The 56344-nt window shown below is 67.9% G+C and carries 53 protein-coding genes and 1 tRNA gene (2 of these 54 only partly in view); 30 read left to right on the top strand and 24 right to left on the bottom strand.

Annotation, left to right across the window (positions count from 1 at the left end; all coding sequences use genetic code 11):
• From BWQ93_RS03625 to BWQ93_RS03640, 4 genes are all read left to right on the top strand, one after another.
• Nucleotides 1–280 carry the 3' portion of a hypothetical protein gene (locus BWQ93_RS03625; RefSeq protein WP_156878126.1) on the top strand. Its footprint begins 158 nt before the window's first position, so the window shows 280 of its 438 coding nt (coding positions 159–438); its start codon lies beyond the left edge, outside the window; it ends in the stop codon at nt 278–280.
• 145 nt (nt 281–425) lie between these two features.
• Nucleotides 426–1064 carry an EF-hand domain-containing protein gene (locus BWQ93_RS03630; protein WP_077029328.1) on the top strand — a complete coding sequence of 213 codons (639 nt, stop codon included), beginning with the start codon at nt 426–428 and terminating at the stop codon, nt 1062–1064.
• Between the two features lie 133 nt (nt 1065–1197).
• Nucleotides 1198–1932 carry a response regulator gene (locus BWQ93_RS03635; RefSeq protein ID WP_077029329.1) on the top strand — a complete coding sequence of 245 codons (735 nt, stop codon included), beginning with the start codon at nt 1198–1200 and terminating at the stop codon, nt 1930–1932.
• On the top strand, nt 1929–3281 hold the full coding sequence (locus BWQ93_RS03640; RefSeq protein WP_077029330.1) for a sensor histidine kinase: 1353 nt from the start codon (nt 1929–1931) through the stop codon (nt 3279–3281). The genes BWQ93_RS03635 and BWQ93_RS03640 overlap by 4 nt, the downstream gene beginning before the upstream one ends.
• On the opposite strand, the gene BWQ93_RS03645 is transcribed toward BWQ93_RS03640, so the two are convergent.
• The 9 genes from BWQ93_RS03645 to BWQ93_RS03680 form a co-directional block, all read right to left on the bottom strand.
• A complete protein-coding gene (locus BWQ93_RS03645; RefSeq protein ID WP_083720594.1) occupies nt 3272–4072 on the bottom strand; it encodes an acyl-CoA thioesterase in 801 nt (266 codons plus the stop codon). The genes BWQ93_RS03640 and BWQ93_RS03645 overlap by 10 nt on opposite strands.
• Before the next feature lie 7 nt (nt 4073–4079).
• Nucleotides 4080–5252, bottom strand: a complete 1173-nt coding sequence (locus BWQ93_RS03650) for a saccharopine dehydrogenase family protein (RefSeq protein ID WP_077029331.1) — start codon at nt 5250–5252, stop codon at nt 4080–4082.
• A gap of 72 nt (nt 5253–5324) precedes the next feature.
• On the bottom strand, nt 5325–5834 hold the full coding sequence (locus BWQ93_RS03655; RefSeq protein WP_077029332.1) for a DoxX family protein: 510 nt from the start codon (nt 5832–5834) through the stop codon (nt 5325–5327).
• An 84-nt stretch (nt 5835–5918) separates the two neighbouring features.
• Nucleotides 5919–6077 carry a hypothetical protein gene (locus BWQ93_RS20675; protein ID WP_156878127.1) on the bottom strand — a complete coding sequence of 53 codons (159 nt, stop codon included), beginning with the start codon at nt 6075–6077 and terminating at the stop codon, nt 5919–5921.
• 66 nt (nt 6078–6143) lie between these two features.
• On the bottom strand, nt 6144–7865 hold the full coding sequence (locus tag BWQ93_RS03660) for a cellulase family glycosylhydrolase (protein WP_077029333.1): 1722 nt from the start codon (nt 7863–7865) through the stop codon (nt 6144–6146).
• Nucleotides 7866–8058: 193 nt separating this feature from the next.
• The gene (gene dcd / locus BWQ93_RS03665; protein WP_077029334.1) at nt 8059–8613 is read right to left on the bottom strand and encodes a dCTP deaminase; all 555 of its coding nucleotides are present in this window, start codon (nt 8611–8613) and stop codon (nt 8059–8061) included.
• 39 nt (nt 8614–8652) lie between these two features.
• Nucleotides 8653–9102, bottom strand: a complete 450-nt coding sequence (locus tag BWQ93_RS03670) for a cytidine deaminase (protein WP_232314727.1) — start codon at nt 9100–9102, stop codon at nt 8653–8655.
• Nucleotides 9099–9857, bottom strand: a complete 759-nt coding sequence (locus BWQ93_RS03675) for a glycoside hydrolase family 25 protein (protein ID WP_083720596.1) — start codon at nt 9855–9857, stop codon at nt 9099–9101. Before BWQ93_RS03675 ends, BWQ93_RS03670 begins: the two co-directional genes overlap by 4 nt.
• Before the next feature lie 2 nt (nt 9858–9859).
• On the bottom strand, nt 9860–10357 hold the full coding sequence (locus BWQ93_RS03680; RefSeq protein ID WP_077029335.1) for a UPF0262 family protein: 498 nt from the start codon (nt 10355–10357) through the stop codon (nt 9860–9862).
• Nucleotides 10358–10604: 247 nt separating this feature from the next.
• Here BWQ93_RS03680 and BWQ93_RS03685 point away from each other — a divergent pair, with 247 nt between their 5' ends.
• Together BWQ93_RS03685 and BWQ93_RS03690 are read left to right on the top strand one after the other, a co-directional pair.
• Nucleotides 10605–12116 carry a replicative DNA helicase gene (locus BWQ93_RS03685; RefSeq protein ID WP_077029336.1) on the top strand — a complete coding sequence of 504 codons (1512 nt, stop codon included), beginning with the start codon at nt 10605–10607 and terminating at the stop codon, nt 12114–12116.
• 12 nt (nt 12117–12128) lie between these two features.
• Complete coding sequence (locus tag BWQ93_RS03690) at nt 12129–12479, top strand: hypothetical protein (RefSeq protein ID WP_077029337.1); 351 nt, start codon at nt 12129–12131, stop codon at nt 12477–12479.
• Here BWQ93_RS03690 and BWQ93_RS03695 read toward each other — a convergent pair.
• From BWQ93_RS03695 to astD, 7 genes are all read right to left on the bottom strand, one after another.
• Nucleotides 12476–13279, bottom strand: a complete 804-nt coding sequence (locus tag BWQ93_RS03695; RefSeq protein ID WP_077029338.1) for a phosphoadenylyl-sulfate reductase — start codon at nt 13277–13279, stop codon at nt 12476–12478. The two genes, BWQ93_RS03690 and BWQ93_RS03695, sit on opposite strands and share 4 nt — an antisense overlap.
• A complete protein-coding gene (locus BWQ93_RS03700) occupies nt 13272–13685 on the bottom strand; it encodes a DUF934 domain-containing protein (RefSeq protein ID WP_077029339.1) in 414 nt (137 codons plus the stop codon). Before BWQ93_RS03700 ends, BWQ93_RS03695 begins: the two co-directional genes overlap by 8 nt.
• Entirely contained in the window at nt 13682–14083 is a 402-nt protein-coding gene (locus tag BWQ93_RS03705; RefSeq protein WP_077029340.1) for a RidA family protein, read from the bottom strand. The genes BWQ93_RS03700 and BWQ93_RS03705 overlap by 4 nt, the downstream gene beginning before the upstream one ends.
• A complete protein-coding gene (locus BWQ93_RS03710; RefSeq protein WP_077029341.1) occupies nt 14076–15707 on the bottom strand; it encodes a nitrite/sulfite reductase in 1632 nt (543 codons plus the stop codon). The genes BWQ93_RS03705 and BWQ93_RS03710 overlap by 8 nt, the downstream gene beginning before the upstream one ends.
• A 1-nt stretch (nt 15708) precedes the next feature.
• Nucleotides 15709–16005: a DUF2849 domain-containing protein gene (locus BWQ93_RS03715; protein ID WP_077029342.1), complete on the bottom strand. Its 297-nt coding sequence runs from the start codon at nt 16003–16005 to the stop codon at nt 15709–15711.
• The gene (gene cobA, locus BWQ93_RS03720; protein ID WP_077029343.1) at nt 16002–16799 is read right to left on the bottom strand and encodes a uroporphyrinogen-III C-methyltransferase; all 798 of its coding nucleotides are present in this window, start codon (nt 16797–16799) and stop codon (nt 16002–16004) included. The genes BWQ93_RS03715 and cobA overlap by 4 nt, the downstream gene beginning before the upstream one ends.
• A 106-nt stretch (nt 16800–16905) precedes the next feature.
• Entirely contained in the window at nt 16906–18351 is a 1446-nt protein-coding gene (gene astD, locus BWQ93_RS03725; protein WP_077029344.1) for a succinylglutamate-semialdehyde dehydrogenase, read from the bottom strand.
• 236 nt (nt 18352–18587) lie between these two features.
• On the opposite strand from astD, the gene BWQ93_RS03730 reads away from it, so the two are divergent.
• The 3 genes from BWQ93_RS03730 to BWQ93_RS03740 all read left to right on the top strand — a co-directional run bounded on the left by BWQ93_RS03730 (nt 18588) and on the right by BWQ93_RS03740 (nt 22069).
• Nucleotides 18588–19421, top strand: a complete 834-nt coding sequence (locus tag BWQ93_RS03730) for an alpha/beta fold hydrolase (RefSeq protein WP_232314728.1) — start codon at nt 18588–18590, stop codon at nt 19419–19421.
• Nucleotides 19418–20566, top strand: coding sequence for a glycosyltransferase (locus BWQ93_RS03735; RefSeq protein ID WP_232314729.1), 1149 nt, complete (start codon nt 19418–19420; stop codon nt 20564–20566). Before BWQ93_RS03730 ends, BWQ93_RS03735 begins: the two co-directional genes overlap by 4 nt.
• Nucleotides 20567–20665: 99 nt before the next feature.
• On the top strand, nt 20666–22069 hold the full coding sequence (locus BWQ93_RS03740; protein WP_077032186.1) for an NAD(P)H-dependent flavin oxidoreductase: 1404 nt from the start codon (nt 20666–20668) through the stop codon (nt 22067–22069).
• Between the two features lie 18 nt (nt 22070–22087).
• Here BWQ93_RS03740 and BWQ93_RS03745 read toward each other — a convergent pair whose 3' ends face one another.
• Nucleotides 22088–23086 (bottom strand): 2-hydroxyacid dehydrogenase, encoded by a 999-nt coding sequence (locus BWQ93_RS03745; RefSeq protein ID WP_077029346.1) that lies wholly within the window; start codon nt 23084–23086, stop codon nt 22088–22090.
• 126 nt (nt 23087–23212) lie between these two features.
• Between BWQ93_RS03745 and BWQ93_RS03750 the strand changes: the two genes are divergently transcribed.
• The gene (locus tag BWQ93_RS03750) at nt 23213–23671 is read left to right on the top strand and encodes an SH3 domain-containing protein (protein WP_077029347.1); all 459 of its coding nucleotides are present in this window, start codon (nt 23213–23215) and stop codon (nt 23669–23671) included.
• Nucleotides 23672–23706: 35 nt separating this feature from the next.
• On the opposite strand, the gene BWQ93_RS03755 is transcribed toward BWQ93_RS03750, so the two are convergent.
• From BWQ93_RS03755 to BWQ93_RS03780, 6 genes are all read right to left on the bottom strand, one after another.
• Nucleotides 23707–24099, bottom strand: a complete 393-nt coding sequence (locus BWQ93_RS03755; protein ID WP_077029348.1) for a hypothetical protein — start codon at nt 24097–24099, stop codon at nt 23707–23709.
• Between the two features lie 131 nt (nt 24100–24230).
• Complete coding sequence (locus BWQ93_RS03760; protein WP_077029349.1) at nt 24231–24695, bottom strand: DUF1090 family protein; 465 nt, start codon at nt 24693–24695, stop codon at nt 24231–24233.
• A 342-nt stretch (nt 24696–25037) separates the two neighbouring features.
• Complete coding sequence (locus BWQ93_RS03765; protein WP_077029350.1) at nt 25038–26225, bottom strand: acetyl-CoA C-acyltransferase; 1188 nt, start codon at nt 26223–26225, stop codon at nt 25038–25040.
• 487 nt (nt 26226–26712) lie between these two features.
• Nucleotides 26713–28515 carry a DUF885 domain-containing protein gene (locus BWQ93_RS03770; protein WP_077029351.1) on the bottom strand — a complete coding sequence of 601 codons (1803 nt, stop codon included), beginning with the start codon at nt 28513–28515 and terminating at the stop codon, nt 26713–26715.
• 201 nt (nt 28516–28716) lie between these two features.
• On the bottom strand, nt 28717–29334 hold the full coding sequence (locus BWQ93_RS03775) for a PilZ domain-containing protein (RefSeq protein WP_077029352.1): 618 nt from the start codon (nt 29332–29334) through the stop codon (nt 28717–28719).
• Nucleotides 29335–29591: 257 nt separating this feature from the next.
• Nucleotides 29592–29676, bottom strand: a tRNA-Leu gene (locus BWQ93_RS03780).
• A 102-nt stretch (nt 29677–29778) separates the two neighbouring features.
• Between BWQ93_RS03780 and BWQ93_RS03785 the strand changes: the two genes are divergently transcribed.
• A complete protein-coding gene (locus BWQ93_RS03785; protein WP_083720598.1) occupies nt 29779–30876 on the top strand; it encodes an AI-2E family transporter in 1098 nt (365 codons plus the stop codon).
• Between the two features lie 3 nt (nt 30877–30879).
• On the opposite strand, the gene BWQ93_RS03790 is transcribed toward BWQ93_RS03785, so the two are convergent.
• Nucleotides 30880–32334: a coniferyl aldehyde dehydrogenase gene (locus BWQ93_RS03790; RefSeq protein ID WP_077029353.1), complete on the bottom strand. Its 1455-nt coding sequence runs from the start codon at nt 32332–32334 to the stop codon at nt 30880–30882.
• 378 nt (nt 32335–32712) lie between these two features.
• On the opposite strand from BWQ93_RS03790, the gene BWQ93_RS03795 reads away from it, so the two are divergent.
• The 19 genes in view from BWQ93_RS03795 to BWQ93_RS03885 are tightly spaced (at most 43 nt apart) and all read left to right on the top strand, a layout consistent with a single transcriptional unit that may run on beyond the window.
• A complete protein-coding gene (locus BWQ93_RS03795) occupies nt 32713–33090 on the top strand; it encodes a hypothetical protein (RefSeq protein ID WP_077029354.1) in 378 nt (125 codons plus the stop codon).
• Between the two features lie 43 nt (nt 33091–33133).
• The gene (locus BWQ93_RS03800; RefSeq protein ID WP_077029355.1) at nt 33134–34720 is read left to right on the top strand and encodes a phage tail sheath family protein; all 1587 of its coding nucleotides are present in this window, start codon (nt 33134–33136) and stop codon (nt 34718–34720) included.
• An 18-nt stretch (nt 34721–34738) separates the two neighbouring features.
• Nucleotides 34739–35272: a phage tail protein gene (locus BWQ93_RS03805; RefSeq protein ID WP_077029356.1), complete on the top strand. Its 534-nt coding sequence runs from the start codon at nt 34739–34741 to the stop codon at nt 35270–35272.
• Nucleotides 35273–35281: 9 nt separating this feature from the next.
• Nucleotides 35282–35959 carry a hypothetical protein gene (locus BWQ93_RS03810; protein ID WP_077029357.1) on the top strand — a complete coding sequence of 226 codons (678 nt, stop codon included), beginning with the start codon at nt 35282–35284 and terminating at the stop codon, nt 35957–35959.
• Nucleotides 35956–36921 carry a hypothetical protein gene (locus BWQ93_RS20680; RefSeq protein WP_156878128.1) on the top strand — a complete coding sequence of 322 codons (966 nt, stop codon included), beginning with the start codon at nt 35956–35958 and terminating at the stop codon, nt 36919–36921. Before BWQ93_RS03810 ends, BWQ93_RS20680 begins: the two co-directional genes overlap by 4 nt.
• Nucleotides 36918–38195, top strand: a complete 1278-nt coding sequence (locus BWQ93_RS03820; protein ID WP_077029359.1) for a DUF4255 domain-containing protein — start codon at nt 36918–36920, stop codon at nt 38193–38195. The genes BWQ93_RS20680 and BWQ93_RS03820 overlap by 4 nt, the downstream gene beginning before the upstream one ends.
• The gene (locus BWQ93_RS03825) at nt 38192–40087 is read left to right on the top strand and encodes an ATP-binding protein (protein WP_077029360.1); all 1896 of its coding nucleotides are present in this window, start codon (nt 38192–38194) and stop codon (nt 40085–40087) included. The genes BWQ93_RS03820 and BWQ93_RS03825 overlap by 4 nt, the downstream gene beginning before the upstream one ends.
• On the top strand, nt 40084–40338 hold the full coding sequence (locus tag BWQ93_RS03830) for a hypothetical protein (protein ID WP_077029361.1): 255 nt from the start codon (nt 40084–40086) through the stop codon (nt 40336–40338). The genes BWQ93_RS03825 and BWQ93_RS03830 overlap by 4 nt, the downstream gene beginning before the upstream one ends.
• Complete coding sequence (locus BWQ93_RS03835) at nt 40335–44291, top strand: eCIS core domain-containing protein (RefSeq protein ID WP_077029362.1); 3957 nt, start codon at nt 40335–40337, stop codon at nt 44289–44291. The genes BWQ93_RS03830 and BWQ93_RS03835 overlap by 4 nt, the downstream gene beginning before the upstream one ends.
• Nucleotides 44288–44941, top strand: coding sequence for a hypothetical protein (locus BWQ93_RS03840; RefSeq protein ID WP_077029363.1), 654 nt, complete (start codon nt 44288–44290; stop codon nt 44939–44941). Before BWQ93_RS03835 ends, BWQ93_RS03840 begins: the two co-directional genes overlap by 4 nt.
• Before the next feature lie 15 nt (nt 44942–44956).
• Nucleotides 44957–45262 carry a hypothetical protein gene (locus BWQ93_RS03845; protein WP_077029364.1) on the top strand — a complete coding sequence of 102 codons (306 nt, stop codon included), beginning with the start codon at nt 44957–44959 and terminating at the stop codon, nt 45260–45262.
• The gene (locus BWQ93_RS03850) at nt 45259–46416 is read left to right on the top strand and encodes a hypothetical protein (protein WP_077029365.1); all 1158 of its coding nucleotides are present in this window, start codon (nt 45259–45261) and stop codon (nt 46414–46416) included. The genes BWQ93_RS03845 and BWQ93_RS03850 overlap by 4 nt, the downstream gene beginning before the upstream one ends.
• On the top strand, nt 46413–46934 hold the full coding sequence (locus BWQ93_RS03855; RefSeq protein WP_077029366.1) for a phage baseplate assembly protein V: 522 nt from the start codon (nt 46413–46415) through the stop codon (nt 46932–46934). The genes BWQ93_RS03850 and BWQ93_RS03855 overlap by 4 nt, the downstream gene beginning before the upstream one ends.
• Nucleotides 46931–47266 (top strand): hypothetical protein, encoded by a 336-nt coding sequence (locus BWQ93_RS03860; RefSeq protein WP_077029367.1) that lies wholly within the window; start codon nt 46931–46933, stop codon nt 47264–47266. The genes BWQ93_RS03855 and BWQ93_RS03860 overlap by 4 nt, the downstream gene beginning before the upstream one ends.
• On the top strand, nt 47263–47622 hold the full coding sequence (locus BWQ93_RS03865; protein ID WP_077029368.1) for a GPW/gp25 family protein: 360 nt from the start codon (nt 47263–47265) through the stop codon (nt 47620–47622). Before BWQ93_RS03860 ends, BWQ93_RS03865 begins: the two co-directional genes overlap by 4 nt.
• Complete coding sequence (locus tag BWQ93_RS03870; protein WP_083720600.1) at nt 47619–50141, top strand: baseplate J/gp47 family protein; 2523 nt, start codon at nt 47619–47621, stop codon at nt 50139–50141. The genes BWQ93_RS03865 and BWQ93_RS03870 overlap by 4 nt, the downstream gene beginning before the upstream one ends.
• Before the next feature lie 2 nt (nt 50142–50143).
• Entirely contained in the window at nt 50144–53185 is a 3042-nt protein-coding gene (locus tag BWQ93_RS03875; protein WP_077029369.1) for a putative baseplate assembly protein, read from the top strand.
• A complete protein-coding gene (locus BWQ93_RS03880; protein ID WP_077029370.1) occupies nt 53178–55457 on the top strand; it encodes a hypothetical protein in 2280 nt (759 codons plus the stop codon). The genes BWQ93_RS03875 and BWQ93_RS03880 overlap by 8 nt, the downstream gene beginning before the upstream one ends.
• 11 nt (nt 55458–55468) lie before the next feature.
• On the top strand, nt 55469–56344 hold the 5' portion of the coding sequence (locus tag BWQ93_RS03885; RefSeq protein WP_077029371.1) for a DUF6519 domain-containing protein. It continues 2841 nt past the right edge of the window; the window shows 876 of its 3717 coding nt (coding positions 1–876); it begins with the start codon at nt 55469–55471; its stop codon lies beyond the right edge, outside the window.

Consider the following 56344-nt stretch of genomic DNA (forward strand, 5'->3'; position numbering starts at 1 on the left):
CGAGATTTTCAGCCTGTCTGTCGTCTCGGTCGATTTGCTGCTGCTGGCCATCTACATGGCGCAGGCACTGCGCAGCCGGCGATACTGGCCGATGTGCCTGCCGGCCTTTCAACTGATCAACGTGATCACCCATATGGCGAAGCTCGCGGCGCCTGAGATCGTGCCGCGCGTCTATTCGGCGGGGCAGGGCTTTTGGGCCTATCCGATGCTGACGGTGATCCTCTGCGCGGCGCTATGGAACCGCGCCGACCAGAAGGCGCGCGCCGCCCGCGGCGGCTGACGCGCCTTGCGCCGCCATGAACGGCGCGCCGATCCTGCGACAATTTGCGACAAAATTACGCCTATCCGGCATGGCGGTGGGACAGACCGCGCCTAGACCGCCCTCATCGCAGTCTCCTTCGGACTGCTCATGAGGAGTTCGTTACGTGAAGAAATTGTCGCTTCTGACTTTGGGCGCCGCGTTGATCGCCGTGCCCGTTCTCGCCGCCCCGGGCGGCGCCAAGGCCGATGCCGAGGGCAACGGCACCCTGACTCGCGCCGAGGTCCAGACCAATGCCACCGCGATGTTCGCGAAGATGGACGCGAACGGCGACGGCAAGCTCGACCAGGCTGACCGCGCCGCCAAGCGCAGCGAAATGCAGGCCAAGGCCTTCGAGCGTTTCGACGCGAACAAGGACGGCCAGATCAGCAAGGCCGAATGGGACCAGCACGCCGCCGATCGCGCCGCGAAGCGCGCCGCCAAAAAAGCCGAACGTGGTGAGAAGCGCGCCGAAGCCGGCGAGCCGGGCAAGCGCGGCCCCGGCATGCGCGGCCATCATGGCAAGCGCGGCGGCCACCACGGCATGCGCGGGGGCATGATGATGAAGGCCGATACCGACGGCGACAAGGCGATCAGCGCCGCCGAGTTCCAGACCGCGGCGCTCGCGCGCTTCGACGCGGCCGATGCCAACAAGGACGGCCAGGTCACCGCCGACGAGCGCCAGGCGCAGCGCGCGGCGAAGAAGGAAAAGCGGGCCGAATGGCGCGCCAAGCGGGCCGCCGCCGCGGCGAGCCCCGCCAACTGAACTGGCGGGACCGACGGGCGAGGGCGGCTATCTCCCCCTCCCTGGCATTGCCTTTGCCCGCCGGCCCTGCCAGCTATCGCCCACCGGCCTCATGCGGCCGGTGGGCGAACTATTTCGAACCGATGGACGACCGATGACCGATAACGACGCGCCCCGTATCCTGCTGATCGACGACGAACCGTCGATCCGCGAGCCGCTGAGCGAATATCTGACCGCGCAGGGCCTGACCGTGACCGCCGCGGCCAATGCCGCCGAGGCGCGCTCGGTACTGCGCGCGCAAAGCGTCGACCTGGTCGTCAGTGACATCATGATGCCCGGCGAGGACGGGCTGTCGCTCACGCGCCATTTGCGCGAGACGAGCAGCATCCCCGTCATCCTGCTCACCGCGCGCGCCGAGGATACCGAAAGAATCATCGGGCTCGAGATCGGCGCCGACGATTATGTCGTCAAACCCTTCAACCCGCGCGAACTGGTCGCGCGCATCCGCACCGTGCTGCGCCGGACGCAGGCGGGCGGGCGCACGCTCGACCCCGGCGGCGCGAGCTACGCCTTCGGGCCGTGGGTACTGAGGGATGTCGAACGCGTGCTCGTCGATGGCGATGGGCAGGAGGTCGCGCTGTCGTCGGGCGAATATCATCTGCTGCAGGCGCTGGTCCGCCATCCGCGGCAGGTGATGAGCCGCGACCGGCTGCTCGACCTCGTCCGCGGGCGCGAGGCCGATATCTTCGACCGCGCGATCGACAACCTGGTCAGCCGGTTGCGCAAGAAGATCGAAGTCGATCCCGCGCATCCGCAGCTGGTCAAGACCGTGTGGGGCGGGGGCTATACGCTCGCCTGCGAGGTCAAGCGGATGGGCGGCGCAGCGTGAAACTGCGCCTCTGGCCCCGCAGCCTCGTCGGCCAGCTCGTGCTCGCGGTCGCCGCCGCGCTCTTCGTCGCGCAGGCGATCAACTATACTTTGCTCGTGCGCGGCCAGCGGCAGCAGACGCTGGCAAACGGCGGCGGCATGGCGGTCGCGCGGATCATCGACGCGCTCGAACGCGACCGGCGGGGCTCGGTCGCGCTCGACCAACGGCCCGAACGCGGGGCCAGCCAAAGACGCCTGCCGAAGATGCTGGTCGATGACCGGCCCTATACACCGCCGCCGCGCGCGAAGCGAGCCTCGCATCTCGCCGAGCATGTCGCGGCGCAGCTTGCCGAGGTAGGACTCCCGGCGCAAAGCGTCGATGCGTGGATCGTGTCGCAGCACCGCCAGCCGCCCCAGTTGCGTGGGCCCGCACGCACCGCGATCGTCTCGGCCAAGCTCGGCGACCGCTATGTTACCGTGCGCACTTGGCTCCCGGCCGAGGGCAAAAGGCTACAGGGCTTCCTGATCTGGCAGACTTTGTCGCTCTACCTGCTCATCCTCGTGCCGATCCTGCTGATCGCATGGCGCGCGGCGCAGCCGCTGCGGACGCTGACCCACGCGGTGCGGCGCGATCCGATGGGCGACGGACCGCCGCTGGTCGAGGAGGGCCCCTCGGACGTCCGCGAGGTGATCGGCGCCTTTAACGCTTCGCGTGCGCGGATCGGCGCGATGCTCGCCGACAAGGACCGCATGCTCGGCGCCGTCGGCCACGACCTGCGCACGCCGCTCGCCAGCCTGCGCGTGCGCGTCGAGGCGGTCGAGGACGACAATCTCCGCGACAAGATGATCGCGACGATCGACGAGATGACCGCGATGCTGACCGACATATTGGCGGTGGCGCGCAGCGGCGCGGGCAAGGAAGCGCGCGAGGTCTATGACCCTGCGACGCTGCTCGCGCAGCTCGGCGAGGAATATCGCGCGATGGGCAAGCCGGTCGTGGGCCCGGATGCGCTGCCGCCCTTGCCGTCGCTCAGCGGCCGGCCGCTGCTGGTGCGCCGCGCGCTGCGCAACCTGGTCGACAATGCACTGGCCTATGCGGGCAGCGCGACGCTGCTCGTCGAGGTCGGCGGCGGCGAGCTGCGCTTCGTCGTGCGCGATGACGGGCCGGGCATCGACCCCGCGCGGATCGGCGAACTGATCGAGCCCTTCGCGCGCGGCGAGGCGTCGCGCAACCGTGCCACCGGCGGTGCCGGGCTGGGCCTCGCAATCGCGCATGCGCTGGCGGAGGGCGAGGGCGGGCGGCTCGCGATCGCGAACCGCGGCGATGCCCAAGGGCTCGACGCGGCGATCATATTGCCCGTTCAGGCGTAGATCGCGATGCCCTGGCTGCCGCTCATCACCGGCTTGCCGGCGCGGTTCCAGATCATCATGTCCTGAACCGAAAAGCCGCCACGCGCGAAGCCGGTCTTCGCCGACAGCAGCCACCAGCCGTCGTCGGTCTCAGGCTTTCCGGTCAGCATGTTGACCGTCCAGTTCATCGAACTGATCGGCCCGAATTCGGTAAACAGCGCCATCGCCGCGGGGGGCAGCGCATCGCCCATCGCGAGCAGCGCGACCGCGGGATGGCACGCGGGCTCCTCGACGAAGCGCACCCAGGTCAGATAAGCGCCGACATCGCTTTTCCAGTTGAAGCGCGGGCCGGTGGTCGGGCGCATGTCGAAATGGCGCACGAAGCTGGGGCGTGCCTTGTGATCCGGGACGGGCTCCAGGCTTTCGGGCGCGGGCGCGTCGGGCATCGCCAGGCTGTTGTGGTCGAGATGACTTTGCCGGTCGCCCGAGAAGGCGAAGGTCGCCGCGGTGCCGAACCCCATGTCGCTCGACACCCCGGCTTCGACGAACAGCGAGGATTTCGACTGGCGCAACACGCGCGTATCGACGGTGCAATCGCCGCCGACCGGGCCGACGAAGCTGATCTGGGCGTAACGCAGCGGCGTCTCCGTCGGGTGCAGCGCCATCGTGCCCGCGAGGGCGACCGCCGAACTGATCCCTCCATAGGCGGTGCGGCCCTGCATCCATCCGTCGTCGATATGCGCCTTGGCCGCGCCCTCTTCGGTGCGCAGCGTCGAAAGCAGCGCGTCCAGCGCGCTGGGAGAGTCGGTCATCTTCGCTTCAGTCCTCGATCTGGAAAGTCAGGCCGGCATTGGCGGTCAGCCGGTCGATCAGCGCCTCGCCGAGTAGCGCGCCCGGCGTCCATACGCCGCCGTCGCCCTTGTTCGCGAGCAGCGCGATCCCGGTCTCGGCGAGCATCTTCGACGTCGACCCGTAACCGGGGTCGCGGTCACCCTGCACGCTGGCGCGGATCGTCGTGCCATCGGGATATTCGCCAATGAAGAGGATGTCGTAAAAGCCGTTCTCGCGCTCTTCCTTGCTCGGCCCCTCGCCGGGCTGGAGCCGCGATTCCCCGAACGGGTTCGCCTTCGCCATCGCTTCGGCCATCGCCTTGCCCGCGTCGCCGATCGTCGTCATCACCATCTCGTCATAGACGAGGTCGGCGCCCCACCGATGCCCGAGCAGGAAATTGGTGCGGTGGACATTCTTGGTGTTGATCGCCGCCATCACGAAGGGCGCGGTCCAGGTGCCCGTCGCGCTGTCATATTCGGGGATCAGACCGGTCGGCTGCGACGGCCCCTCGAACCCCGGGGTGAGCGCGAAGCTCGACTTGAGCAGCAGCGCGAGCGAGGGCTTTTTCGCGACGGCCTTCAGCGTCTCTGTCAGGCTGGCGATCGTACCGCCCGACGCACCGCCCGCCATCTTGCGGACGCGTCCCTTGACGCGCGGCGCCGGCTTTCCGTGGCGTTTGACCGCTTCGGCCTGCAGGAACAGCACGCCGAGATCGAAGGGGATCGAATCGAAGCCGCAGCTGAAGGTGATCCGCGCGCCCGACGCCTTGGCCGCGTCCTGATGCGCGTCGATCATCTCGCGCATCCAGCCGGGCTCGCCGCAGAGGTCGGCATAGGCGGTCCCTGCCCTGACGCACGCCGCGACGACCTCGCTGCCATGGAGCTGGTACGGCCCGACGGTGGTCAGGACGACCTTGGTTCGCGCCGCCATCGCGTCAAGGCTCGCGAGGTCGCCCGCGTCGGCAACGACCAATGGCGTGTCCTCGGGAGCGCCGATGAGGTCGCGGACTGCGGCCAGCTTGTCGGCGCTGCGTCCCGCCATCGCCCATTTGGGCGCATCGGCGCGTGCGCCATAATGCTGCACCAGATATTCGGCGACGAGGCGCCCGGTGAAGCCCGTCGCGCCATAGACGATGATGTCGAACTCGCGCTTGTCCGCCATGGCCCGCTCTCCCTTTACGTAAACGTTAAGTGGAGGCTAGCGCAGGGCGGCTGTCTTGCCAAGCGAAAGGCGTCAGCGCCGCCAGAAGGGCTTTCGCACCGGGACGGGCGCACCCGCCGCTTCGGCGCGGCCCTCGGCGCGCGCGGCGCGGAGTTCGGCTTCGGTCAGGCGGCTTTCGGCCTGGTGCCTCGCGAGTTCTTCACGGCGGCGCTGGCGCAGCGCGTCATAACTCCAGCGCGTGTGGCCGTAACCGAACAGGCAGAGTAGCCCGCCCGCGATTGCCAGATTCTTCATCGCCGCCATCGCCTGCAGCGGATCGGTGAATTCGCGGTGGAAGAAGAGGATGGTCAGTAGCACAAAGCCTGTAAGCAGGATCGCGAACAGCCGCGTCGCAATGCCCAGCGCGATGCATACGCCCGCAATCAGCTCGAACAATCCGGTCGGGATGGCGAGCCCCCCGGGGAGGCCGGCGGCCGAAATCATGGCATTGGTGTCGGCGACGTGGATCAGCTTGTTGATCCCCGACACGACGAAAATCACGGCGATGAACAGCCGTCCGATGAACACGGCAATCATGGACATGGATGATCCTCCACAAGGGCCCCGTCCGCTTGTGCTGTCAGGACGCGTGGCGACGCGGGAGGTTCCCGCGATCAGGCGGCGGCGTCAGGACAGGTCGTAAACGATGTCGTCGACGTCGCCATTCTGTTCGCCGCTGCCGCCGCGCGTCCGCCGTGCCGGCACCACGCTGCGCAATTGCGGCGCGGTCCAGTTTTTCGCGTCGCAACGGCCTTTGCTGGTCCGATGGTCGCTTCGATCTTTCATGTCATGAACCCCTCCAGGACGCGGCGAACATGCCGGAAACCGGGGCGAGGATCAAGAAAGGCGGGATCAGCGCGGTTCGAGTCGGATATCGGCGACTTGGCAGTCGCTGCAATCGACCGCGCGCAGGATCAGCGCATCGGTCTCGCCGCCGATCGTCAGGTCACCGACCGCGACATTCTGCCAGCCGATGCCGGGTGCAACTGCGGCCTCCTTGCCCGCCAGAGCGATGCGTCCGCCATTGGCCGAACGGACGCGGACCGATGCGTTCCAGCGTCCCGATGCGGCGGTTTCGATCGCGTAGCGCATCCATTCGCCGCTGACGAAGTCGGCGACATATGGCGTTCCGTCGGCCTCGCGCGCGATGTCGACGCCGTCGTTGCGAAAGGTCGTGCCGTTGTTCCACGGCGTGCGCTCGCCGCCGGTCGCGACATGGTAGTTGGCGTCGACGGTGTCGCCGTATGCGACGCCTGCGGGGCCGAGGTCGTAGTCGACGGCGCGGATGGTCGTTGGCGCCTTGCCGAGCTTGCGTTCCACGAACGCCTTCGGGCTCGCGTCGCGTGGCTGGCGGAACATCGCGTCGATGACGTCGGGCTTGGCGATATTCTTGTCGAACCGGCTGTTCTCGGCGAGCTGCATCATCGCGGCGAATGCCTCTTCGGCGCCCGGCTTCGGCCCCTTGCCGGTCGCCCAGGCGACGATCTTCATCCAGCCGTCGCCGGGGGCGATCTCGAGCGGCTGGTTGAAGCCGATCTTCTTGAGCGGCCAGAAATTCCAGCCGATGCCTTCGCCCTCGACCAGCGCGATCGCGTCGCGGAACCAGACATTGCTGTTCTCGCCCGACTCGCCGAGCCAGACAGGGCGGTTGTAGCTCGTCCGTAGCTTGACGATGTCGGCGATGCTGGCGGCGTCATTGCGGTTCCAATATTTGTGGAAGCTGAGCACCATATTGGCGTCCCACGCGGGCGGCAGGCCCTTGTAATTATTGCCCCAGCAATTGCCTTCGACGATGATCATATGCCTGGCATCGACGCCGCGGATCGCCGCGGTGATGCGCTGCTGCAACTCCCAGACCGCCTTGCTCTCGGTCTCGTCGCAGCCATTGCCCTTGCCGGGTGTCGCAAAGCTCCAGTTGGGCTCGTTGATCAGATCGTAGCCGCCGATCCACGGCTCGTCCTTGTAGCGCGCCGCGAGCTTGGTCCACAGCGCCACCGTCTTGCGCTTGTTCTCCTCGCTTTCCCACAGGGACGGCTTCGCGGGATCGCGGTCCGATATGGCGAGGTCGTTGCCCTGACCCCCGGGCGCGGCGTGGAGGTCGAGGATCAGGTACAGGCCGTGCTTCTTGCTCCATGCGAGCAGCTTGTCGATGCGCTGAAAGCCCTCCTCATGCCAAGTGTCGGTACCGGCTTTCGTTTCCTTGTCCGCGGGCAGGGTGAGCTGGTCGAAATGGATCGGCAGCCTTACCGAATTGAAGCCCCAAGCGGCCATCTGCGCAATGTCGGCCTCTGTCGTATGGTTGTCGAGCCAGGCGCGGTAGAATTCGGCCGTCCGCTCCTCGCCGACCAGTTCGACCAGTTTCGCGCGAATACGATGCTGCTGCCCGACCTCGCCGAGCTTCAGCATATAGCCTTCCTGCAGCATCCAGCCGCCGAGCCCCATGCCGCGCAGGATTACGGGCCGACCGCTGTCGTCGACGATCTTTGTGCCCTCGACCCGCAGCCAGCCCTCGGCCTGCGCTGCGGTAGAGGAAAACAGCGCCGCAAGCGCCAGCGCGACCCGTCCGAATTTCATGATGGCATCCCCATTTATGATCTATGGGAACGTTATCAAATTCGTTACTAAGAGCAAGTATCGAACCGGTCTAGCAGTCATCCCGGCGAAAGCCGGGATCTCGACCTATCGCCATGACGCCCCGGTGAGATCCCGGCCTTCGCCGGGATGACGGGCCTGAAAGCAGATGAGGGTAGCGGGAAGCGCGCGCTGCTTAAAGTCTGGGCAGCGTGACGCCCTTCTGCCCCATATATTTGCCCGCACGGTCGGCGTAGCTCGTCTCGCAGGGCTCGTTGCCAGCCAAGAACAGGAACTGGCACGCGCCCTCATTGGCGTAGATCTTGGCGGGCAGGGGGGTGGTGTTCGAAAACTCGAGGGTCACATGCCCCTCCCAGCCGGGCTCGAGCGGGGTGACGTTTACGATGATGCCGCAGCGCGCATAGGTCGACTTGCCGAGGCAGATGACGAGCACATCGCGCGGGATACGGAAATATTCGACCGTGCGCGCGAGCGCGAAGCTGTTCGGCGGGATGATGCACACGTCTGTTTCGCGGTCGACGAAATTCTTGGGATCGAAATCCTTGGGGTCGACGATCGTGCTGTCGACGTTGGTGAAGATCTTGAATTCGGGCGCGACGCGCGCGTCATAGCCGTAGGAGGACAGGCCGTAGCTGATGCACCCGTCGCGGCGCTGCGCCTCGACGAAGGGTTCGATCATGCCCTGATTGAGCGCGGCGTCGCGAATCCAGCGGTCGGAAAGAATGGCCATGACGCTGTCTTGTCGGCGCGCGCGGATTCGCGCAAGCGGTCAGTCAATCAGCCCCAGATCCTTCGGCCCGAAGGCCGCGGGCAGCAGCTCGCTCAGCCGGTAGCTCGTCACCGCGCTGCCGTCACCCGACGCGCAATGGACGAGGATGTCGGTCCGCGACCGCTCGGCGGCCTCGTTGAGGATCTGGCGGCATCGCCCGCACGGATTCACCGGATCGGCTCCGATCAGGGCATCGCCCTCGGGCCGCCCGCCGACGATCGCGACCTCGGCGAGCTCGCCGATCCAGCCCTCGTTGGCGATCTTCGCGACCGCCGCGGTCTCGGCGCAGAGCGTCAGGCCATAGCTCGCATTCTCGACATTGGCGCCGGTCACCACGTCGCCATTCTTGAGCAGCAGCGCCGCCCCGACATGAAAGCCCGAATAAGGCGCATAGGCACGGCTCGCGGCGTCGCGCGCCGCCTCGATCAGCGCGTCGCGGGGGTTGGTCATTTGATGTCTCCGTCGGGGCGTACGACGTTCCAGCCTATGGTGCCGTCGGCGCCCGAGATCCGCATATAATCGTTCGCCTGCCACATCGCCCAGGGATGCGCGCCATAATCGGGCGCGAAAAAGTCGCGGCGCAGCCACGCGGTGCGCGCGATGCCCTGAGTCACCTGATAATCGGCGTCGAAGGCCGGACTCGGTGCGATCATGCTCGGCTTGCCCATATGCGCCTCGATCTGCGCGAGGAAAGTCGCGAGTTCGCTGAGCAGCAGCGCGCGCGTCGGCCGGTCGGGGCAGCGGTCGTCATAATCGAGCCACACCGCCGCGGGCAGCGTGTCGGTCCGGCGCGGCACGTGGCGGATGAAGTTCGCCGCCTGGTCGGTGGCGAGGCGGCAGAGGTCGTAACGGTGGATCGCCCCGGTCTGGACGTCGGCCAGTCGCGCCTCGCGCATGTTGCGCGCGAACATCGGGTCGCTGCGCTCGGCCCCGTCGGTCGCGAGGAGATAGGCGAAATCGGCGCCCGCGGCCTTGACCGATCCCCAATGAACCTCGCCGTTGCTGGCGTCGATCGTCGCGCCCTGCCAGGGATATTGGTCGCGCGCCGGCGCCCAGCGCGCCGCCCACCACAAAGCGAGGCCCGCCGCGAGCAGCGCCAGCAGCAGCGCCGCGGCCAGCCGCCGCAGCCAGCGCAGCAGGGCGGCGCGCCAGCCCGCTCCGGCGCCTGCCGGTTTCTTCTTCCTGCTTGCCGCGCCCGTCGCCATGATCAGCCCTTGATGTGCAGCACGCAGATCAGCGTGAACAGCCGCCGCGCGGTGTCGAAATCGACCGCGATCTTGCCGTCGAGCCGGTCCATCAGCATCTCGGCCGCCTCATTGTGCAGCGCGCGGCGCGCCATGTCGACGGTCTCGATCTGCTGCGCGGTCGAGGTCTTGATCGCTTGGTAATAGGAATCGCAGATCGCGAAATAGTCGCGGATCGGGCGGCGGAAGCGCCCGAGGCCTAGGATGATCGCCTCCAGCGGCGAATGATCCTCGCGCGCGATCTCGAAGATCAGCCGGCCTTCCTCGACGCGCAGTTTCAGCCGGTAGGGGCCGGCATAGCCGTCGGCATGCCCGCGCTGCGGCACGAATTTATTCTCCTCGATCAGGTCGAAGATCGCGACGCGCCGTTCCTGTTCGACGTCGGCATTGCGCCACACGATCGAGCCCTCGTCGAGCTCGATCGAAATGATGCGCTGCAGGGCGGGATCGGCGTCGGTCATAGCGTTCGGCTTCTACTTGGCGCGTCGCGAAGGGCAAGGGGCCTGCTATGGAGGCGCCAACTTCCTTCGCCGTTCGTGTCGAGCGAAGTCGAGACACCCATAAGGAGCGTGTGCCTTCGCGTGTCTCGACTTCGCTCGACACGAACGGGAGGGGAAGGCAGACTTATCCCCAGATGGGTCCACGGCGCTGCGGATCGGCAGAGCTAAGCCGGTTGCACCCGCCACGCGCCCGGCGCATGATGACGCCATGGCTGAACTAGCACTATTCCCCACCCCGGCCCCCGCCGGGGAAGACCGCCAATTGCCGCGCAATATCGAGGCCGAGGCAGCGTTCCTGGGCGCGATCCTGATCGACAACCGAGTCGTCGAGGACCTGCCCGTCGCGCTGACCCCCGATCATTTCTTCGAACCGCTCCACGGCCGCATCTTCCAGCAGACGATGGCGCTGATCGAGCGCAACAGCATCGCGACCCCGGTGACGCTTAAGCCCTTTTTCGAGGCCGACGAGGCGATGAAGGCGGTCGGCGGCCCCGGCTATCTCGCGCAATTGACGGGCAGCGGCGCCGGGCTGATCGGCGCGCGCGACTTCGCGCGCCAGATCTTCGACCTCGCGCTGCTCCGCGAACTCGTCGGCGTCGGCCGCACGCTCGTCGACAGCGCGCTCGACACCAGCGAGAGCGTCGACCCGCAGGCGCAAATCGAGGAGGCCGAGACCGCGCTGTACCGCGTCGCGGGCGGCGAAGCCGAGATGGGCACGGTCAAGAGCTTCAATACCGCGAGCCTCGTCGCGCTGCAGGCGGCAGAGCGCGCGCTCAATTCGGGCGGCCACCTGTCGGGGATCACCACCGGCATTTCGAGCATGAACGCCAAGATCGGCGGCATGCACAATTCGGACCTCATGATCCTCGCGGGCCGACCGGGCATGGGCAAGACCTCGCTCGCGACCAACATCGCGTACAACGCCGCCGAACGCTTCCGCCGCGACGAGGAAGACGGCATCCCGCCCGAGAAGAATATGGGCGCCAAGGTCGCCTTCTTCAGCCTCGAAATGTCCGCCGACCAGCTCGCGACGCGCGTGCTGGCCGAACAATCCGGCGTGTCGGGCGAGGCGCTGCGCATGGGCAAGATCAGCAAGGACCAGTTCCAGCAACTGAGCCGCGCCGCGCAGGCGCTCCAGACCTTGCCGCTGTTCATCGACGACACTGCGGGCCTGACGATTGCAGGCCTGCGCACCCGCGCGCGGCGCCTGCAGCGGCGCCACGGCATCGGCCTGATCATCGTCGATTATCTCCAGCTGCTCCAAGGCTCGTCGCGCAGCGGCGACAACCGCGTGCAGGAAATCTCGGAGATTTCGCGTGGTCTTAAGACTTTGGCGAAGGAGCTTAATGTCCCCGTGATGGCGCTGTCGCAGCTCAGCCGCGCGGTCGAAAGCCGCGAGGACAAACGCCCGCAGCTCTCGGACCTTCGCGAATCGGGCTCGATCGAGCAGGACGCCGACATGGTGCTCTTCGTGTTCCGCGAGGATTATTATGTCGCCGCGCGCGAACCCAAGCGCCCGATCGAGGGCGACGACGTCAAGGTCCACGCCGCGCACGAGGAATGGGCGGCCGAAATGGAACGCGTCTTCGGCCTCGCCGAAGTCATCGTCGCCAAATCGCGCCACGGCTCGACCGGCAAGATCCGCATGCATTTCGAGGCGAAGACGACCAAGTTCAGCGATCTTGCCGATGACAGCATGGCGTATGAGGATTATGAGTAGGTCCAAAGCCTCATGATCGGATGGGGGTGGCTGATCGCGACGACCCTTGTCCTCCTGATCGCGATGAATCTGCATCTGTGGATTCGGTCGAGAGTTATCGAGCGGCGGCTGGACGATGAGTATGACTATTTCCGCTACATCGAGCGAGAAAGCGCCGTCATGCGCTTCGTCAACGGCGTCTATACGAAAGACATGCCGAACCATTGGCTCACCGACTTTCTCGACAAGCATGTCGAGCTGGCCTTTGAAGACCCTCTTCTTGACGATCAGATCCGCCGTTACCGAGTGACGCGAGCCTCGTGGTTCGGGGGCTTCGGCATCTGGGTGGTCGTCGCGACCGCGCTAGCAATGACTACGGCTTAGAAAGCCGGATCGTTCGCCGGATCGTCGTCGATCGGCGTCACCGCTTCGTGGATGCCGCATTCGGTCTTGTCCCAGCCGCGCCAGCGGCCCGAGCGCGGGTCTTCGCCGGGCTTCACCTTCGACGTGCACGGCGAACAGCCGATCGATGGATAGCCCTCGGCCTCAAGCGGATGGCGCGGCAGGTCGTGCGCCTCGAAATAGGCGTCGAGTTCCTCGCGCGACCAGTTGGCGAGCGGGTTGAACTTCAGGCGGCCGGTGTTGCCGTCGAGCTCGAAGCGCGGCAGGCCGGTGCGCGTCGCCGACTGGAAACCCTTGCGCCCGGTGATCGAGGTGTCGAAATCGGCGAGCGCCTTTTCGAGCGGCTTGACCTTGCGGATTTCGCAGCAGCCGTCGGGGTCGTAGGACCAGCGCAGCTCGGTCGCGTCCTTTTTGGCCAGCTCGTCGGGATCGGGGGTGAGGTTGACGAGGTTGAGCCCCAGCCGTGCGGTCAGTTCGTCGCGATACGCCAGCGTTTCGGGGAAATGCTTGCCGGTGTCGAGGAACAGCACCGGCATGTCGGGTGCGACCTGCGCGATGAGGTGGAGCAGCACCGCGCTCTCGGCGCCGAAGCTCGACACGATCGCGGTCTCGCCAAGCAGCCCGGCGCCGATAACGCTCGCCACCACCTCGGCGGCGTCCTGACCACGGAACAGGTTGTTGAGGCGGATGACGTCGGTCGGCGCGAAGCGCGGCGCGACGTCGATGCGGTCGCGGGTGCGGTCTTCGCCGGCTTTGGGGGGAGAGGTTTTCACTTCAGCCATGCCTCAGCTTCCAGATCGGCACCGCGCCGTCGGCCGCGCCCTGATAATGCTCGGGCCAGCGCGCCAGCGCCGCCTCGACATCGGCCGGATTGAGGTCCTTTTCGGCGGCGAAGCTGTCGAAGCCGCAGCGCTTCATATAGGCGATCTGGTCGACGAGCACGTCGCCCTGCGCGCGCAATTCGCCCGCATAGCCGGCTTCGCGCAGGATGCGCGCCGAGGAATAGCCGCGGCCGTCACGAAACTTGGGGAAGGCGACCTCGATCAGCGCGAGCCGGTCGAGGTGCGGGATCAGCGCGCGTGCATCTTCGTCGGGTTCGAGCCGCACCGCGGTGGCGTTCGACTGCGACAGAAAGGCATCGAGCGTGACGCAGGGCTCCTCGCCCGGCTGAAGCGCGGCGTCGGTCATTCATTTTCTCCCGGGATACGCGCGATCACCTTGATCTCGAAAGTGAAACCCGACAGCCAGGTCACGCCGACCGCGGTGATGTTTGGATAGGGCTTCTCGCCCCAATTGGCGCCGAGCACGGGAAAGATCGTCTCGAAATGCGTGTCGGGATCGATCATGAACAACGTCACGTCGACGACCTTGTCGAAGCTCGACCCGGCGGCCCTCAGGATCGCATTGAGATTGTCGAACGCCAGCTGCACCTGCGCCGCAAGGTCGGGCTCGGGCGAGCCATCGACGCGCGCACCGACCTGCCCCGACACGAACAGGAAACCGTTCGAGCGGATCGCGGGCGAATAACGATGCGCCTCATAGAGCGCATGCGGCTCGGGCGGAAAGACGGCGTCGCGCTCAGCCATAGATCGCCTCCTTGAACGGCGCCATGCCGACGCGGCGGAAGGTATCGACGAAGCGCTCGCCCTCGCTGCGGGTGGCGAGATATTTGTCGGTCACGCGCTCGATCGCATCGACCACGCCGTCCTCGTCGAAACCGGGGCCGGTAATCGTGCCGAGGCTGACGTCCTCCGCGCCCGATCCGCCGAGCAAAAGCTGGTAATTCTCGGTGCCCTTGCGGTCGACGCCGAGGATGCCGATGTGGCCGGCGTGGTGATGCCCGCAGGCGTTGATGCAGCCCGAAATCTTGAGCTTGAGCTCGCCGAGTTCCTTCTGGCGGCCGAGGTCCGAGAAGCGCGTCGCGATCTTCTGCGCGACCGGGATCGAGCGCGCATTGGCGAGGCTGCAATAATCGAGCCCGGGGCAGGCAATGATGTCGCTGATCAGGTCGAGGTTCGGCGTCGCGAGCCCCGCACCGTCGAGCGCTTGCCAGATCGCGTAGAGATCGGCCTTACGGACGTGCGGCAGCACGATGTTCTGCGCATGCGTCACGCGCAGCTCGTCGTGGCTGTACTGCTCGGCAAGGTCGGCCATCAGGTCGATCTGCGCCGACGATGCGTCGCCGGGGATGCCGCCGACGGGCTTCAGGCTGATGTTGACGATGGCATGGCCCGGCACCTTGTGCTTTGCGACATTCTGGTCGACCCAGACCGCGAAGTCGGGATCGCTACGGTCGATGGCGTCCGGAGCCGAAGCATCGAGCGCCGGCGGCGCGAATTGCTTGGCGATGCGGTCGAATTCGGCCTTGGGCGGGTCGATGCCGAGCGACTTCACATGGGCGAATTCCTCCTCGACCTGACGGCGATATTCGTCGGCGCCCAGTTCGTGGATCAGGATCTTGATCCGCGCCTTGTAGATATTGTCGCGGCGGCCATAGCGGTTGTAGACGCGCAGGCACGCCTCGGCATAGCTCAGCATATCCGCCAGCGGGACGAAATCCTTGATCAGCGGCGCGATCATCGGGGTGCGGCCCATGCCGCCGCCCACGTAAAAGGCCGCGCCATGCTGCCCGTCCTTCTCGACGATCTGGATGCCGATATCGTGTAGACGCATCGCCGCGCGATCCTCGTCGGCGGCGATGACGGCGATCTTGAACTTGCGCGGCAGATAGCTGAATTCGGGGTGGAAGCTCGACCATTGGCGGAGCAGTTCGGCCCAGGGACGCGGATCGGTGATCTCGTCGGCCGCGGCGCCGGCCCACTGGTCCGAGCTGATGTTGCGGATGCAATTGCCGCTGGTCTGGATCGCATGCATCTCGACCGACGCCAGATCCTCAAGGATCGCGGGGGCGTCCTCCAGCTTGATCCAGTTATACTGGATGTTCTGGCGCGTGGTGAAATGGCCGTAATCGCGGTCGTATTTGCGCGCGATGTGCGCGAGCATGCGCATCTGGCGGCTGTCGAGCGTGCCATAAGGCACCGCGACGCGCAGCATATAGGCGTGGAGCTGGAGGTAGAGGCCGTTCATCAGGCGCAGCGGCTTGAACTGGTCCTCGGTGATCTCGCCCGCCAGGCGGCGCTTCACCTGGTCCGAAAATTCGGCGACGCGGGCGGCGACCATCGCATGGTCATATTCGTCATATTTATACATGTCAGATCACCCAGTCGCCGGCCGCGGGATCGGCGGGTTTCAGTGTCAAATCGGGGCGCACGGTCGGCCCCAATGCACGGATGCGGTCCTTGATATGCGCGGGGCGCGGGCCCTCGGCGGTCGCTTCGCCCGCGATGATGTAGGGCGCGTTGACGCGGCGCGCGGCCTCTTCGACCGCCAGGATCGCGTCGCCATGCTCGCCGACGTCGGCGGCGTCCTCGATGTGCAGCGACCAGTCGGCGCCGGTCCACCAGGTGACGAAGCCCGTTTTCAGGTCGTTGCCCGTGAGCAATTTCATGTGAAGTCCCCAATATTTTCCATGTTCTGCGCGACGCCGGGCGCGCCAAGGCAGTCGAGCGCATCGGCGCGCGCCGCGACCTTGCCGACGATGATGAGCGCCGGGCTGGCGACCTTCTCGCGCACGACGAGGTCGCCGAGATCGGTGAGCAGGGTGCGCAGCACGCGCGCGTCGGCGGTGGTGCCGCGCTCGACGACTGCCACGGGCAGGCCGGGCGAAACGCCGTCGGCGATCAGCTTGTCGGCGATGGCGCTGGCGGTCGCGAGGCCCATGTAGATGACGAGCGTGCGGCCATGGCCCGCGAGACCCGACCAGTCCTGATCGGACAAATCCTTGCACTGGCCCGCAACGAAGCTGACCGCGCTCGCATCCTCGCGGTGGGTGAGCGGGAGGCCAGCCTGCGCCGCGCAGCCGGCCGCGGCGGTGATGCCGGGGACGACCTCGCAGGCGACGCCGGCTTCGCGTGCCGCCTCGAGCTCCTCGCCGCCGCGCCCGAAAATGAACGGATCGCCGCCCTTCAGCCGCACGACCTGCTTGCCCGCCAGCGTCTCGCGCACCAACAGTTCGTTGATCAGTTCCTGCTTCATCGTGTGGCGGCTACGCTGCTTGGCGACGCTGATCCGCTCGACATGCGCCGGGATCAGCGCCAGCACGCCGTCACCGACCAGCCCGTCGTGCACAACGAGATCAGCGCTTTCGAGCAGCCGCGCGGCGCGCAAGGTCAGCAGGTCGGGATCGCCCGGACCGGCGCCGACGAGCCATAATTTGCCCGAAGAAGGGAGACTCTTTTCCATGGCTAGCAACATGGTTTGCGCGCCCCGAAAGCGCAAAGCAGGCTTTATTGACGGGGGTGAAGGTAAAATTGACCGCGCGTTTCTGTCGCTCGCGACGCCGCGGCCTTTATAGATATTTCTTGGTCACCAGCTGCGATTCTTCGGGATCGCGCAGCCCGACGCCTATCGACGCGCGCGTCGAATCGCTCTCGCTGCTGGCGACCGGATAAGCGCAATAGTCGGCGGCGTAGAAAGCGCTGGGCCGGTGGTTGCCCGACAGGCCGATGCCGCCGAATGGCGCCGCCGACGACGCGCCATTGGTTGGCCGGTTCCAGTTGATTACCCCGGCGCGGGCATTGGCCCAGAACTGGTCGTAGAGCTGTGGCGACCCGCCTATCAGCGCCGCCGACAGGCCGAAAGCGGTGTTGTTCGCTTCGGCGATCGCGGCTTCGAAACTGTCGACGCGGATCACCTGGAGCAAAGGCCCGAACAGTTCGATATCGGGCCGCTCGGCCATGTCGGTGACATCGATAATGCCCGGGGTCAGGAACGGCCGGTCGCGCACCGGGCGCGTCATGTGGCGGACGACCTGACCGCCGTTCGACATCAGGATCAGAAAGCTTTCGGTCAGGCCGTCGGCCGCCTCGTTGTCGATCACCGGTCCCATATAGGGCGGGGGAGTTGCAAAGGGTTCGTCGACGATCAGCCGATTGGCGAGTTTCCGAACCTCTTCGACCAGCCGATCAGCCATGGTTTCGCGGACGATCAGGCGGCGCGCGTTGCTGCAGCGTTGCCCGGCGCTCAGAAAGGCGGACTGCACGACCAGGATCGCGGCGGTGTGAAGGTCAGGGGTGTCCCACACGACCACCGGGTTGTTACCGCCCATTTCAAGCGCAAGGATCTTGTCGGGCCGGTTGGCGAACTGACGGTTGAGCGCCAGCCCCGTGCGCGCCGATCCAGTGAACAGCAGGCCGTCGATCCCCGCATGACCCGCGAGCGCCTTGCCCTCGTCGGGGCCACCGACGACAAGCCGCAGCACCTCCTTGGGCACCCCGGCGCTATGGAACAGATCAACGAGCAGGGCGCCGGTCGCGGGGGTCTTTTCCGACGGCTTGAACACGACCGAATTGCCGGCGATCAGCGCCGGCACGATATGCCCGTTGGGCAGATGCGCGGGGAAATTATAGGGCCCCAGCACCGCGAGCAGTCCGTGCGGCTTGTGGCGCACCGCGTTGCGCAGCCCCATCGCGCCCTCGATGCGGCGGTTCGAGGTGCGCTCCGAATAGGCGTTGATCGAGATATCGACCTTGTTCGCAACCGATTCCACTTCGGTGCGGGCTTCCCAGAGCGGCTTGCCGGTCTCGCGCGAGATCAAGGTCGCCAGCGTCTCGGCCTCGGCCTTCACGCGGTCGGCGAAGCGGCGCAGCGTTTCGGTGCGGAAGGTGAGGGGCTTTGCCGCCCATTCGGGCCAGGCGCGGCGACCGATCTCGACCTCTTGATCGACATTGCTGATCGCGCGGCGCCAGACTTCCAGGCCCGTGGCGGGATCGTGCGAAACCAGTTCGGCGGTCATGACGTCGCCCGCATGCGGGCGATGATGGGGGACAGTCGCAGCATCGCCTCTGCTCTTATCGGCGAAAGGTTAACCGGGCAAGCCGAGGACCCAAGCATCGCTTGCGCGCGCGCGCCGGGTTGGCGATAGATGCGGCGAATCCCGCAGAGCGCGGATGACAAGGGGAAAGCGCCATTTCGGCACGGCAGGATCATCGCGAACGCTGGTGGGACCATTATTGGTGGTCGCCCGACGGCGTGCGCCTGCACGCCCGCGTCTATGATCCGCCCGAACCGGTCGAGACGCTGCCGCCGATCCTCTGCCTGCCTGGCCTCGCGCGCAACGCCCGCGATTTCGAGGCGCTGGCTCCGCATCTCGCCGAGCGCCGCCGCGTCATCGTCGTCGAATTCCGCGGCCGCGGCGAAAGCGCCTATGCCAAGGATCCGATGACCTATGTCCCGCTCTCTTATGTGCAGGACGTCGTCGCGCTGCTCGACGATCGCGGGATCCAGCGCTTCGCGACGATCGGTACCTCGCTCGGCGGGCTTGTCTCGATGATCCTCGCCGCGACCTTGCCGGGGCGGCTCGTCGGCGCGGTGCTGAACGACGTCGGGCCGGAGCTCGAGGAAGCGGGGCTCGCGCGCATCCGCGACTATATCGGCACCGGCGGCAGCCAGCCGACCTGGATTCACGCCGCGCGCACGGTCGCCGAACTCAATGCCGCGGTCTATCCCGATTACGGCCTCCACGACTGGCTGCGGATGACAAAGCGCACGCACAAGCTGACCGCCGAGGGACGGATCGTCACTGATTACGACAAGCAGATCGCGGCGCCGCTGCGTGTCCCGCATGGGGGGGAGGCCGCGGCGGACCTGTGGCCCGCCTATCGCGCGCTCGGCGATATTCCACTGCTGATCCTGCGCGGCGCACTGTCGGACATTCTCGCACGCACCGCCGCCGACCGGATGCTCGCCGAACGGCCGACCGCGCGGCTGGTCGAAGTCCCCGGCGTCGGCCACGCCCCGACGATGGACGAGCCCGAGGCGCGCGCCGCGATCGACGCCTGGGCGGCGGAACTGCCCGCGGCGTGAGCGACGAGGCGCGTCCGGTCCGCATCCTGCATCTCCATTCGAGCTTCTCGCTCGGCGGCAAGGAAGCGCGCGCGACGCGGCTGATGAACCTGATGGGGGACCGCGCCGAACACGCGATCCTCTCGGCCGTCCCCGACGCGCTCGGCGCGCGGGACGCTATCGATCCGGTCATCAAGGTCGATTTCCCCGGCGCGGCTGCGCCCGCGCTCCACGGCAAGCCGGGGCCGGTGCGCTATCGCGCGCTGGCACGCTATATGGCGGGGTTCGACCTGATCCTCAGCTATAATTGGGGTTCGATGGACGGGGTGATGGCGCACCGCTGGTTCGCGCGGACGCGCGGCCTGCCGCCGCTGATCCATCACGAGGACGGCTTCAACGAGGACGAGAGCGCCCGGCGCAACTGGAAACGCAACGCCTTCCGCCGCCTCGCGCTGCCGACAGCCAAGGCGCTCGTTGTCCCCTCGACTTTGCTCCAGCGCATCGCCGCCGACGAATGGGGCGCCAGCGACTGCACCGAACTGATCCGGAACGGCATCGACGTCGCGGCCTATGCGCACGGCCCCGATATGCCGATCGCCGGCATGGAACGCCGCCCCGGCGAGGTCGTGATCGGCACCGTCGCGGGGCTGCGCAAGGTCAAGGACCTGCCGCGCCTCGTCCGCGCGGTCGCGCCGCTGCCCGCCAATGTCCGGCTGGTGATCGTCGGCGAGGGGCCCGAGCGCGATGCGATCCGCGCCGAGGCGGCGGCGTGCGGCATGGCCGACCGGCTGGTGCTGCCCGGCTTCATGGCCGAACCCGCGCGCTGGATAGGTCATTTCGACCTGCTGGCCTTGTCGTCGAAAAGCGAACAGGCGCCGATCGCGGTGATCGAGGCGATGGCGGCGGGGCTACCCGTCGCCAGCCCCGATGTCGGCGACGTCGCGGCGATGGTTTCGACCGAGAACGCGCCTTATGTGGCCTCCGACGAAGCCGGGTTCCGCGCCGCGCTCGCCGACCTCGCCGCCGACGCCGCGCTACGCCGCGCGGTCGGCGAGGCGAACCGCCATGCCGCCGCGCAGCGCTTCGACGAATCAACCATGGTCGCGGCCTATGAAAGCCTCTATGGACGGGCGCTGGAAGGTCGCCGTCTCTTCTCCCGGGGATAGGCCGCACGGCCATTGACTTTCGGCGTCGCCTTCCGCTTACGGAAGCGCAAATCGGGGCCCGATTGCGCCATGCAGTCGGGCGGAGAGAAAGAGGTTCTCGTGTTCAAAGGTTTGAAGCCCATCGTTTACGGCGGCCGCGAAGTGTGGCCGCTGGTTGAGGGGGGCAAGGGCGTGTCCGCAACCAACCATATGTCGAGCGGCGCCTGGGCCGCGGCGGGCGGCATCGGCACCGTCTCGGCGGTCAACGCCGACAGCTACGACGCCGAGGGCAAGATCGTTCCGCAGGTCTATAATGCGCTGACCCGGCGCGAGCGCCACGAGGAACTGATCCAGTACGGCATCGACGGCGCCGTCGCGCAGGTCGAGCGCGCCTATGAACTGGCAGGCGGCAAGGGCGCGATCAACATCAACGTGCTCTGGGAAATGGGCGGCGCGCAGCAGATCCTCGAGGGCGTGCTGTCGCGGACCAAGGGCATGATCGCCGGGGTCACCTGCGGCGCGGGCATGCCGTACAGGCTCAGCGAAATCGCCGAGCGCCACAATGTGATGTATCTGCCGATCATCAGCTCGGCGCGCGCGTTTCGCGCGCTGTGGAAGCGCGCCTATCACAAGGTGCCGCACCTGCTCGGCGCGGTCGTCTACGAAGATCCCTGGCTTGCGGGCGGCCACAACGGCCTGTCGAACGCCGAAGACCCGCTGGTGCCGCAGGATCCGTTCCCGCGCGTGAAGGCGGTGCGCGACACGATGCGCGCCGAGGGCATCGCCGACAGCGTGCCGATCGTGATGGCGGGCGGGGTCTGGTATCTGCGCGACTGGGAGGACTGGATCGACAATCCCGAACTCGGCCAGATCGTCTTCCAGTACGGAACGCGGCCGCTGCTCACCGAAGAAAGCCCGATCCCGCAGGCGTGGAAGGATCGCCTCCGCACCCTCGACGACGGCGACGTGCTGCTCCACCGCTTCTCGCCGACCGGCTTCTATTCGAGCGCGGTGCGCACGCCGTTCCTGCGCGATCTCGAGGCGCGCTCGGAGCGCCAGATCCCCTATTCGAAGCAGGAAGCCGGCGACCATATCGTCCAGCTCGACGTCGGGGTGAAGGGCAAGAATTTCTGGGTCACCCCCCACGACCGCGCCCGCGCGCGCGACTGGTTCGCCGAAGGCTATACCGAGGCGCTCAAGACTCCCGACAACACCGTCGTCTTCGTGACCGACAGCGACAAGGCGATCATCCGCAAGGACCAGACCGACTGTATGGGCTGCTTGTCGCATTGCGCTTTTTCGTCGTGGAAGGACCATGACGACTACACCACCGGCTACCTCGCCGACCCGCGCAGCTTTTGCATCCAGAAGACGCTGCAGGACATCGCGCATGGCGGCGACCCCGAGCAGAATCTGATGTTTGCGGGCCATGCCGCATTCAACTTCAAGACCGATCCCTTCTACTCGAACAACTTCACGCCCACGGTGAAGCAGCTCGTCGACCGGATCCTGACCGGCGATTGATCCGCCGGGAGGGGAGGGTCAGGCCCACCCCTCCAGCACCTGATCGGGCGGCCGGTGCCCGTCGCTCCACGCGCGGATATTGGCGATGACCTTTTCGCCCGACGCCTCGCGCCCCTCGATCGTCGCCGAGCCCAGGTGCGGCAGCAGCACGACATTGTCGAGCGCGAGCAGTTCGGGGTCGACCGCGGGTTCGTGCGTATAGACGTCGAGCCCCGCGCCCGCGATGCGTCCGGTCTTGAGCGCCGCGATCAGCGCCGCTTCGTCGACGATTTCGCCGCGCGCGGTGTTGATCAGATAGGCGGTGGGCTTCATCGCCGCGATCCGCGCCGCGCTGACCATCTCGTGCGTCTCGCTCGTGTGCGGGCAATGGATCGTCACCACGTCGCTGATGCGCAGCAGCGTATCGACGCTCGCATGATAGCTCGCGCCCAGTTCCTCTTCGATCGCCTCGGGCAGGCGGCGGCGGTTGTGATAATGGATCGACAGCCCGAACGCCCGCGCGCGCCGCGCGACCGCGAGGCCGATGCGCCCCATGCCGATGATGCCGAGCAATTTTCCTCCGACGCGGTGGCCGAGCATCGCGCTCGGTGCCCAGCCCTGCCACTGGCCCGATCGCATGAGCTTCTCGCCCTCGGCCAGCCGGCGCGGGACCGAGAGGATCAGCGCCATCGTCATGTCGGCGGTATCCTCGGTGAACACCCCCGGGGTGTTCGACACCATGATGCCCCTGGCGCGCGCGGCGGCGAGGTCGATATGGTCAACCCCGGCGCCGAAATTGGCGATCAGCTTGAGCCGTTCGCCCGCCGCCGCGATCACCTCGGCGTCGATCTCGTCGGTCACCGTCGGCACGAACACGTCGCAATCGGCGACCGCGGCCTTCAATTCGTCCTTGCTGAACGCATGGTCTTGCGCCGACAGCGCGACGTCGAACAATTCGGCCATGCGCGCCTCGACATGCGGCATCAGCTGGCGGGTGACGATGACGCGCGGGCGCCGTGGGCGGGATGAATCGGGCATGGCGCCGATAGAGCGCGCGCGCGCCGGGGGGTCAAGGGGCGCGTTGCTGCGCAACCGGTGGGTAGTCCGGCGCATTTGTGATCGTCGCCGGTTGAAAAAGCGCGGCGCTTGCGACAAGGATCAGCGATGACCAGCCGACATTTCGCCGTGATCTTGCTAAGCCTTGCCGTGGTGGGACCGGCGGCAGCACAGTCCGACCCCGAACTCCCTTATTGGGCGTCGATCAGCGTTGACGAGGCGCGGATGCGCAAGGGGCCGTCGCCCGACGTGCCGGTGATCTGGGAATATCGCCGCAAGGACCTGCCGGTAAAGGTGGTCGCGCGGCACGAGACCTGGCGCAAGATCGAGGATCCCGACGGTACGCAGGGCTGGATGGCGGCGCGGCTTCTCAGCCGCACGCGCACCGCGATCGTCGTCGGCGATATCCGCCCTTTGCGCGAAGCGGCGAGCAGTTCGTCGCCCGTCCTTTACCGCGCGGAGCCCGGTGTCGTCGGCAAGATCAGCGACTGCGCGAACGGCTGGTGCATGCTCGACGTCAAGGGGCGCCGCGGCTGGATCCAAACCGACCATATCTGGGGCGACTGACGGCGGGGCGATCGCCGCGCCGTCAGCGCGGCTGATCAGCTCTTCTTCGGGGTCACCGTCACCGTCACCCCCTTGGGATCGGTGGCGGTAAAGCTGCCGTCGGCGCCGGGGGCGCTGACCGTCCAGCATGCCTCGGGCTCGTCGCCGTCGGGGTCGAAACAATCCTTGCCATCCTTGTTGGCAAACTTGCCTTTGATTTCCTTGCCGTCGGGACCCACATCGACATAGGTGCCGTCTGGGTTGATCACGGTCGACGCCATCGTGCCATCGGCCATCTTCACGTCGTAGCTGCCGGGTGCGGTCGTCGGTGCGGCCGCAGCAGCGGGCGCCTCCTCGGAGGCCGGCGCGGCGGTTTCGGCTTTTTCGTCGGTCTTTTCCGAACAGGCCGACAAGGCGGCCAGCGCCGCGATCAGAACCAGCTTTTTCATGGACAGTCTCCCCTGCGTGACCCAGGGGGAAGGCTAAGTGTGGCCGAACGCGGACGCAACCCCATTCTGGCACCGGGCACAGCGAAAGGGCCGGACGGTTGCCCGTCCGGCCCTCCCCATGACCCGCTGGTTTAGCGCCAGCGGAAGTGGTTGCGATAGACCTGCACCACCCGGCCGTTGCGCGTGTTGACGAGCAACAGGTCGTTATAGTGGCGGACATAGGTCAGATTGCGGCCCGCGCGCGGCACGCCCCAGCGGCTGTCCCAGGTCGGACGATAGCTCGGCGCGTAGTAGTTCGAGCGGAGCGTCGCACCGACGCGGAACTGCTGATATTTGAACGGCGCGCGATAATTTTGGTAGCGCGTGTCGCGGCGCCAGTCGCGCTTGCTGTCGCGCAGGTCGCCTTTGGCGTCGCGCAGTTCGCGGCGTTCCTCGCGGACGTCGCTGCGGTCGCCATAACGCTTCGCATCGCGCAGCTCGCGCTGCTCTTCGCGGACGTCCTGACGATCCTTGCGGATTTCGCGGGTCTGCGCCTGCGCAACCGCGGGAACCATCATCGCGGCGATCAGGCCGGCGGTGAGAAATTTGCTCTTCATTGTGCCATTCCTTTTCAGTCGGTCAGGGGGAGGGGATCTGCCCGATGACTGAGGAATGGATTACGCGAGTCGTTTTGAATTGTTCCGGAACGGCGCGTTTATTTTCAGGACATTAGTGTCGCAATTTGTCGCGGCGGAACGACGAAGGGGCGCCGTCTTGCGACGAGTTTCAGGAACTTGGTCGGCGCCAACAAAAAAGCCCTCCCCCTTTATGGGGGAGGGTTGGGTGGGGGTGATGTCTCGTGCGTCGGCCCACGCCTGCACCATCACCCCTACCGCTGCGACTAGGAAGCAAGCTTCCAAGTCTCGCTGCCTCCCCCATCAAGGGGGAGGGACGGGTGGTCAGACGAGTTCGATCGCCACCGCGGTCGCTTCGCCGCCGCCGATGCACAGGCTCGCGATGCCGCGGGTCTTGCCGTGGCGCTGGAGTGCGGCGATCAGCGTGGTGATGATGCGGGTGCCGCTGGCGCCGATCGGATGGCCGAGCGCGGTCGCACCGCCATGGACGTTGATCTTTTCGCGCGGGATGCCGAGGTCGTGCATCGCGAACATCGCGACGCAGGCGAACGCTTCATTGACCTCGAACAGGTCGACGTCGCCGATCGACCAGCCGGTCTTGGCGAGCAATTTGTTGATCGCGCCGACGGGGGCGACGGTGAAGTCCTTGGGCTCCTGCGCATGCGCGGTGTGGGCAACGAGGCGCGCGACGGGCTTGGCGCCCTTGGCATCGGCGACCGACTGGCGCGTCAGCACCACCGCGGCGGCGCCGTCGGAGATCGAGCTGCTGGTCGCGGCGGTGATCGTGCCGTCCTTGGCGAAGGCGGGCTTCAGCGTCGGGATCTTGTCGGGCATCGCCTTGCCCGGCGCCTCGTCGGTGTCGACGACGACGTCGCCCTTGCGGCCGGCGATCGTCACCGGCGCGATCTCGGCGGCGAAGGCGCCGTCGGCGATCGCGGCCTTGGCGCGGCTCAGCGATTCGAGCGTATAATCGTCCTGCGCCTGGCGCGAGAGCTGATAGGCGTCGGCGGTGTCCTGCGCGAAGGTGCCCATCGCGCGGCCCGCCTCATAGGCGTCTTCCAGCCCGTCGAGGAACATATGGTCATAGGCGGTGTCGTGCCCGATGCGCGCGCCCGAGCGATGCTTCTTGAGGAGGTACGGCGCGTTGGTCATCGATTCCATGCCGCCTGCGACGACCAGATCGATGCTGCCCGCGGCGAGCGCTTCGGCGCCCATGATCACGGTCTGCATGCCCGAACCGCACACCTTGTTGACCGTGGTCGCCTGAACCGACTTGGGCAGGCCGGCCTTGATCGCGGCCTGGCGCGCCGGTGCTTGGCCGAGCCCGGCAGGGAGCACGCAGCCCATATAAATACGCTCGATATCGTCGCCCGACACGCCCGCGCGCTCGACCGCCGCCTTGACCGCAGTGGCGCCGAGGTCGGTCGCGCTCGCGTCCGACAAGGCGCCCTGCATGCCACCCATCGGAGTGCGCGCATAGGAGAGGAAAACGACGGGATCGGTGGCGGTCATAGCGAGAGACTCCGTAGGGGAAAACAGATCGGCGGCCCGATTAGCCCAAATGCTGCAACTGCGAAAGGGGGAGGAAAGCCGATCTCCCCGGTCGCCGTTGGCCGAGGGTGATGGCCCTTATACCCCGCGGCGACGCGCCAAAGTTCAGTAAAGTTCAGTCCAATAGCGAGCCCCTCGGCGTTGCCACCCCAAGGCGATCGGCGGTCGAGTCGCGGGCCCGAGCGCGAGGGGCGCCGGTTGTCCGCCAATCTTGAACCATAGCGAGATTTATTAGGAAAGCGGTTTTTCGCGGCGGAGTTTGGGGGCGGGTGGCGAAGGTCTGGAAAGGAGTGATTTAAGCAATTCCCCTCCCTTTTAGGGAGGGGTTAGGGGTGGGTAGCGAGCGAAGCGAGCAAGAGGCAGAGCGCCGCCTTCGGCGGCCACCCACTCCCGGCCCCTCCCTTGCAGGGAGGGGAGATCAACGTCCGCTCCCACCCGAGATCGGTCACTACCCAATCCAGCGATCGACCTGCGCCTCGAGCACCGGCAGCGGCACCGAGCCGCGGCCGAGTATGATCTCGTGGAACATCTTCTGGTCGTAGCGGGCGCCGAGCGCCTCCTTTGCCTTGTCGCGCAGCGCCAGGATGCGCTGCATGCCGACCTTGTACGAGGTCGCCTGGCCGGGCGTCACGAAATAGCGGCGGATTTCGGAGCGGATCTTGCCCACCGGCTGCGGCGAATTGGCCGAATAATAGGCGAAGGCCTCAGCCTCGCTCCACCCCTTGGCGTGGATGCCGGTATCCACCACCAGCCGGATCGCGCGCCAGATTTCGCGGCCGAGGCGGCCGAAGTCGCTGTAGGGATCGGTGTAGAAGCCCATCTCCTTGGCGAGCCGCTCGACATAGAGCGCCCAGCCCTCGCCATAGGCGCCGTAGAAATAATTCTTCCGGAACTCGGGGGTGCCGGTCATCTCCTGCGCGAGCGCGATCTGCATATGATGGCCGGGATGACCCTCGTGATAGGTCGTGCCCTCGATCTCGTAGATCGGGGTTGCGCGGGTGTCGGCGAGGTGGACATAATAGATGCCGGGCCGCGAACCATCGAGCGCCGCGGGCGAATAATGCGCCGCGCCGCCCGGCTCCTCGCGGAACGCCTCGACGCGCTTGACGATCAGGTCGGCCTTGGGCAGCCGCCCGAACTGCTCGGGCAGCCGCGCGCGCATGCCGGCGAGATAATCCGCGGCTTTCTGCAGATAGGCGGCGCGGCCGGCATCGTCGTTCGCGACATAGAAACGGTCGTCGCTGCGCAGGAAGAGGAAAAAATCCTCGAGCTTGCCCTCGTAACCGATCTTCGCCTTGAGCTCTTCCATCTCGCCGCGGATGCGCGCGACTTCGGACAGGCCGAGGTCGTGGATTTCGTCGGCGGTCATGCCGGTGGTCGTCTGGAGCCGTAGCATCGCGTTATAATAGGCCGCGCCGTCGGGCAGCGCGCCCGCGCCGCGCGGTTCGGTGCCCGCCGCGGCGCGATCGGCCGCGAGCCAGCCCGCGATGCGGTCGTAGGCGGGTTTGAGCGAGCCGGTCATCGCCTCGGCGATGCGCGCGGCGAAGGCATCGGCGGCCGCGGCGTCGATCTTGCCCGCCGCGACGAGCCCCGCGACCTTGGTCTTGGCGTCGGCAAACAGCGCATTGTCCGCGCCCTCGCCGAACGGGGCGCCGGTGGTGAGCCGGCCGATCAGTTCGATCGACTGGTCATAGGCGAAGCCGGGCATGCGGATGCCCTTCGCCGCCGACGCCTTGGCGCTATCGAGATAGATGTCGAGCGTCGGCCCGAGCGCGGTCACGCGTGCGGCATAGGCTTCCATGTCGGCGGGGGTGTCGACGCGGTGCTGGTTGATCAGGAAATTGGGCAGCCCGGTGTGCGGGCCGTTGCGGTCGAAGATATAGCCATGCCCGCGCCATTTGGTCGACGCCTCGGCGCGCTCGAGTTCGAGCGCCCACATGTCGTAGGAGACGCGCGCATCCTCGCCGAGCGCGGCGCGGTCGAAGCGCTTCGTCATCTCGGCGACGCTGGCGCGGCGCCAGGCGAGCCGCGCCTCGGCCCCGGCGTCGCTGGGGTCGGTGAAGCGGTCCTGCTGCTCCTTGCGGCCGAGGCTGGTGAGCTGTTCGGGGTCGAGATGGAGTTCGGCCTCGAACGCCGCGTCGAGGAAGGCGGTGAAAGCGGCGTCGCTGTTTCCGGGGGCGGCCCGCGCCGCGGGGGCGGCAAGGAGGCTGGCGCCGATGGCCAGCGAGAATTCGCGTCGGTTGAGCTGCATGGGACCCCTTTCGTTTGAAGGGGTTATAGGGGCGATGCGGGAGAGGGCAATGCGGGTCGGGATCGGCTTCCGAACGACCACCCCGGTTTCCTTTCGTGTCGAGCGAAGTCGAGACACGCTTGGGGCGCGCAACATGTCGGGGTGTCTCGACTTCGCTCGACACGAACGGGATTTGGATGGCGGCTCGTCACCGGTCGCCCATCACCCCTGAAAGTGCCGTATGCTCTCCATGTCGGCGCGGCCCAGCGGTTCGGTCAGCCATAGCCCGCCGCGGCCGCCGCGCGACCAGCGGACGATCGCCTGACGGCGGATGCCGCCGGGCAGCACCAGTTCGAGCGCCTTGCCGACCTCGAAATGGCCGTGCCGGTGCACGAAACCCGCGCCGCTCTGCGACAGATCGGCGAGCTCGATGTCGCTGGCCTGGCCGTCGGTGATCAGCTGCGCGCGCGTATGCAGCGGCAGGCGCGGGGCGCGATAGTCGCCCGATTGCTGTTCGGCGGCGAGTTGGCGCAGCACTTCATTGCCATCGACCGCGGCGTCGAAGGCGACGCCGCATTTGCCTGCCTCGCACCAGGCGACGCGGCCGTGGATCACGACGGTTTCGGACAAGGCGATTTCGAGCCGTTCGCCCACCGTCACGGGGACCTCGACCGCGAGCATCATCCCGCCGTCGGACATGTTGCGCACGCGCCAAAGCCCCGCGTCGCCGTCGCGCATGACCTTCGCGATGCGCCACACGGTGCGATAGCGGTCGCCGCCGCGGCGGTCGCCTTCCACATCCTGATCTTCTCCGGGAGGAGAGAAGCGGGGTTCGATCATGCCTTCCTCCTGATTCCAACAGCGCCCAGAAGAGACATAAAGCTGCTAAAATTCATCCACTTGGCTTCTACCCCACCTCGGTCCCGGCGACTGCCGCCCATCCCCGATCCTCTGGCTGGCCCACCGGGATCGTTAAGGACAAGACAAGGCACCGTCAGGGCTTCTGCGCAGAATGCCTTTAGAATGTGAATAATTTCCAACTACAGCGCGTTAAATATTGCCGGATTGGAAGCATTGCGCCTCTGCCAATGCGTCGATGGTGCCCCTGGCCGGACTCGAACCAGCACTCCTTGCGGAACTCGATTTTGAGTCGAGCGCGTCTACCAATTTCACCACAGGGGCCCGTGGAGCAGCGCCGTTGCCACAAAACCCCCGCCCGCGTCCAGCGCGAATGATGTGCATGCGGATGGTTGCGCCCCCGCGCGGTGCCGATAAGGTGGTCGCATGACCGAAAACGCCGACGCTCCCGCCGCTCCCGCCGCCCGATCGCGCAGCAAGGCGCCGCCCGCGCCTGCATGGTCCCCCGGCCGGATCGCCGTCGCGGCGGTGATCGTGCTCGCGATCGTCGGGGTCGCATGGCTGACGGTCACGCTCACGCGCTTCTTCATGCTCGTTTTCGCCGCGGTGGTGCTCGGCGCGATCTTCGATGCGATCGCGAGCTGGCTTTGCCGCAAGACGAACATCGGGCGCGGCATTGCGCTGGCGCTGTCGGTCGCGGGGATCGTCGCGATTTTCGTCGGCGCCTTCATGCTCTTCGGATCGCAGCTCGCGCGCGAGGTCGACACGATCCGCGAGCAGATCCCGCAGGCGCTGCGCGGGGTCGAGGCCTTTCTCGACCGCTATGGCCTCGGTCAGCGCGTGCGCGAACTCGCCGAGGTCGGCGGCGACGACATCTCGCGGCTCGCTTCGCAGGCGGGCGGCTATGCGCTCGCGGCGGGCAGCGGCATCGCCGATTTCGTGCTCGTGCTCGTCGCGGCGATCTTCCTCGCGAGCGACCCGGCGACCTATCGCCGCGGGCTGCTGCTGCTGCTCCCCGAAAAGGCCGAGCCGACCGCGGCGCTCGCCCTCGCCGATGCCGGGCGCGGGCTCAAGGGCTGGATGGTCGGGCAAGCGGTGTCGTCGCTGGTCGTCGCGGGGCTGACCTGGGCTGGACTCGCGCTGCTCGGCGTTCCGGCGGCGGGCGGCTTGGGGCTGATCGCAGGACTGCTCGACGTCATCCCCATGATCGGCCCGATCATCGCGGGTATTCCCGCCGTGCTGCTCGCCTTCACCGTCTCCCCGATGACCGCGCTGTGGACGCTGGTCCTGTTCCTCGTGATCCAGCAGTTGCAGGGCAATTTCCTGCAGCCGATGATCCAGAAGCAGGCGGTCGACGTGCCGCCCGCAGTGCTGCTGTTCTCGGTGGTCGCCGCGGGGATTTTGTTCGGCTTCCTCGGCGTGCTGCTCGCCGCGCCGCTGACCGTGGTGGTCTATGTGCTGGTCCAGCGCATCTATGTGAAGACGCTGCTGGGCAAGGACATCAAGATCGCCGGGCAGGACTGAACCCTACTTCTTGAGTTCCTTCGCCAGCGTCTTCGCGGTCGCCTTGCCATAGGGCGGCTTGAAGCCGGCCAGCCCCGCGACGTCGAGCTTGGGCTGGCGATACACCGCGCGCGCGTGGCTGAACGTCCTGAAACCGTCGAGCCCGTGGTAGTTGCCCATGCCCGACGGACCCACGCCGCCAAATGGCAGATCCTCCATCGCGTTGTGGAACAGCACGTCGTTGACCGTCACGCCGCCAGAAATCGTCCGCGTCAGCACGCGCTCCTCCTCGCTCTTGTCCTGTCCGAAATAATAGAGACCGAGCGGGCGGTCGTTCGCGTTCACATAGTCGATCGCGTCGTCGATGCTCTTGTAGGTTTTGACCGGCAGGATCGGGCCGAAGATTTCCTCCTGCATCACCTTCATGTCGTCGGTGGGATTGCGCACGATATGGAGCGGCATCTTGTGACCGTTGGCGCTGGCGAAATCCTCAGCCCCCGGATTGACCTCGATCACCTCGGCGCCCTTCTCGCGCGCGTCGGCCAGATAGCCCTGCAGCCGGTCGTAATTGCGGACGTTGACCACCGAGGTGTAATCGTCGTTGGCGAGCAGCGTCGGATAGAGCGCCGCGGCGCCGCGCACGACGCTGTCGATCACCTCGCCCTCCTGATCCTCGGCGACGAGCAGATAATCGGGCGCAAGGCAGATCTGCCCGGCGTTCATCAGCTTGCCGAGCGCGACGCGCTGCCCCGCCTGTTCCTTGTTCGCGCTGCGCCCGATGAAGGTCGGCGACTTGCCGCCAAGCTCGAGCGTGACGGGGACGAGGTTATCGGCGGCGGCGCGCATGATGTGGCGCCCGACGCTCGTCGCGCCCGTGAAGATCATATGGTCGAAGGCCAGCTTCGAGAAGGCGACGCCGACCTCGGCATCGCCGGTGAACACCGCGATCTCGCTCTCGTCGAAATAATCGGGGATCAGCCGCGCCATCAGCGCCGAGACATTCTCGGTAAATTCGCTCGGCTTGATCATGGCACGGTTGCCTGCGGCGAGGATGCCCGCCATCGGCACGAACACCATGCCGACAGGGAAATTCCACGGCGCCACCACGCCGACGACGCCCTTGGGCTGATAGACCACCTCCGCCTTGGCGCCGAGCAGCCCGAGCGGGAAAGTGGGCTTGCGCTTCTCGCCCTTCGACCAGGCGGCCATATGCTTCTTCGCATGCTTGAGCGCGCTGACCGAGGGCATGATGTCGGTCATCAGCGTCTGTTCGCGGCTGCGATGCCCGAAATCCTCGCTTACCGCCTTGGCGAATTCCTCGGCATTGTCGACGAGCAAAGCGATGGCGCGGTCGATGCGGTCGGTGCGGACGCCAAGACTCTCGGGCATGGCGGCCGTAAAGCTCGCTTTTTGCGCGGCGAGCACTTCGTGCATGCGCGCGGTTTCGCCGGCTAAATCCTGCTTGATCGCGGTGGCCATGACCCGTCTCCCTTATGGTTTGCGGCCGATGTTTGATCATGCCGCGCGGCGGGTTGCAAGATGAAACCGGCTCTTCGGCTGCATGGGAGAGGCGCGGGCGCGCAAAATCGCGGCGGCGCCCCTCCGCATTAACCTTGTTCGATAGGCTTTGCTTAAACTCCGGGGCACAGTGTCTCCCGGTCGAAATCCAAATATCCATTCAACCAGAATATCGACGAATCGCCAGCTTTACTTGGCCGTACTTGTACGGCGAAGATATATTTGGCGTATTCGTCCAATCGGGCCCGGGCCGACTCATGTTAGCCCGGCGCCTCAACCAAAAAATTCCGGTCGCACAAACTTCGTCGCTTGCTCTTCAGCAAAGGGGGTTGTGCCGTCATGCCACAGAAATTTTCATGGTCGTTCAGCGGCGGTACGCCTTCGGGGGCGGGGGCCAATGAAGGCGGGAGCGTCGAGGTCGATGCGATCACGTCGGCCGAGGTGACCCTCGCCAAGGCGAGCGCCGATCGCGCGCTCGCGTTGCAGATCGATGATGTCGAAAAACTCGCCTTCTTCATCCTGACCTCGTCGATCAACGACGGGTCGGTCGGCGTGAAGGCCGACACCGCGACGCGGACCAAGATCACCGGCCCGCTGATCCTCTATGGCGAGGCGATAAAATTGTTCGCTGGCGATCTCCAGACGCTGACGCTCAAGAACGCCTCGGCCACCGACGCAGCCGACATCACCATCCTGATGGGCTTCAAGCTCGACTGATCCGTCCGATCCATGCCCATGAAGGGCGACAAGGAGTGCCGCCATGCCCGAGACTCTGACCTATCCCGGCGTCTATATTCAGGAAGTGGGATCGGGGGTGCGCACCGTCAGCGGCGTCGCGACCTCGATCGCCGCCTTTGTCGGGCGGGCGCTGCGCGGCCCGGTGAACCAGCCGACGACCTGCTTCAACTATGGCGAGTTCACGCGCTGCTTCGGCGGGCTGTGGTCGGCAGGGCCCTTGTCCTATGCGGTCGACGATTTCTACGCCAATGGCGGCGGTCAGGCGGAGATCGTCCGGCTGTTCAAGCCGCTCGGCGCCGCCGACGACGGCATCGCGGTTCTCGACGTGGGCGCGCTCGCATTGCGCGCGGCGACTCCGGGCGCCTGGGGCAATGCGCTCACCGGCCTCGCGACGCATCCCGACCAGGCCGATCCCGTCGGGGCCGCCGCGGCCGCGCTGAAATACGATCTCGCGGTCGCCGACCTCTTCGACCTCCGGATCGAGGACAAGACTACCGGCGCGGTCGAGATTTTCCGCAACCTGACGGTGAAGGCCACGGGCGGCGCGCGCCGCTTCGACCGCGTGCTCGCGGCCGAATCGAGCCTCGTCCAGTGTCAGATCAACAACGACGGCACGCCGAAGCTCGGCAACCGCCCTGCGAACAATGCGACGGGCACGGGCCTCAATGGCAACGACGGCGCGCCTTTGCTCGACACCGACTTTATCGGCGACAGCGACAAGAAGACGGGCATCTATGCGCTCAAGAAAGCCGACCTGTTCAACCTGCTCTGTATCCCACCCGACGAGCGCGACGGCACGCTGCCGCGCACGGTCAACGAGAAAGCCGCGCAATTCTGCAAGGCGGAGCGCGCGGTGCTGATCGTCGATCCGCCCGCCGACTGGGACGACAAGCCCGACGAGGCCGCGGCGATCGTCAAGGCGAAGCAGCTCAATGGCGCGACCTCGGTGCTGTCGCTCGCTTTCGCAGACAATGCCGCGCTCTATTTTCCGCGCATCCTGCGCCGCGATCCCAAGCGCGGCGGCCAGCTCGACAGCTTCGTCCCGTGCGGTGCGGTGGCGGGAATCATCGCCCGCACGGATAATGCCCGCGGCGTCTGGAAATCGCCCGCGGGCATGTCGGCGACGCTCGCCGGCGCCGAGGGGCTGACGGTCAAGATGACCGACGAGGAGAACGGCCTGCTCAACCCTCTGGGAGTAAACTGCCTGCGCAGCTTCCCTGGCACCGGCCTGACCGTCTGGGGCGCGCGCACGCTCAAGGGTTCGGACCAGCTTTCCGACGATTATAAGTATCTCGCGGTCCGGCGCCTCGCCTTGTTCATCGAGGAAAGCCTCTACCGCGGCACGCAATGGGTGGTGTTCGAGGGCAATGACGAGCCGCTGTGGGCGCAGATCCGCCTGTCGGTCGGCACCTTCATGCAGCGCATGTTCAAGCAGGGCGCCTTCCAGGGCGCGAGCCCGCGCGACGCCTATTTCGTCAAATGCGACGGCAGCACGACGACGCAGGACGACCGCAACCGGGGCATCGTCAACATCGTCGTCGGTTTCGCACCGCTGCTGCCCGCCGAATTCGTCGTCATTTCCATCCAGCAGATCCGCACCGCGGCCTGACCCTAAGGGAGAGCGATCATGGCACCACCTTTCAGCGTCAACCCCGAGCGGCGCGACCCGTACAAGACCTATAAGTTCCGCCTGCGCCTGCCCGACGGCGCCTATCTCGCGGGGCTCAGCAAGATGAGCGCGCTCAAGCGCAGCACCGAGGTCGTCAAGTTCCGCGAAGGCGGCGACCCCTCGACCTCGCGCAAGTCGCCCGGCCAGACCGAATATGAGGCGATCACGCTCGAACGCGGGGTCACCCACGACACGACCTTCGAGCAATGGGCGAACAAGGTGTGGAATTTCGGCTCGGGCCTCGGCGCCGAGGTGTCCTTGAAGGATTTCCGCAAGGACCTCGTCCTCGAAATCTACAACGAAGCCGGACAGCTCGTCCTCGCCTATCGCCTGTTCCGCTGCTGGCCGTCGGAGTTCGTGGCCTTTCCCGACCTCGACGCCTCGGCGAGCGCGGTCGCGATCCAGACGCTCAAGCTGGAGAATGAGGGCTGGGAACGCGACTATGACGTCGCCGAACCGAGCGAGCCGAGCTTCACCGAGCCGACGCTCTAGGATCGCCCCGTGCGTCGCTGGACCGCCCTCGAGCTGATCGAAATCAGCGAAAGCGGCGCGTCGCTGGGCCCCGCCGCCCGGGCACTGCTGTTGCTCGAGGCCGGCGGCTGGCCCCGCGATGCCGCCTCGGCGCTGCCGGTCGGGCAACGCGACCGCCAGCTGTTCGCGCTGCGCGCGGCACAATTCGGTCCACGGATCGAGGTGGCGCAGCGCTGTCCGGCATGCGGCGAGGATTATGAGTTTGCGCTGACCGCGACCGACCTCGGCCGCGATGGGGCAGGGGAAGCCCGCGCGCCTGCCAGCGTCGATGGCATTTCGGTGCGCGCGATTACGGCGGGCGACCTCGCGGCGATCGAAGGGCAGGGCGAAGCCGCCGCCCGCGCTTTGCTCCGCGCGCGCGTCGCGCCCGGCGGCGAAGCGATCGACGACGAAGCGCTCGACGCGCTGCTCGCCGAGCTCGACTCCGACGCCGATCTTGCCATCGCCGCCGCCTGCCCCGAATGCGGGCAGGGCGCCGAGATCGCCTTCGACATCGCCGCCTTGTTCTGGGACGAGATCGCGCTCCGCATCCCGCGTCTGCTCCAGCAGGTCGCCGACCTCGCGCGCGTCAACCACTGGTCCGAGCGCGACATATTGATGCTGCCCGCGGCGCGGCGGCGCTTCTACCTCGCGGCGGCGGGCGCATGACCGGGCTGCTCGCCCGCATGGCCGCAAGGGCCGCAGGCGAAGCCCCGGTTGCGGCGCCGCGCATCCCCTCGCGCTTCGAACCTTTGCCCGAGGAAATGGGGCTGCCCGAGCCTGTAGCGGCGGCGGCCTATGCGGGCGCGCATGGCGAGGCGCCGGCGCCGGTCCAGCCGTCCGAAATCAAGCCGATGCCTCTATCATCGGCGCCGATTCCGCTGACGCAGCCCGCGGCCCCGGCGTCTCCCGCGGTGCCCGTTGCAGCCGCTCCGAATGCCATGTCACCGCTCGCTCCGGCCTTACCCGCTGCCGCGCCGCAACCGATCGCCGCCGCGCCGCTACCGGCCGCTGCGGTCCAACGCCGCGAGATGTCGGCTGCCCCGCGCGCCATCGAGAGTGCCGCCGCGATCCTGCCCACCGGCCCCGATGCCGCCGCACAGGCCGACGCCCCGTTACCCGCCGCGCCCCTGCGGATCGAGGTTCCGGTCGCGCCGAAGACCGCCACCCGGTCCCCGTTGGCGGGTACCACCTCGGTTACGCCCTCAACACCCGAACCTGCGCCGCTCCAGCGTGCCGGTCCGGCCGTCGAGCCTCAGCGCACCGCGCCAGCTTCCCACGCGGCGGCGGCTCCCGCAGCGATCGCGGCGGCTGAGGCGCCATCGGCGTCCGTCGCCCGCACCGATCCGGCCCCCTCGGCACACCCGTCTGCTACGACTCCCCAACCTGCGGCAGAATCGGCGCCTGCGCTTTTCGCTCCAGAAACCAGCCGCGCCGTGCCGCGCTTCCCCGCGATGTCGCTCCAGCCCGCGCTCTCACCACCCGCCGCTGCCGCGCCGCCGCCGGTCGTCGAAATCCACATCGGCCACATCGAGGTGCGCGCTGCCGCGGCGCCCGTCGCGCCCGCGCCTCCCCCGGCTTCGGCCAGGCTCTCGCTCGATGCTTTCCTTGCGCAGGGGAATGGCCGATGAGCAATTTCCGCTCGCTCGCGGTCGTCACCGCGACGCTCGAACATATCCTGCAGGACGCGGCGAACCAGGCAGTGGCGCAGGCCGATGTGCGCATCGGCGCGCCGATCGCCAAGCTCGCCGGCGACGGCAAGCCCGTCGTCAACCTCTTTCTGTTCCGCGTGCTGCCGAACAGCGCACACCGCAACGACCATTTCCCGACGCGCGAGAGCAGCGGCACCCAGCGCGCGCGCGCGAAACTCAGCCTCGACCTCCATTATGTGCTGAGCTTCTATGGCGACGCCGCCAAGTTCGAGCCCGAGCGGCTGTTCGGCGCGGTTGCGCTCGCGCTCGAACATGCGCCCGGCTTGTCGGTCGCGGCGCTCGAAGCGGCGAGCAGCGACACTGCGAACCAGCCCGCGCTGAGCGGCGCCGATCTGGCGGGCGAGGGGCGGGCGATCGCGGTCGGCCCCGACCAGCCGACGCTCGAGGATTGGTCGAAGCTGTGGTCGGTCTTCTTCCAGGTCCCCTATGCGCTGTCGGCCTCCTATGTGGTGCGCGGCGTGGCGATCGAGACGCAGGACGGTCCCGGGCCGGCGACCCCGGTCGCGACCCCCGAAATCTATGCCGCGCCGATGGGCCCGCTGCAGATCCGCAGCGCCGGCCCCGCGCCCGGCCAATGGGGGCCCGCGCCGTGGGGCGCGACGCTGCATCTGACCGGCAGCGGCATCGCGCGCTTCGGCAACAGCCTGCGTATCGATGGCGAGGCGCTGCCGCTCGCCGAGGCTGCTATCACTGGCGACGGCCTCGCGCTGTCGCTCGATGCCGCGCTGTTCGGCGGCACCGTGCCCAAGGCCGGCTCGCACCAGCTCGAGGTCGTCGCGGCGCCGACCGATCCGTCGATGCCCGAACGCCTCCGCCGCGGTTCGAACGTCGCCGCCTTCGCGATCCTACCGGTGATGACCAACATCGCCGCCGAGACCGCCGCAGGCAGCGGTCCGGGGCTGCGCTCGGGCACGGTCACCGTCGATATCGATCCGCCGCTCCAGGCCGGCCAGTCGGCAACCCTGCTGCTCAACGCCTTCGGCGCCGGCCAGCTCGGCAACGCCGCGATCGAGGCCGAGGCGCCCGCCGCCTTCCCCGCGAGCCAGCTCGACTTCGCGGTCACCGACCTGCCCACCGGCGACTATCTGGCGCGCGTCGATATCGACGGCTTCGCCTCGCAGCCCGAGGTGGGCACCGACCCGAACCAGCCCGAATTCGGCCGCATCACCGGCCCGCTGGTCGATCTGTCATGAGCGGCACGGCGAAACTCAGGCCGCTTGCCGATGCCTTCGCCACCGTCGTCGGCTGGCTCGACGGCAACAAGGGCGCTCCGCCGAAGACGCGCGCCGACGATATCGCCGCGCGCTTCGGGCTCGATGCCTTCGGGCGCAACCTGCTGCTGCTCGGCGCCTGGGCGGCGCTCGATCCCGCCGCGGGGCGGCGCATCGCCGAACTCCACAGCGACCCGCAACGCACCGCGCCGTCGCTGGGGCTCGCGCTCGTGCGGCTGCCCGGCGCCAACTGGACAGCGCCCGGCGCCGACGATCCGCTGCGCGCCGACGGGCTGATCCGCATCGACGGCGGCGAGGGGCTCGGATCGGCGCCCTTCGCGCTCGCCGAGCCTGTACTGCTCGCCCTCGTCGACGCGCCGTCGCTTGCCGAAGACCTTGCGCTGCAGGCGCGCCCCGTTGCGGCGCCCGCCGAGTTGTCGCCGTCGCGCGCCAAGCTGGCGCAGGCGATCCGGCTGCGCGTCGAGGGCGAGCCCGGCATGACGCTCCAGCTGTGCGGCGCCGATCCGCTTGGCAAGGAACAGGCGGCGGCCGCGGCGCTCGCGCCCTCGAAGCGCCCGCTCTATGCGATCAGCGCCGCGATGCTGCCCGGCGCGCCGTCGGACATCGCGCGCCTCGCGCAGCTGTGGCGCCGCGACCTGATCCTCACCGACGGCGCCTTGTTCGTCGATGCGACGCGCGGCGACCCCGCCGGACTCGCGCTCTTCGCCGAGCTGCTGCGCCTGCCGCTGATCGTTGCCGCGCCCGACGCGGTGCTGCTCGGCCAGGCGCCGACGGTGCGCCTCGACATGCCGCGGATGACCGCGAAGGAACAGGTGCCGGTGTGGCGCGAACGCCTGGGCCCCTATGCCAAGAAATTGAACGGCACGATCGAGAAGCTTGCGGGCCATTTCCCCGTTTCGCCCGAACTCGCCGACAGCGTCGCCGCCGAACTCGCGATCCTCGCGCCCGATCCGGCCAAGGCGGCGAAACCGAAGAAGGGCCAGCCGACGCTGGGCGACATCGCGTGGGACGCCGCGCGCCGCTTCGCGCGCCCGCGTATGGAGGATCTGGCGCGGCGTATCGACGGCGACGCGAAGTGGGACGACCTCGTCCTGCCGCCGAACCAGAAGGACGTGCTGAAGGCGATCGTCGCGCAGGTGCGCAACCGCGCGACCGTCTATGAAAGCTGGGGTTTCGAAAAGCGCAGCGGCGGGCGCGGGCTCGGCGTCAGCGCGCTCTTCTCGGGCCCCTCGGGAGCGGGCAAGACGCTCGCGGGCGAGACTCTCGGCGCCGCGCTCGGGCTCGACGTCTATCGCATCGACCTGTCGTCGATGGTGTCGAAATGGATCGGCGAGACCGAGAAGAACCTCCGCCGCGTCTTCGACGCCGCCGAGGAAGGTTCGGCGATCCTGCAGTTCGACGAGGCCGACGCGCTGTTCGGCAAGCGGGGCGAGATCAACGAGAGCCGCGACCGCCACGCCAATATCGAGGTCAGCTACCTGCTCCAGCGGCTCGAGGAATATCGCGGCCTGTCGATCCTGACGACCAACTTCCGCTCGAACATCGACACCGCCTTCCTCCGCCGCATCCGCTTCATCATCGATTTCGACTTCCCCGGCGTCGCCGAGCGGACCGAGATATGGCAGCGCATCTTCCCCAAGGACACGCCCAAGGCCGAGCTCGATTTTGCGCGGCTGGCGCAACTCAACCTCGCGGGCGGCTCGATCCGCAACGTCGCGATGGCCGCCGCCTTCACCGCCGCCGATCGCGGGCAGGACGTCGACATGGGGCATATCCTCGCCGCCGCGCGCCTCGAATATGAAAAGAGCGGGCGCTCGCTGACCAGCGCCGAACTGCGCGGGTGGGTGCAATGACCGCGCCGGCGCGCATCCGGCTGACGGTCGACCAGCTGACGCTGGTCGGCGTTGCGCCCGGCGATGCCGCGGCGGTGCGCCGCGCGCTGACCATGGCGATCGAGGCGCGGCTCGCCGGCGCCGATGTGGCCGGGCTCGCGGGCAGCCATGCGCGGCTGTCGCTGACCGTCGCGCCGGGGCAGGGGCCCGCGGCGCTCGGCCATGCCGCGGGGCAGGCGATCGGCACGCGGCTGGCGGGGGGCGGGCGATGAGCGCGACGCACGCCACCGCGGCCAAGAAGGCGAGTGCCAAAGCCGCCCCGCCGGTGATGCGCAAGAGCGCGCCGCCGCCGCGCTACGCCGTGCCGCCGCTTGCCTCGCTCGCGGCGATCCCGGCGCATGCGACGGTGCAGCGCCAGTGCGAGAACTGCGAGCAGGAAGAGGAGGTCAGGGAATCGGCGATCCAGCGGCGCATGAGCGCGAGCGCCGCCGCGCCCGCGCCGCAGCGCGCCTGCGCGGCGTGCGGGGAAAAGCACGAGGATGAAAGCGCGGTCCAGCCGCGGCTCGAGGTAGGACCGGTCGGCGATCGCTACGAGCAGGAGGCCGACAGCATCGCGGCGCGCGTGATGGCGATGCCCGACCCCGCCGCCGCCGACCTCGCGGGCGACGCGTCGGCGGCGGGCGACAGCGTGCAGCGCGCGTGCAGCGCCTGCTCCGCGCTGCGCGACGAACCGCGCGCGCGGCGCCTGGCCGATAGCGAGAACGAGCCGGACGCCGAGGTGCGTGCGCGGCGGACCAGCGGCGCCGAGACGCTCGCGGCCTCCGACGCGGAGCTTACGCGCGGCGGATCGGCCCTGCCCGCATCGACGCGCGGTTTCTACGAAAGCCGTATGGGGCGCGATCTCGGCGGGGTGCGCGTCCATCAGGGCGGGCAGGCCAGCGCGATGAACGCAAGCATCGCGGCGCGCGCCTTCACCTACAAGAATCACGTCTGGCTTAGTGGGGGCGAGAGCGCCTCGCCCAGTTTCACCATGGCGCACGAACTGGCGCATGTGATGCAGCAGACCGCGCCGGGGCCGGTGGGGCCGCAACGGCGCGAGGCGGAGGGCGGAGACGACGCGCACGCCGCGGACGCGGCGGTCCAGCGCAAGGAAAATGCCTTCTGGCTGCCGGGCGTCACCAAAAATGCCAAGGGCCTGCACGAAACCATGCACGACGCGGCGCTCGACGCGATCCGCGGGATCAGGGGCGATATCCTGACCGAGGTTCCGATCCCGAACGCCAATCGCAAGCTGATCGATGTCAAGGCGCAGGGCCGGGCGGACATCTACACCGCCGACGCCGATCCCGACGTCAAGGTGCCCGGCGTCCAGCAGGTTGCGGCGTCGGCGCCTGCCGGGACCCCCCCGGTCGCGGGGGATCCGCCCGCCGCCGACCCGCCGGCAGCCGGCGACACCGATGCCAAGCCGGCCGGAACCCCGTCCGCGGGAACGCCTGCCGCCACCATCGCCGATCTCGACAATTTCTCGCCCGTGATGGTCGGCGTGCCGATGGAGCAGGGCAGTGGCAAGCCGGCGACCGTCGTCCACGACACGCGCCGCGCGCCGAAGATCGCGGGCGGCCAGCTGACCGGCGTCGCCTCGGCACCGAAGAATATCCTGATCGGCGAGATGAAGCCCGCGCACGACCTGGACTATCGCAAGTCGGGCGAGCAGCAGGTTGCCAATTATATCGGCGGCATCAACATGGTCGCGGCCAAGGTCAACGCGGTCGCGGCGTCGTTGCGGCAGAATGCCGAGTGGAAACCCAATCCGAAGGTCATCGACACCAGCGTGTTGATCCCCCCGGGCTGGGACGCGGCCAAGCCGCAGACGGTGTGGAAGGAAAAAGATCTCAAGATCCGCCACTATTCGCCCGACAAGGCGAAGACGCACGGCGGCAAGCCCAAGCCCAAGGCGCAGACCGCGCAGCAGGGGCGGCCCAAGACCCAGCCGATCCGCGGCCGCTGGATGATGGCGCCCGACAAGGCGCACAAGGGGGTGATCGTCTATTTCCTCGCGCCGCATCCCGGCGACCTCGCCGATGCGCTGAAGCCGCGTTCGACGACCCAGAAGTTCAAGGACCTGTCGGGCAAGATCAAGAAGATCCAGAACGACCTAGTCACCGCACCCAAGGCGTCGGCCGGCGGCGCTGCGGTCAAGCCGCAGCGCCTGGCGCAGCCGGTGCCGGCCGCGCCGCTCGCGACCGCCAGCCCGCTTCCCGCGCGCATCGTGCGCAAGGAGGTCAAGGACGATTTCAAGGCGGCGAAATGGGAGGCCGACCGCACCGGCGCCGGGCTCGCCAAGGGCGCCGCCGACGACAGCCTGCTCGCCAGCTATGCCGACGCCGCCGACGACACGCTGCGCGCGGATATCGCCGAGCATGGCGCGATGGCCGAATGGCTGAAGACCAAGCCCGAGACGCCCGGCACCACCTATGAGGACAAGCCCGAGTACAAGCAGCACACCGAGGATCTCGCGACGATCAAGCGCGCCGATTTCTGGACCGGTCTGAAGGCGCGGCCGTTCGGCATCCTGCGCGAGAAATTCGGGCTGTTCTTCGTCAAGGCCTATCAGAAGGTCAGCGAATTCGGGAAGACCGTGCGCGACAAGTTCAAGGGCGTCGGCGAAAGCAAGATCCTCAAGGGCCGCACGGGGACGATCCTCAAGGCGGCGGCCAAGGTCGCGGCGGTGGTGCTGCCGCGCCTCGCCAAACCCTTCCTGGCGAAGATGTTCGACACGATCATCGAATGCGGCCGCGCGGGCTTCGAGGCCAAGTTCCGCGAGCTCATCGAAGGCACGGTGATCGAGGACGTCATCCAGACCGCCGAGGAGATGAAGGACAAGGTCGAGAATATCGCGAGCGACGTCGAGACCTTCTTCGCCGAGATCATCAACAAGACGATCGGGCCGATCCACGACGAGTTCGAGAAATTCATCGGCGAGGCGCGGCTCGCGATGGACGTCGCGCACATGATCGCCGAGATCACCAAGCTGATGCGCATCGGGTCGTGCGTCGCGGGGCTCGTCTCGGCGCCGGCGACCGTCGGGGTGGGCGCCGCGATCGGCTGCGGCGCGGCGCTCGGCGACTATATCCTCAGCAAATTCGGGCTGTCGCCGGTCGAGCATCTCGTCGCCTCGATGCTCCAGACATGCGAGATGCAGAACAAGATCGGCGGGATGATGGCGAAGCTTAACTTCGTCAAGACGCTGCCGAAAGTCGCGGGGGTCGCGATCATCAAGGAAGTGAAATCGCTGCTCAAGGGCAGCCAGACGCTCCGCGACCTCGGGATGCTGAAAGGCAAGACCTACGCCGATCACGCAAGCGAACTCTTCTGCGATCCGGCTTCGATCGAATCGAGCTTCCCCGACATGGGCTATGAGCCGAGCGATTGCAGCGACACGGGCCCGTACCGGCAGAGCAAGACCGGCACCTACGACATCCCCGACGACGAGAAGATCGTCCCGCGCTACAAGGAACAGAACCCGACCCCGGCGAAGGAACTGCCGTGGAAGGGGGTCGAAATCCCCAAGGGCCGCGAGGGCGAACTCGCGCCCATGCCCGCCGACAAGCCGCCGCCGGCGCCCCCGGCGGCCACCGACCCCGCCCCGCCCGACCCGCCCAAGACGCCCGACAAACCGCCGGCTCCGCCGAGCGACAAGGCGCCGACCCAAGGCGACAAGGCGCCTGCGGACAGCGTCAAGGCACCCGCGCCCTCCACGCAAGGCGGCGAGGGACTTGCGGGCGGGGAGGGCGCCACCACCACGCTTCCGCGCACGACCTTCGAAATCGAAAAGGGCCGGCCGGACAAGGTCGGACCGACCCCGCCCCAATTCCGCGCGATGTTCGTTCATGGCATCGAGGCGGGCTTTTACACCGACAAGACGGGCAATTTCGACGAGAAGACGGCGGGCGCCTGCTATCCCAAGACGGTCAAGATCAGCATCTTCGACACCTATGGCATGCACCGCGACGACCGGCATATCCCGATCAAGGTCTGCAAGATCGAAAAGCTGACCAAGGCGCCCTATCCCAACACCCCGAACAAGATCTGGATCCAGAGCCAGGACGATATCACGCTGACGGTCAAGGACGACCATGGTGTCGTCCTCATCTCCTACGTGCTCACGGCGGGCAAGAAATACACAGGCTGGCTCGCCGAGCGGCGGGCGGGCAAAAAGCCATGACCAACTTCACTGGCTCTCCGAAGACGATCAAGGGCGCCATCGTCGGCCTCGACATCTTCAACCCGCTCGCCTCGGTCGCGATCTTCCAGTATAATCCCGAGCAGATTTCGCGTAGTCTGGCGCCGCAATATTCGGAGGCCGGGGGCGGCAAGGCCGAGGCGCTGCGCCTTGCGGGGCCGCCGACCGAGACGATCAGCGCGAACCTGACGCTCGACCTGATCGACCAGATGGAGCGCGGCGACGCGGGGCCGCTCGGCGCGGGGATCACCGGCTATCTCGCCGCGCTCGAGATGCTGGTCTACCCCAAATCGCTGCTCGTCGCCGCGAACCAGATCCTGCTGCAGATCGGTACGATGGAGGTGATCCCGCCCGCGGCGCCGCTCACCCTCTTCATCTACGGCTGGAAACGCGTCGTCCCGGTGAAGATCGAGAGCCTGTCGATCACCGAGACGATGCACGACCCCGATCTCAACCCGATGCGCGCCGACGTGTCGGTGTCGATGAAGGTGCTCACCTACAACGACCTTGCGGTCACCCACCCCGGTTTCTGGGCCTTCATGGCGCATCAGGTGGTCAAGGAAGTGCTCGCGACCGTCGCCAGCGTCGACAATGTCGGCAAGATGGCCGGCGGCGATGTGGCTTTGTTCTGAAGGGGATAGAAGGCGATGTTCACGCTCACCAGCCGTTACGTCAACCAGCCGCAACTGGTGGCCGACCGCGGCGACGGGGTGAGCGTTCGTTATGTCGCGCCGCGGCTGCTGCCCGACCCTGCCGACACGACGGTCGCGACGCAGCACCGCACCACCGACGGCGACCGGCTCGACCTGATCGCCTGGCGCCACCTCGGCGCGCCGACCGCCTGGTGGATGATCGCCGACGCCAACCGCGTCGTCGATCCCGCCGCGCTGCCCGGCGGCCCCGGCGACAGCTTCGTCATCCCGCTTCCCGGCACCGGAAAGACGACCGGATGAGCCTGCTCGGCAATCTCCTCGGCGTGCGCCTCAACCTGCTGATCGGGCCCAGCCCGGTCGCGCTGCCCGCGCCCGCCGACGTGATGAGCGCGATTGCCGACCTCGAGGTGAAATTGTCGGCGACCGCGCAATCGGGGTTCAAGCTGTCGATCAACACCGGGCGCACCGGCCCCTTCGATTTCCTCGAATCGCCGCTGATCATGCACCCGCAATTGCAGCGCGGCTGCCGCGTCATCGTGACGATGATCTTCGACGTCATGCCCTACGTCATCTTCGACGGGCTGGTCACCAAGCGCAGCTATACGCCGGGCACCGGATCGCAGTCGGGGGTGCTGACGCTCTACGGCCGCGACCTCACGATGGAACTCGACAAGGAGGTCAAGCAGACCGAGCATCCGGCGATGGACGAGACGATGATCGCGATGCTGATCGCGGTCAACTACGCGCAGTTCGGGATGATCCCGATGGCGCTGCCGCCCAAGTTCATCGACCCGCCGATCCCGATCGACCGCGTGCCGATCCAGAACGGCAGCGACTGGCAATATCTCAACCAGATGGCGCGCCGCCACGGCTATGAGACCTATATCGATCCCGGCCCGGTGCCCGGCGTGAACACGCTCTATTGGGGGCCGTCGGTGAAGCCCGGGGTGCCGCAACGCACGCTGACCGTCGACATGGGGCCGGGCTCCGACGCCTATGACGTCACGACGTCCGAGGATGACGAGGTGCTGACGTCGGTCGAGACCAAGGTGATCGACCGCATCAGCGGCCAGGAAATCCCCGTCGTCGCGCTCGTCGGCAGCACCCCGCCGCTTGGCGCCATCCCGGAAACCGTCGCGCGCTTCGGCGACACGCGCAAGCAGCCGATCGAGACCTCGGGGCTCAACGCCGCGCAGGCGATGGGCCGCGCGCAGGCCTTGGTCGACGAGGGCGCGAAGGAGGCCTTCACCGTCTCGGGCACGATCGACTCGACGCGCTACAACGCCGCGCTCAAGGCGCGCGACATGGTGTTCCTGCGCGGCGCGGGGCTGAGCTACGGCGGCCTCTACAAGGTGTCCGAGGTGCGCCACCTAATCAAGCCGGGCAGCTACCAGCAGCAGTTCAAGCTGGCGCGCGGCGAACGGGGGCCGATGGCCCCGCTGGTGCTGCCATGACCAAGCTCCCCGACGGCGGCCCCGCCTTCTACGGCAAATATCGCGGCCAGGTGGAGAATCCCGCCGACGTCCAGGGGCTCGGCCGCATCCAGGTCAGCTGCCCCTCGGTCCTCGGCGACAGCAAGCTCGCCTGGGCGATGCCGTGCCTGCCCGGCGCGGGACCCAGCGTCGGTTTCTACGCGATCCCGCCGATCGGCGCGAAGGTGTGGGTCGAGTTCGAGGGCGGCAACCCCGATTACCCGATCTGGTCGGGCGGCTGGTGGGATCTGGGGGATACCCCGGCGCCCCCGGGACCCGTGGGCTTCCTGACCAAGGCGTGGAAGGGCGAGAATTTCAGCCTCGAAATCTTTGACATTCCCGGCGCGCCGACGCTGACGCTCGAGCTGACGACGGCGATGGGCGCGGCCAAGATCGAGGCCGATCCGACCGGCCTCACCATCACCCACGGCGCCAGCACGGTGAAGCTCGCGATCGACGGCGTATCGATCAACGGCGCCAATCTGAAGATATTGCCATGAGCATCCCGATCGTCACCATGGCCTCGCTCGCCCAATGCCCGCACGCGATCCCCGCGACTTTGATCTCGTCCGCGACCAAGGTGCTGGTGATGGGCGCGCCGCCGATGGTCATGGGGGACAAGGGGCTGGTCGCTGGCTGCCCTTTCCAGCTCCCCGGACCGACCCCCTCGCCCTGCGTCACGCTGATGCTCACCGGTGCGTCGAGCAAGATACTCGTCGAGGGCAAGCCCGTGCTCAAGATGAACCCCGGCGACATGGGCGTCGCCGCGACGCAGGCGCCGCAAGGTCCGGTGATCTGGGTGAACGTCCAGGCGAAGGTGCTCGCGACATGACCCATTTCGGCTTCCCCTATCGCATCGGCGCGAACGGCATGACCGCGGGCGCGGGGCATGAGGCGCATATCAGGGAGATGATCGAACAATTGCTGTTCACGCGCCGCGGCGAGCGTGTCAACCGCCCCGATTTCGGCGCCGGGGTCAATGAGCTCGTCTTCTCCGAAAACGCCCCCGAACTCGCCGCCGCGGCGCAGCATATGGTGATGGCGGCGCTCCAGCAGTGGCTCTCGGCGGCGATCGAGGTGCGCGGGGTCGAGACCAAAGCCGTCGACAGCCTGCTCTCGATCACCGTCCGCTACCGCCCGCTCGACGAGACGCGCGAGCGGCTCGTGACCGTGGAGCGCGTGTTTTGACCGGGGCGCTGCAATATTGCGGCACCGAACGCCGCCGCCAGCGCGTCGCCGAGGCGACGATCGACACCGGCGGCGGGGTGCTGCTGAACGGCATCGACTATCTCGAGGTCGTCGACCGCGACGCGCCGAGCGAGGCGCTGCGCCAGCGGCTGCTGACGCTCGCTTTCCTGCGCAACGACGGCGTGCTCAACGCCGGGGTGCCGCTGCTCGATCCCGACAATTTCCGCATCGACGGCGGCACGCGCATCAACGGCATCCGCGTCACCGACGTCGCAGCTGGGCCTGTACCGCACAGCCTGACGCTCACCGTCAACGCCGCGGGCGATTATTCGCCCTACCGGTTGTCGGTGCGGCTCGGCGCGGTCAACGACGCGATCCCGCCCTTCCTCGACCCGATGCTCGCGGCGCTCGATTTCAGCTTCAAGGCCGAATGCCCCTCGGCCTTCGACTGCGCGGCGCCCGATGACCCCGGGACCCCGCGCCCCTTCGGCCCGCCGATCGACTATCTGGCGAAGGATTACGACAGCTTCCGCCAGCTGATGCTCGACCGCATGGCGGTCAGCCTGCCGGGCTGGACCGAGCGCAGCCCCGCCGACCTCGGCGTCACATTGGTCGAGGCGCTCGCCTATGCCGCCGACCGCACGAGCTGGTTCCAGGACGCGGTTGGGACCGAGGCCTTTTTCGGCCGTGCACGCCTCCGCCAGTCGGTGATGCGTCACGCGCGCTTGCTCGGCTACAGCGCGTCGGAGGGCTGCAACGCGCGCGTCGCGGTCGCGGTCGCCGCGGGGCTCGACGTCGAGCGCGGCCCGCTCGCCGACCCGATCCTGCCGCGCGGCGCACGGCTGCTCACGCGTCCGCCCGATCTCATCGCGCCGCTCGCGACGGTCCAGCCGCGCGCCCCCGAGATCTTCGAGGATCTGGTCGGAACGGGGGCAATCACCTTCGAAACATTGCACGATCTCCGCTCGTTGCGCGTCGCACGCAACGCGATGCTACTGCACGACTGGGGCGATGCCGCCTGCTGCCTGCCGGCGGGCGCGACCGCGGCGCATCTCGTCGGCACGCGCGCTGCACTCGGGCTCGCCAAGGGCGACCTGATCCTCTTCGAACAGCTCATACCCTTCGGTGGCGAGGCGGGCGACCCGCCCGATCCCGCGCACCGCCAACTCGTCCGCCTCTCGGCCGATCCGGTCGATGTCGAAGACGCGGTGATGAACGAGGATCTCGTCTACATTGAATGGCACGCCGACGACGCACTCGCCTTTCCGCTCAACCTCGCGGCGGGCGGCGCGGTGGCGCGCGGCAACATATTGCTCGCCGACGAGGGGCGCAGCGTCGATTACGGCCTGACTCCCTCGCAGGCGGCCGAGGATGCGATCGCGGTCGGCGACAATCTGCGCACCGGGCTGCTCCCCGACGACGGGCCGGGCGCGCTCAAGCGCTTCCGGCTACGCGGCGAGACGATCGTCCACGCGGTAACCTATGACCCTGCCGCTGCTGCATCCGAGCCCGCGCGCGCGACGCTTGCGCCCGCCGGGGCGCCACTGGCACAGGTGCGCATCGACGGCGACGGCCATGTCTGGCGCGCCGCGCCCGACCTGCTCGCCGCCGATCCTTTCACCTCCGAATTCTGCATCGAAGCAAGCGACCAGGTCCATTATGCCCGTTTCGGCGACGGGGCAGGGGGGCGCCGCCCGACCGACGGCGCCGCGCTCACCGCGCGCATCCGCCACGGCGGCGGCCGCCGCGGCAATATCGGCGCCGATGCTATCGCGCATGTGGTCACTTCGGACGGCGCCGGAATCGCGAGCCTTCGCAACCCCATGCCCGCGACCGGCGGCCGCGACCGCGAGCCGGTAGCGGCCATCCGCGTCGCCGCTCCGCGGCACTTCCGCCAACTTCGCCGCGCCGTCACCCCCGCCGACTATGTCACGGCGGCCGAGGCCTATGGCGACGTCCAGCGCGCCTATGCCGAGCGCCGCTGGACCGGCAGCTGGAACACCATCTTCCTCGCGATCGACCGCCGCGGCGGCGGCGCGGTCGACGAGACGTTCGAAAATGCGCTGCGCGGCCATCTCGCGACCTATCGCCTCGCGGGCCACGATGTCGAAATCGTCGCGCCGCGCTTCGTCCCGCTCGACATCCGCCTCTTCGTCTGCGTCTGCTCCGACCATTATGCCGGCGACGTCGAGCGCGACCTGCTCGATATCTTCTCGGCCAAGACGATGCGTGACGGGCGGCCGGGGTTCTTCCACCCCGACTTTTTCAGCTTCGGCGACAATATCCTGCTCTCGCCGATCATCGCGCGCGCGATGCAGGTCGCCGGCGTCCAGTGGATCGGCACGCGCGACGGCGCGGGCGCGGTCAAGGGGCGCTTCGGCCGCCTCGACCAGCCCGACCTCGACTTTGCCGACGACGCCGAAATCCCGATCGCCCCCAACGAAGTCGCGCGGCTCGACAACGATCCGACCTATCCCGATTTCGGGCGCATCGCTTTCCTGATGGCGGGAGGCCGCTGACCATGGCGCACAAACCACCCGCCAATATCTGCGGCGCGGTCGACCGCGACGAAAAGCGCCCCGACAACCGCCCGGGGCTCGCCGCGATCGCTTATCGCATCGGCACCCACCCGGAGTTCATGGACCGCATGGAGTGGCGCCTGCCGCGCCAGACGGTGGTCGACCCCGAAACCAAGGCCGAACTCCACCCGCTCGCGGCGCTGCGCGCGCGCGAGGTGAGCGATCCGACCATTGCCCTGCTCGACGGCTTCGCCGCGACGCTCGACGTGCTGAGCTTCTACAGCGAGCGCGTCGCCAACGAGGCCTATGTCGGCACCGCGACGCAGCGGCGCTCGCTCGTCGAAATGGCGCGGATGATCGGTTACGAGCCCGCGCCCGGCGTCGCGGCGTCGGTGGCGCTGTCCTTCACGGTCGAGGCGTCGGACGATCCCTATCGCGCGGTCGAGATCCCGATCGGGGTGCAGGCGATGTCGGTGCCGACGCGCAAGGGCGAGCTGCCGCAGGTGTTCGAGACGGTGCAGCCGATCGTCGCGCGCGCCGAATGGAATGCAATGCCCGCGCGCACGCTCTACCAGCAGCCGCTCGCGCTGTTCCATGACGCCGCCAACCCCAACCACGCCGACAATGGCGCGATCTTCCTCTTCGACCTCGACAACAGCTTCGACAAAGACGCGCTCGACCCCGTCGACCGCGCGACCTTGCGCGAGTTCACCAGCGTCGATCAGCTTGCGCTTTATTTCCCCCTCGACGGCGATACCGATCTTGCGGAGGAACTGGCAGGGCGGATCGCGGCGCATGCGTTGAACGACGAGGTCGAACCGCTGCTGCGCGCGTTGCCGGTCAACGAGATATATTTGCGCGGCACCGGCTTGGGCCTGAAGCCCGGCCAGCGCATCGTCGTCGTCGGCGTCATTCCCGTTCTCGGCGCCAAGCCCAAGGTCGCCGCCTCGACGCTGCACGTCGTGAGCGCGACCGACGATCGCGATTTCGGCGTCACGCGGCTGGTTGCGCGCAAGGGCGGGGGCTTGCCCGACAGCGTGAAGAGCGCGCCGAAACGCCGCTCGCCGCGCTTCAAGCGCATCGCGATGCCCAGCGTGCGGCTCGCCTTCACCAGCGCGACCGTCAGCAGCTACGTCCGCCAGGCGGTGTGGACCGGGCCGGCGCTGACGGCGCTGGTGCGCAGCCAGTCCTGGTCGCGCGTCAAGCTGATGCACCTCATCCGCCGCGTGAAGGATATCGACGCGCCCGAGACCGCGGAGGCCGCCCCTGGCCTCTATATCCTGCGCGACGATTGCGGCTTCTTCGGCAACGCCGCGCCGAAGCATAGCGCTCTTCCTAAGGACCACGGCCATGGCGGTGACTGGGATTCGGGCAGCGGTGCGACGATCTGGACCGACAGCCAAGGCAATGCGCTCAGCGGTGCGCATGTATTCCTCGAACGCGAGGTCAAGGAGATCGTCCCCGACGGCTGGGCGGCGATCGAGACCCCCGAGGGCGAGGCGATGGTCTTCCGCGTTGCCGCTGCCGCGACCCAGTCGCGCGCCGACTTTGCACTGAGCGGCAAGGCCAGCGGGCTGACCTTCCGCCAGCCCGACGGCAGCGACCTCGACGTGCCGACGCCGAGCGAATCCTCGCCGCTCAACGATTTCAAATTCCGCACCGCGCATATCTTCGCGGCGAGCGCACCGCTGACGCTCGCGGGCACGCCGATCCGCGAGGATGTCGAGGCCGGGGCGGACGGGATCGACCTCGATGCCCTTTATCTGGACCTCGTCGACGGCCAGACGATCTCGATCGCCGGCGACCGCAGCGACGCCGACGGGCTCGCGTCGAGCGAGACTCTCACCGTCAGCGACGTCGTCCACATCGGCGGCTTTACGCGTCTGCTGCTCAAGAGCGGCCCCGAATACAGCTATCGCCGCCCGAGCGTCACCGTGAACGCCAATATGGCCGCGGCGACGCATGGCGAGGCCTATGAAGAGCAGCTCGGCTCGGGCGACGCGGCGCAGATTTTCCAGCGCTTCAAGCTCACCAAGGCGCCATTGACCTATGTCAGCGCCGAGACCCCCACCGGGCGCGCCTCGTCGCTGTCGATCCGCGTCGACGGGCTGCTGTGGCACGAGGTGCCGACGCTCTACGACGCCGGCCCCGACGACCGCGTCTATGCGGTGCGCGGCGAGGACGACGGCAGCAGCTGGGTGCAGTTCGGCGACGGCCTGCACGGCAGCCGCCTGCCGACCGGCCAGCTCAACGTCGTCGCCAGCTACCGCGCAGGCATCGGCCCGGCGGGCGAGGTCGCCGACGAGGCGATCATCCAGTTGAAGACCCGCCCGCTCGGCATCCGCTCGGTGGTCAACCCCAGCCGCGCGAGCGGCAGCGCGCCGCCCGAAAGCCTCGCTGACATCCGCACTGCCGCGCCGCGCGACGTCAAGACGCTGGGGCGCATCGTGTCGCTGATCGACTATCGCGACTATGCCTCCAATTTCGCGGGGGTGGGCAAGGCGCTCGCGGCCGAGCTCTGGTCGGGCGACCGGCGCATCGTGCTCGTCAGCATTACCGGCACCAGCGATACGATCCTCGAGCCGAACGCCCCGCTGATCGCCAACCTCCAGGCCTCGTCCGACGGCGCGCGTGACCGCTCGCACCTGATGGTCGTGCTCCCCGCGGCGCGGCGCTTCTTCCAGCTCGCCGCGCGATTGTTCCACCATCCCGATTATCGCGCCGAGGATGTCGAGCTCGCCGCGCGTGCGCATCTGCTCGACGTCTTCGGCTTTACGCGCCGCAACATCGGCCAGGTGGTGAGCGCGGCCGAGGTTATCGCCGCGCTGCAGGCGGTGCCCGGCGTCGTCGGGGTCGATCTCGACCTGCTCGCGCTGATCGACGACGGCGCCGAGCCCGACCCGTCCGCCAGCCTCGCCACCGTGCTTCCCGCGGCGCAGGCGCGGCTGCTCCCGCCCGAGGAGGACGGGGATTATGCCGCCGCCGAGCTGCTCACCATCTTCGACGCCGGCATCGCGCTGACCGTGGAGGCCGCCCGTGCATGATCGCCCGCCCGTCCCGCTGATCGAGCTGCTGCCGCAGCACCTGCGCAACCGCGACGCCGAGGAGGGCAGGGCGCTCGAAGCGCTGATGGGCCTGCTCGGCGAGGAGCTCGCGATCGTCGAGCGCGACCTTGACCAGCTTTACGACAATTTCTTCATCGAAAGCTGCGAGCCTTGGGTCATTCCCTATATCGGCGCGCTGATCGGCGCGCGCCCGATGCGCAGCTTCGGCGCGGGTGAAGTGGGCCTGCGCAGCTACGTCGCCAACACGCTCGGCTATCGCCAGGCGAAGGGCACCGCTGCCGCGATCGAACAGATCGCGCGCGACGTCACCGGCTGGCCGGTCGTCGCGGTCGAATTCTTCCAGCGGCTGATCTGGAGCCAGCACGTCAATCATATCCGCCCCGGCGCGCTCGGTACCGCGTCGATCCGCGATGCCGAGGCGGCGCGCCTGTCGGCGGGGGCGTTCAGCGACGCATGCCACAGCGCCGCCGCCGGTCCGGTGAACAGTGCCTCGGGCCGCTACGCCATCCCGCACGTCGGGCTCTTCGTCTGGCGCCTCGACGCCTATCCGCTGCGCTTCCTCTCGAACGCGCTCGCGGGCTACACCGGCGGGATCGTGCCGCGGACTTCGGCGATCGGCCCGGGCTTCCGCCATTTCGACCCGCTCGGCGCCGACCGCGCCTTGTTCAACCAGCCCAAGGCCGATCGCTCGATCGCCGGGCGGGTCGACATGCGCATGGTGCCCGCGCCGCTCGATCGCCGCCTGCTTCACCGCGACCTCAATCGCCTGCGCGCCGGCGAGGCTGGCGGCGGGCGCTGGTTCGACGAGGTGCCGGTGCTGCGCGTCCGGCTGGACGGCGCCGAAGTGCCGCCCGAGCGGCTGCATAGCTGCAACCTCGCGACGCGCACCGTCGGCGGAAATCCGACATGGCGCCGCCCGCAGCAGGCGGGGCATATCCTGTTCGACCCCGAACTCGGCCGCCTCGCGCTCCACGCCAGCGACGAGGGCAAGAGCGTCGAGGCGAGCTGCGCCTTCGCCGCGCCCTTCGCGCTCGGCGGCGGGCCCTATGACCGCGCCGCGAGCTTCGCCGCGTGGCACGACACGCTCGTCGTCGACGGCGCGCCCGCGCCGTGGGTGATCGGCGTCTCGGCCCGGACCGAAGAACAGACGAACGATGTGCTGCAGGGCGGCGTGGTCGTCGCCTCGCTCGCCGAGGCGATCCTGCGCTGGAACGCCGCGGCTGCGACGGGAACGCGCGGGCTGATCGTGATGCTCGACAATGCGAGCTATGCCGAAGACCTCAGCGACGCCGCGCATATCCTGCGCATCCCCGCCGAGGCCCGGCTCGCGATCGTCGCCGCGGCCTGGCCCGCGGTCGAGCGCGCGGGCGGGGTGATCGCGCGCGACCTCGACGCGCTGTCGCTCGCGCACCGCCGCCCCCATATCCGCGGCGACCTTCGGGTGCGCGCGGTCCAACCCGGCGCCGAGGAAGAGGCGGGCAGCCTGATCCTCGACGGGCTGCTGGTCGAGGGCGAGGTCGCGGTCATGGCCGGCACGCTCGGCAATCTGGCGCTCCACCATTGCACGATCGGCGCTTCGGCGGCGGGGCTGACCAAGGGGGTGCGCGTCATTTCGCAGAACGGCGGGCTTGCCGTTAGCGTCGACCATTGCATCACGGGCCCGCTCGCGCTCGGCACCGCAGGCGGCGGGCTTGCGATCCGCGATTCGATCGTCGGCGAGGACCGCGACCTCCAGGCCGATCCCGACCTCCTGCCGTTGGTCCTCGACGCCCCCGTCGCCGACGTCGATATCGCGCGCAGCACGATCTTCGGCCGGGCGAGCATCCGCTCGATCGAGGCCGAGAACAGCCTGCTCATCGGCACCACCCGCGCGGCGCAGCGCCAGCGCGGCTGCGTCCGCTTCTGCTACGCCCCGCTGACCTCGCGCGTCCCGCGCCGCTACCGCTGCCAGCCCGATCTCGCCATCGCCGCAGCCGAGCAGGCGGCGGCGCCCGCGCCGCTGGCCGACGCCGAGCGCCAGCGCATCGCGCGCAGCATGGCGCCGATCTTCACCGCCAGCGCCTTTCCCGCCAGCGCCTTCGGCCAGCTCGCGCTCGCCTGTCCCGACGGCGTCGCGGCGGGCGCGTTCGGCGGCGCCGAAATGGGCGCGGGCTTTGCGGCGGGCACGCCGTTCCGCCGCGCGAACCTGACCGACATGCTCGACGAATATCTGCCGTTCGGATTGGTGGCGGCCCCCCTGTTCCAGACCTGAGGACAAAGACGATGACTGGCGATTTCACCCGCGACACCTTCCGCCCCGACAAGGGTTACAGCGCCGTCCGGATGCAGCAGGGGCGGCTGTTCACCGACGCCGACTGGAACGAGGAGGGCGACATCGGCCGCGCCGCGCTGCGCACGACGACGCGTTCGGTGATCGGCGCCAGCGGCTTTCCCGAGGACGCGCCGGGTTTTGCGATACTCGCCGGGGCGGGCGGTCAGACGCTGCTGATCGGCGGCGGTCAGGCCTATCTCGACGGCATCGGCATTTCGCATAGCGCGCCCGTCCGCCTGATGCTGCTGCGTGTTTCGGGCACCGGGGCGGCGACGCGCTGGCGCGTCGAGGCCGGCACACGCGTCGCGGAGGGCGACTATCTGGTGCTCGTCGGCAACACGCCCGCGCAGGCGGTGCGCGTCGCGGCGCTGTTCGACGATGTCGACGGGCGCCAGACCTTCCAGGCGGCCGCCGCCATCTCGGCCGCCAACGACGCGCAGGTCGATCGCTATCGCAGCGCCGAGAGCCAGCCCTTCCTGCCCGGCAACAATCTGCCCACCGTCGCGGGCGACTATCTCGCCTATCTCGACCTGTGGGAGCGGCCGATCACCGCCGCCGACGAACCGCTGATCCGCGAGACCGCGTTCGGCGGCCCGGACACCGCGATCCGCGACCAACTCGTCTGGCAGGTCAAATTCGCGCGCACCGCCGATCTCGTCGCTGCGGGCGCGGTGACCGCGCCGGTCAGTTGCGCGAGCTTTGCGCCCGGTTGGTCGCCCTTCGGTCCCGCCGCGACGGGCGCGATGCGCGCGCGCGCCAATCCCGCAGCCGCCGCCGCCGATCCGTGCGCGCTGCCCGCGACCGGCGGCTATCGCAGCCTCGAAAAC

The organism is Sphingopyxis sp. QXT-31 (genome assembly GCF_001984035.1).
In the GTDB taxonomy this organism is placed as follows: Bacteria; Pseudomonadota; Alphaproteobacteria; order Sphingomonadales; family Sphingomonadaceae; genus Sphingopyxis.

What these genes read in the sequence shown, in the direction of transcription:
- BWQ93_RS03755 (WP_077029348.1), bottom strand. Translation starts at nt 24,099, where the DNA reads ATGAAAAAGCTGGTTCTGATCGCGGCGCTGGCCGCCTTGTCGGCCTGT.
- BWQ93_RS03820 (WP_077029359.1), top strand. Translation starts at nt 36,918, where the DNA reads ATGAGCAATTTCCGCTCGCTCGCGGTCGTCACCGCGACGCTCGAACAT.
- BWQ93_RS03790 (WP_077029353.1), bottom strand. Translation starts at nt 32,334, where the DNA reads ATGGCCACCGCGATCAAGCAGGATTTAGCCGGCGAAACCGCGCGCATG.
- BWQ93_RS03775 (WP_077029352.1), bottom strand. Translation starts at nt 29,334, where the DNA reads ATGATCGAACCCCGCTTCTCTCCTCCCGGAGAAGATCAGGATGTGGAA.
- BWQ93_RS03675 (WP_083720596.1), bottom strand. Translation starts at nt 9,857, where the DNA reads ATGGCGACGGGCGCGGCAAGCAGGAAGAAGAAACCGGCAGGCGCCGGA.
- BWQ93_RS03670 (WP_232314727.1), bottom strand. Translation starts at nt 9,102, where the DNA reads ATGACCAACCCCCGCGACGCGCTGATCGAGGCGGCGCGCGACGCCGCG.
- BWQ93_RS03830 (WP_077029361.1), top strand. Translation starts at nt 40,084, where the DNA reads ATGACCGCGCCGGCGCGCATCCGGCTGACGGTCGACCAGCTGACGCTG.
- BWQ93_RS03685 (WP_077029336.1), top strand. Translation starts at nt 10,605, where the DNA reads ATGGCTGAACTAGCACTATTCCCCACCCCGGCCCCCGCCGGGGAAGAC.
- astD (WP_077029344.1), bottom strand. Translation starts at nt 18,351, where the DNA reads ATGACCGCCGAACTGGTTTCGCACGATCCCGCCACGGGCCTGGAAGTC.
- BWQ93_RS03660 (WP_077029333.1), bottom strand. Translation starts at nt 7,865, where the DNA reads ATGAAATTCGGACGGGTCGCGCTGGCGCTTGCGGCGCTGTTTTCCTCT.
- BWQ93_RS03650 (WP_077029331.1), bottom strand. Translation starts at nt 5,252, where the DNA reads ATGGCGGACAAGCGCGAGTTCGACATCATCGTCTATGGCGCGACGGGC.
- BWQ93_RS03700 (WP_077029339.1), bottom strand. Translation starts at nt 13,685, where the DNA reads ATGACCGACGCCGCGCTTCAGCCGGGCGAGGAGCCCTGCGTCACGCTC.
- BWQ93_RS03800 (WP_077029355.1), top strand. Translation starts at nt 33,134, where the DNA reads ATGCCCGAGACTCTGACCTATCCCGGCGTCTATATTCAGGAAGTGGGA.
- BWQ93_RS03865 (WP_077029368.1), top strand. Translation starts at nt 47,263, where the DNA reads ATGACCCATTTCGGCTTCCCCTATCGCATCGGCGCGAACGGCATGACC.
- BWQ93_RS03795 (WP_077029354.1), top strand. Translation starts at nt 32,713, where the DNA reads ATGCCACAGAAATTTTCATGGTCGTTCAGCGGCGGTACGCCTTCGGGG.
- BWQ93_RS03825 (WP_077029360.1), top strand. Translation starts at nt 38,192, where the DNA reads ATGAGCGGCACGGCGAAACTCAGGCCGCTTGCCGATGCCTTCGCCACC.
- BWQ93_RS20680 (WP_156878128.1), top strand. Translation starts at nt 35,956, where the DNA reads ATGACCGGGCTGCTCGCCCGCATGGCCGCAAGGGCCGCAGGCGAAGCC.
- BWQ93_RS03655 (WP_077029332.1), bottom strand. Translation starts at nt 5,834, where the DNA reads ATGTCCATGATTGCCGTGTTCATCGGACGGCTGTTCATCGCCGTGATT.
- BWQ93_RS03785 (WP_083720598.1), top strand. Translation starts at nt 29,779, where the DNA reads ATGACCGAAAACGCCGACGCTCCCGCCGCTCCCGCCGCCCGATCGCGC.
- BWQ93_RS03835 (WP_077029362.1), top strand. Translation starts at nt 40,335, where the DNA reads ATGAGCGCGACGCACGCCACCGCGGCCAAGAAGGCGAGTGCCAAAGCC.
- BWQ93_RS03680 (WP_077029335.1), bottom strand. Translation starts at nt 10,357, where the DNA reads ATGACCGACGCCGATCCCGCCCTGCAGCGCATCATTTCGATCGAGCTC.
- BWQ93_RS03805 (WP_077029356.1), top strand. Translation starts at nt 34,739, where the DNA reads ATGGCACCACCTTTCAGCGTCAACCCCGAGCGGCGCGACCCGTACAAG.
- BWQ93_RS03770 (WP_077029351.1), bottom strand. Translation starts at nt 28,515, where the DNA reads ATGCAGCTCAACCGACGCGAATTCTCGCTGGCCATCGGCGCCAGCCTC.
- BWQ93_RS03715 (WP_077029342.1), bottom strand. Translation starts at nt 16,005, where the DNA reads ATGAAATTGCTCACGGGCAACGACCTGAAAACGGGCTTCGTCACCTGG.
- BWQ93_RS03645 (WP_083720594.1), bottom strand. Translation starts at nt 4,072, where the DNA reads ATGACCGACTCTCCCAGCGCGCTGGACGCGCTGCTTTCGACGCTGCGC.
- BWQ93_RS20675 (WP_156878127.1), bottom strand. Translation starts at nt 6,077, where the DNA reads ATGAAAGATCGAAGCGACCATCGGACCAGCAAAGGCCGTTGCGACGCG.
- BWQ93_RS03850 (WP_077029365.1), top strand. Translation starts at nt 45,259, where the DNA reads ATGAGCCTGCTCGGCAATCTCCTCGGCGTGCGCCTCAACCTGCTGATC.
- BWQ93_RS03705 (WP_077029340.1), bottom strand. Translation starts at nt 14,083, where the DNA reads ATGGCTGAGCGCGACGCCGTCTTTCCGCCCGAGCCGCATGCGCTCTAT.
- BWQ93_RS03845 (WP_077029364.1), top strand. Translation starts at nt 44,957, where the DNA reads ATGTTCACGCTCACCAGCCGTTACGTCAACCAGCCGCAACTGGTGGCC.
- BWQ93_RS03690 (WP_077029337.1), top strand. Translation starts at nt 12,129, where the DNA reads ATGATCGGATGGGGGTGGCTGATCGCGACGACCCTTGTCCTCCTGATC.
- BWQ93_RS03875 (WP_077029369.1), top strand. Translation starts at nt 50,144, where the DNA reads ATGGCGCACAAACCACCCGCCAATATCTGCGGCGCGGTCGACCGCGAC.
- BWQ93_RS03860 (WP_077029367.1), top strand. Translation starts at nt 46,931, where the DNA reads ATGAGCATCCCGATCGTCACCATGGCCTCGCTCGCCCAATGCCCGCAC.
- dcd (WP_077029334.1), bottom strand. Translation starts at nt 8,613, where the DNA reads ATGGCCATTCTTTCCGACCGCTGGATTCGCGACGCCGCGCTCAATCAG.
- BWQ93_RS03635 (WP_077029329.1), top strand. Translation starts at nt 1,198, where the DNA reads ATGACCGATAACGACGCGCCCCGTATCCTGCTGATCGACGACGAACCG.
- BWQ93_RS03760 (WP_077029349.1), bottom strand. Translation starts at nt 24,695, where the DNA reads ATGAAGAGCAAATTTCTCACCGCCGGCCTGATCGCCGCGATGATGGTT.
- BWQ93_RS03745 (WP_077029346.1), bottom strand. Translation starts at nt 23,086, where the DNA reads ATGCCCGATTCATCCCGCCCACGGCGCCCGCGCGTCATCGTCACCCGC.
- BWQ93_RS03710 (WP_077029341.1), bottom strand. Translation starts at nt 15,707, where the DNA reads ATGTATAAATATGACGAATATGACCATGCGATGGTCGCCGCCCGCGTC.
- BWQ93_RS03840 (WP_077029363.1), top strand. Translation starts at nt 44,288, where the DNA reads ATGACCAACTTCACTGGCTCTCCGAAGACGATCAAGGGCGCCATCGTC.
- BWQ93_RS03855 (WP_077029366.1), top strand. Translation starts at nt 46,413, where the DNA reads ATGACCAAGCTCCCCGACGGCGGCCCCGCCTTCTACGGCAAATATCGC.
- cobA (WP_077029343.1), bottom strand. Translation starts at nt 16,799, where the DNA reads ATGGAAAAGAGTCTCCCTTCTTCGGGCAAATTATGGCTCGTCGGCGCC.
- BWQ93_RS03765 (WP_077029350.1), bottom strand. Translation starts at nt 26,225, where the DNA reads ATGACCGCCACCGATCCCGTCGTTTTCCTCTCCTATGCGCGCACTCCG.
- BWQ93_RS03695 (WP_077029338.1), bottom strand. Translation starts at nt 13,279, where the DNA reads ATGGCTGAAGTGAAAACCTCTCCCCCCAAAGCCGGCGAAGACCGCACC.
- BWQ93_RS03750 (WP_077029347.1), top strand. Translation starts at nt 23,213, where the DNA reads ATGACCAGCCGACATTTCGCCGTGATCTTGCTAAGCCTTGCCGTGGTG.